44 protein-coding genes (2 of these 44 only partly in view) are annotated in these 57,671 nt (G+C 73.3%); 28 read left to right on the top strand and 16 right to left on the bottom strand.

All coding sequences use genetic code 11. The features are described 5' to 3' along the window. From ACGF1Z_RS13355 to ACGF1Z_RS13345, 3 genes are all read right to left on the bottom strand, one after another. On the bottom strand, positions 1 to 1,318 hold the 5' portion of the coding sequence (locus ACGF1Z_RS13355; RefSeq protein WP_393003200.1) for a nicotinate phosphoribosyltransferase. The gene continues 41 nt to the left of window position 1, outside the view; only the first 1,318 of its 1,359 coding nucleotides appear in the window; the start codon lies at positions 1,316 to 1,318; its stop codon lies beyond the left edge, outside the window. Positions 1,319 to 1,501: 183 nt separating this feature from the next. Then, positions 1,502 to 2,356 carry a universal stress protein gene (locus ACGF1Z_RS13350; protein WP_393003198.1) on the bottom strand — a complete coding sequence of 285 codons (855 nt, stop codon included), beginning with the start codon at positions 2,354 to 2,356 and terminating at the stop codon, positions 1,502 to 1,504. A gap of 119 nt (positions 2,357 to 2,475) precedes the next feature. Then, a complete protein-coding gene (locus tag ACGF1Z_RS13345; RefSeq protein WP_393003196.1) occupies positions 2,476 to 2,955 on the bottom strand; it encodes a MarR family transcriptional regulator in 480 nt (159 codons plus the stop codon). 128 nt (positions 2,956 to 3,083) lie between these two features. Between ACGF1Z_RS13345 and ACGF1Z_RS13340 the strand changes: the two genes are divergently transcribed. After that, entirely contained in the window at positions 3,084 to 4,004 is a 921-nt protein-coding gene (locus tag ACGF1Z_RS13340; protein WP_393003194.1) for an alpha/beta fold hydrolase, read from the top strand. 94 nt (positions 4,005 to 4,098) lie between these two features. On the opposite strand, the gene ACGF1Z_RS13335 is transcribed toward ACGF1Z_RS13340, so the two are convergent. Next, entirely contained in the window at positions 4,099 to 5,193 is a 1,095-nt protein-coding gene (locus ACGF1Z_RS13335; RefSeq protein ID WP_393003192.1) for a magnesium and cobalt transport protein CorA, read from the bottom strand. 234 nt (positions 5,194 to 5,427) lie between these two features. Between ACGF1Z_RS13335 and ACGF1Z_RS13330 the strand changes: the two genes are divergently transcribed. Both ACGF1Z_RS13330 and metG read left to right on the top strand, forming a co-directional pair. Further along, on the top strand, positions 5,428 to 6,519 hold the full coding sequence (locus ACGF1Z_RS13330) for a pyridine nucleotide-disulfide oxidoreductase (RefSeq protein WP_393003190.1): 1,092 nt from the start codon (positions 5,428 to 5,430) through the stop codon (positions 6,517 to 6,519). A 367-nt stretch (positions 6,520 to 6,886) separates the two neighbouring features. Next, positions 6,887 to 8,611, top strand: a complete 1,725-nt coding sequence (gene metG, locus ACGF1Z_RS13325; RefSeq protein WP_393003188.1) for a methionine--tRNA ligase — start codon at positions 6,887 to 6,889, stop codon at positions 8,609 to 8,611. Positions 8,612 to 8,800: 189 nt separating this feature from the next. On the opposite strand, the gene meaB is transcribed toward metG, so the two are convergent. The 3 genes from meaB to ACGF1Z_RS13310 are packed head-to-tail and all read right to left on the bottom strand — an operon-like array spanning position 8,801 to position 13,780. Beyond that, positions 8,801 to 9,787: a methylmalonyl Co-A mutase-associated GTPase MeaB gene (gene meaB, locus ACGF1Z_RS13320; protein ID WP_393003186.1), complete on the bottom strand. Its 987-nt coding sequence runs from the start codon at positions 9,785 to 9,787 to the stop codon at positions 8,801 to 8,803. A 4-nt stretch (positions 9,788 to 9,791) separates the two neighbouring features. After that, positions 9,792 to 11,966, bottom strand: a complete 2,175-nt coding sequence (gene scpA / locus ACGF1Z_RS13315) for a methylmalonyl-CoA mutase (protein ID WP_393003184.1) — start codon at positions 11,964 to 11,966, stop codon at positions 9,792 to 9,794. Continuing rightward, positions 11,966 to 13,780, bottom strand: coding sequence for a methylmalonyl-CoA mutase family protein (locus tag ACGF1Z_RS13310; protein ID WP_393003182.1), 1,815 nt, complete (start codon positions 13,778 to 13,780; stop codon positions 11,966 to 11,968). Before ACGF1Z_RS13310 ends, scpA begins: the two co-directional genes overlap by 1 nt. Positions 13,781 to 14,127: 347 nt before the next feature. Here ACGF1Z_RS13310 and ACGF1Z_RS13305 point away from each other — a divergent pair, with 347 nt between their 5' ends. The 9 genes from ACGF1Z_RS13305 (at position 14,128) to ACGF1Z_RS13265 (ending at position 25,006) form a co-directional block, all read left to right on the top strand. Continuing rightward, positions 14,128 to 14,937 carry a DUF4239 domain-containing protein gene (locus tag ACGF1Z_RS13305; RefSeq protein ID WP_393003180.1) on the top strand — a complete coding sequence of 270 codons (810 nt, stop codon included), beginning with the start codon at positions 14,128 to 14,130 and terminating at the stop codon, positions 14,935 to 14,937. Between the two features lie 109 nt (positions 14,938 to 15,046). Further along, a complete protein-coding gene (locus ACGF1Z_RS13300) occupies positions 15,047 to 16,321 on the top strand; it encodes a hypothetical protein (RefSeq protein WP_393003178.1) in 1,275 nt (424 codons plus the stop codon). Between the two features lie 34 nt (positions 16,322 to 16,355). After that, positions 16,356 to 16,808 carry a hypothetical protein gene (locus ACGF1Z_RS13295; protein WP_393003176.1) on the top strand — a complete coding sequence of 151 codons (453 nt, stop codon included), beginning with the start codon at positions 16,356 to 16,358 and terminating at the stop codon, positions 16,806 to 16,808. A gap of 100 nt (positions 16,809 to 16,908) precedes the next feature. Next, complete coding sequence (locus tag ACGF1Z_RS13290; protein WP_393003174.1) at positions 16,909 to 17,835, top strand: oxygenase MpaB family protein; 927 nt, start codon at positions 16,909 to 16,911, stop codon at positions 17,833 to 17,835. Next, entirely contained in the window at positions 17,811 to 19,958 is a 2,148-nt protein-coding gene (locus ACGF1Z_RS13285) for a tetratricopeptide repeat protein (RefSeq protein WP_393003172.1), read from the top strand. Before ACGF1Z_RS13290 ends, ACGF1Z_RS13285 begins: the two co-directional genes overlap by 25 nt. A gap of 153 nt (positions 19,959 to 20,111) precedes the next feature. After that, entirely contained in the window at positions 20,112 to 21,662 is a 1,551-nt protein-coding gene (locus ACGF1Z_RS13280; protein WP_393003170.1) for a phytoene desaturase family protein, read from the top strand. A gap of 167 nt (positions 21,663 to 21,829) precedes the next feature. After that, positions 21,830 to 22,858 (top strand): L-threonine 3-dehydrogenase, encoded by a 1,029-nt coding sequence (gene tdh, locus ACGF1Z_RS13275; protein ID WP_393004163.1) that lies wholly within the window; start codon positions 21,830 to 21,832, stop codon positions 22,856 to 22,858. Positions 22,859 to 22,896: 38 nt separating this feature from the next. Beyond that, positions 22,897 to 24,096 carry a glycine C-acetyltransferase gene (locus tag ACGF1Z_RS13270; RefSeq protein WP_393003168.1) on the top strand — a complete coding sequence of 400 codons (1,200 nt, stop codon included), beginning with the start codon at positions 22,897 to 22,899 and terminating at the stop codon, positions 24,094 to 24,096. A gap of 4 nt (positions 24,097 to 24,100) precedes the next feature. Continuing rightward, complete coding sequence (locus tag ACGF1Z_RS13265) at positions 24,101 to 25,006, top strand: LysR family transcriptional regulator (protein ID WP_393003166.1); 906 nt, start codon at positions 24,101 to 24,103, stop codon at positions 25,004 to 25,006. Between the two features lie 51 nt (positions 25,007 to 25,057). Here the strand turns inward: ACGF1Z_RS13265 and ACGF1Z_RS13260 are convergent, their stop codons facing one another. Then, positions 25,058 to 26,878 (bottom strand): serine hydrolase, encoded by a 1,821-nt coding sequence (locus ACGF1Z_RS13260; protein WP_393003164.1) that lies wholly within the window; start codon positions 26,876 to 26,878, stop codon positions 25,058 to 25,060. Between the two features lie 98 nt (positions 26,879 to 26,976). On the opposite strand from ACGF1Z_RS13260, the gene ACGF1Z_RS13255 reads away from it, so the two are divergent. The 3 genes from ACGF1Z_RS13255 (at position 26,977) to ACGF1Z_RS13245 (ending at position 30,984) form a co-directional block, all read left to right on the top strand. Further along, positions 26,977 to 28,086, top strand: a complete 1,110-nt coding sequence (locus ACGF1Z_RS13255; protein WP_393003162.1) for an NAD(P)H-dependent flavin oxidoreductase — start codon at positions 26,977 to 26,979, stop codon at positions 28,084 to 28,086. Beyond that, positions 28,083 to 29,633: an acyl-CoA synthetase gene (locus ACGF1Z_RS13250; RefSeq protein ID WP_393003160.1), complete on the top strand. Its 1,551-nt coding sequence runs from the start codon at positions 28,083 to 28,085 to the stop codon at positions 29,631 to 29,633. The genes ACGF1Z_RS13255 and ACGF1Z_RS13250 overlap by 4 nt, the downstream gene beginning before the upstream one ends. Before the next feature lie 244 nt (positions 29,634 to 29,877). After that, positions 29,878 to 30,984: a calcium:proton antiporter gene (locus ACGF1Z_RS13245; protein ID WP_393003158.1), complete on the top strand. Its 1,107-nt coding sequence runs from the start codon at positions 29,878 to 29,880 to the stop codon at positions 30,982 to 30,984. A gap of 55 nt (positions 30,985 to 31,039) precedes the next feature. Here ACGF1Z_RS13245 and ACGF1Z_RS13240 read toward each other — a convergent pair whose 3' ends face one another. After that, the gene (locus ACGF1Z_RS13240) at positions 31,040 to 33,565 is read right to left on the bottom strand and encodes a penicillin acylase family protein (RefSeq protein WP_393003156.1); all 2,526 of its coding nucleotides are present in this window, start codon (positions 33,563 to 33,565) and stop codon (positions 31,040 to 31,042) included. A gap of 136 nt (positions 33,566 to 33,701) precedes the next feature. On the opposite strand from ACGF1Z_RS13240, the gene ACGF1Z_RS13235 reads away from it, so the two are divergent. Continuing rightward, complete coding sequence (locus tag ACGF1Z_RS13235) at positions 33,702 to 35,210, top strand: fatty acyl-CoA synthetase (protein WP_393003154.1); 1,509 nt, start codon at positions 33,702 to 33,704, stop codon at positions 35,208 to 35,210. Here the strand turns inward: ACGF1Z_RS13235 and ACGF1Z_RS13230 are convergent. Together ACGF1Z_RS13230 and paaK are read right to left on the bottom strand one after the other, a co-directional pair. Next, the gene (locus ACGF1Z_RS13230; protein ID WP_393003152.1) at positions 35,207 to 35,581 is read right to left on the bottom strand and encodes a VOC family protein; all 375 of its coding nucleotides are present in this window, start codon (positions 35,579 to 35,581) and stop codon (positions 35,207 to 35,209) included. The two genes, ACGF1Z_RS13235 and ACGF1Z_RS13230, sit on opposite strands and share 4 nt — an antisense overlap. A 59-nt stretch (positions 35,582 to 35,640) precedes the next feature. Next, on the bottom strand, positions 35,641 to 36,921 hold the full coding sequence (paaK, locus tag ACGF1Z_RS13225) for a phenylacetate--CoA ligase PaaK (RefSeq protein WP_393003150.1): 1,281 nt from the start codon (positions 36,919 to 36,921) through the stop codon (positions 35,641 to 35,643). 436 nt (positions 36,922 to 37,357) lie between these two features. Between paaK and ACGF1Z_RS13220 the strand changes: the two genes are divergently transcribed. After that, positions 37,358 to 38,137 carry a GNAT family N-acetyltransferase gene (locus tag ACGF1Z_RS13220; protein ID WP_393003148.1) on the top strand — a complete coding sequence of 260 codons (780 nt, stop codon included), beginning with the start codon at positions 37,358 to 37,360 and terminating at the stop codon, positions 38,135 to 38,137. Between the two features lie 109 nt (positions 38,138 to 38,246). Here the strand turns inward: ACGF1Z_RS13220 and ACGF1Z_RS13215 are convergent, their stop codons facing one another. Together ACGF1Z_RS13215 and ACGF1Z_RS13210 are read right to left on the bottom strand one after the other, a co-directional pair. After that, complete coding sequence (locus ACGF1Z_RS13215; RefSeq protein WP_393003146.1) at positions 38,247 to 39,092, bottom strand: pentapeptide repeat-containing protein; 846 nt, start codon at positions 39,090 to 39,092, stop codon at positions 38,247 to 38,249. Between the two features lie 172 nt (positions 39,093 to 39,264). Continuing rightward, positions 39,265 to 40,905, bottom strand: a complete 1,641-nt coding sequence (locus ACGF1Z_RS13210) for an acyl-CoA synthetase (RefSeq protein ID WP_393003144.1) — start codon at positions 40,903 to 40,905, stop codon at positions 39,265 to 39,267. A 186-nt stretch (positions 40,906 to 41,091) separates the two neighbouring features. Between ACGF1Z_RS13210 and ACGF1Z_RS13205 the strand changes: the two genes are divergently transcribed. The 9 genes from ACGF1Z_RS13205 (at position 41,092) to ACGF1Z_RS13165 (ending at position 50,424) form a co-directional block, all read left to right on the top strand. Beyond that, on the top strand, positions 41,092 to 42,072 hold the full coding sequence (locus tag ACGF1Z_RS13205) for a crotonase/enoyl-CoA hydratase family protein (protein ID WP_393003142.1): 981 nt from the start codon (positions 41,092 to 41,094) through the stop codon (positions 42,070 to 42,072). Between the two features lie 58 nt (positions 42,073 to 42,130). Further along, positions 42,131 to 43,090: a Zn-ribbon domain-containing OB-fold protein gene (locus ACGF1Z_RS13200; protein ID WP_393003140.1), complete on the top strand. Its 960-nt coding sequence runs from the start codon at positions 42,131 to 42,133 to the stop codon at positions 43,088 to 43,090. Next, entirely contained in the window at positions 43,087 to 44,157 is a 1,071-nt protein-coding gene (locus ACGF1Z_RS13195; RefSeq protein ID WP_393003138.1) for a thiolase domain-containing protein, read from the top strand. Before ACGF1Z_RS13200 ends, ACGF1Z_RS13195 begins: the two co-directional genes overlap by 4 nt. Then, positions 44,150 to 45,331 (top strand): thiolase domain-containing protein, encoded by a 1,182-nt coding sequence (locus ACGF1Z_RS13190; RefSeq protein WP_393003136.1) that lies wholly within the window; start codon positions 44,150 to 44,152, stop codon positions 45,329 to 45,331. Before ACGF1Z_RS13195 ends, ACGF1Z_RS13190 begins: the two co-directional genes overlap by 8 nt. A 97-nt stretch (positions 45,332 to 45,428) precedes the next feature. Next, complete coding sequence (locus tag ACGF1Z_RS13185; RefSeq protein WP_376635129.1) at positions 45,429 to 45,671, top strand: DUF397 domain-containing protein; 243 nt, start codon at positions 45,429 to 45,431, stop codon at positions 45,669 to 45,671. A gap of 59 nt (positions 45,672 to 45,730) precedes the next feature. Beyond that, complete coding sequence (locus tag ACGF1Z_RS13180; RefSeq protein ID WP_393003134.1) at positions 45,731 to 46,126, top strand: ACT domain-containing protein; 396 nt, start codon at positions 45,731 to 45,733, stop codon at positions 46,124 to 46,126. Between the two features lie 137 nt (positions 46,127 to 46,263). Continuing rightward, positions 46,264 to 49,491 (top strand): ATP-binding protein, encoded by a 3,228-nt coding sequence (locus ACGF1Z_RS13175; protein ID WP_393003132.1) that lies wholly within the window; start codon positions 46,264 to 46,266, stop codon positions 49,489 to 49,491. A 49-nt stretch (positions 49,492 to 49,540) separates the two neighbouring features. Continuing rightward, on the top strand, positions 49,541 to 50,041 hold the full coding sequence (locus tag ACGF1Z_RS13170) for a hypothetical protein (protein WP_376635123.1): 501 nt from the start codon (positions 49,541 to 49,543) through the stop codon (positions 50,039 to 50,041). Between the two features lie 17 nt (positions 50,042 to 50,058). Next, entirely contained in the window at positions 50,059 to 50,424 is a 366-nt protein-coding gene (locus tag ACGF1Z_RS13165) for an RNA-binding S4 domain-containing protein (protein WP_393003130.1), read from the top strand. 210 nt (positions 50,425 to 50,634) lie between these two features. Here ACGF1Z_RS13165 and ACGF1Z_RS13160 read toward each other — a convergent pair whose 3' ends face one another. Both ACGF1Z_RS13160 and ACGF1Z_RS13155 read right to left on the bottom strand, forming a co-directional pair. Beyond that, positions 50,635 to 52,833 (bottom strand): germacradienol/geosmin synthase, encoded by a 2,199-nt coding sequence (locus tag ACGF1Z_RS13160; protein ID WP_393003128.1) that lies wholly within the window; start codon positions 52,831 to 52,833, stop codon positions 50,635 to 50,637. A 167-nt stretch (positions 52,834 to 53,000) separates the two neighbouring features. Then, entirely contained in the window at positions 53,001 to 54,950 is a 1,950-nt protein-coding gene (locus ACGF1Z_RS13155; RefSeq protein ID WP_393003126.1) for an N-acetylmuramoyl-L-alanine amidase, read from the bottom strand. Positions 54,951 to 55,238: 288 nt separating this feature from the next. On the opposite strand from ACGF1Z_RS13155, the gene ACGF1Z_RS13150 reads away from it, so the two are divergent. Beyond that, positions 55,239 to 55,565 carry a hypothetical protein gene (locus tag ACGF1Z_RS13150; protein WP_393003124.1) on the top strand — a complete coding sequence of 109 codons (327 nt, stop codon included), beginning with the start codon at positions 55,239 to 55,241 and terminating at the stop codon, positions 55,563 to 55,565. Positions 55,566 to 55,829: 264 nt separating this feature from the next. Here the strand turns inward: ACGF1Z_RS13150 and ACGF1Z_RS13145 are convergent, their stop codons facing one another. Next, positions 55,830 to 56,957, bottom strand: a complete 1,128-nt coding sequence (locus tag ACGF1Z_RS13145; RefSeq protein WP_393003122.1) for an aminoglycoside phosphotransferase family protein — start codon at positions 56,955 to 56,957, stop codon at positions 55,830 to 55,832. 237 nt (positions 56,958 to 57,194) lie between these two features. Here ACGF1Z_RS13145 and ACGF1Z_RS13140 point away from each other — a divergent pair, with 237 nt between their 5' ends. Beyond that, positions 57,195 to 57,671 carry the start of a hypothetical protein gene (locus tag ACGF1Z_RS13140; protein ID WP_393003120.1) on the top strand. The gene runs 1,014 nt beyond the window's last position, so 477 of the gene's 1,491 nt are visible here — the first part of the coding sequence; the start codon lies at positions 57,195 to 57,197; its stop codon lies off the right edge, out of view.

Raw genomic sequence — 57,671 nt, 5'->3', positions numbered from 1 at the left:
TCCGTGCCTCGATCCGGTGCCGCACGACGGCCGTGAGGGCCGTGAGCCGCGTCGACGCGGCCGGTACCGGCGCCACCGGGTCGGCGATGCGCCGGGCCTCCTCGGGAAGGGCGGCCAGATCGGCCTCGAAACGGGCGCGCGCGGCGGCCAGGGTGTCGGGTGGATCCGTGCGCAGCCCGCCGCGCATCACGGTTTTCAGCAGGGGCTCCGTGCGCTCGGGCGGCTGCTCGTTCGCCAGGCCGACGACATCCTGAAGCCCGGGGCCCCGGAAGACCTGCTTGCGCCCCGGCACCGTCACCTTCGCCGGGGAGAGCCTCATGACGGGCCGGCCGTCGTACTCGACGAGCTCGTACGCCGTGTCGAGGTACGGGGCGTCGGAGGCCGTGCCGACCCGCGACCCCACGGCGTAGGCGTCGATCGGTGCCCCGTCCCGCACCAGCCGGTCGATCTCGTACTCGTCCAGACCTCCGCTCGCGATGATCCGCACGCCGGCGAGCCCCGCCGTGTCGAGAGCGGTGCGCGCCCGGCGGGCGAGGGCGCCCAGGTCACCGCTGTCGAGGCGGACCGCGCACTCCGGGCCGAGCCCGAGATCGGCGAGGACGCGAGCGGCGGTCGCGACGCCGCGGTCGGTGTCGTAGGTGTCGACGAGGAAGGTCACCGGGCCCGGATGCGTGCGGGCGAAGGCCCGGAACGCCGCCTCCTCCGAGGGGAAGCTCTCGACGTACGAGTGGCTCATCGTGCCCGCGGCCGCGATGCCGTACCTGCGGGCGGCCGCGATGTTGCTGGTGCCGGCGAAGCCGACGAGAGCGCCCAGGCGCGCCGCCTGCAGACCGGCCTCGGGCCCGTGGACACGGCGCAGCGAGAAGTCGAGCAGCGGCCGCCCGGCGGCGGCGATCACACAGCGCGCGGCCTTGGAGGCGACCGCCGTCCGGTGGCCGAGGAGCGTCAGCAGGTACGTCTCCACGAGCTGCGCCTGCGGCAGCGGGGCGGTGACCTCCAGGAGCGGTTCCCCGGCCAGCACGAGCCGTCCTTCGGGCACGGCGCGGACCTCGCCGTCGAAGGACAGGCCGTGCAGCGGTTCGAGGTCCTCGACGGGCCGCCGCAGGGCCGCGGCGAAGTCCTGGACGTCGGAGCGGCCCACCCGGAAGCGGCCGAGGTAGTCCAGTGCCGCTTCGATCCCGGCGGCGACGAGGAACCCCCGACCCGGCGGGAGGTCGCGGACGACGAGGCTGAAGGTGGCCGGGCCCCGCATGTCCTCCCGCAGGTAGGAGAGCGCCATGGTGACCTCGTACAGGTCGGTGGTCGTGACCTGGGACATGCTTCGAGCATGCGCGGCGGACCCGCGTCCCGCACGGGGACGGCACGCGGGGCGGGCCGTCGGAGGAGGCCCGAGGGGGCGGTGCACGGCGGGCGGGGGAGGAGGCAGGAGAGAGTACGGAGGAGGCGGGGGCGGGGGACGGTGTGGGGGACCGGTCGTCCGGTCGCGCCGTCCGGCCGTGGCTCAGTCGTGGGGGACGAGCGCGACCGGTGCGCGGCTGTGGTGCAGCACCGCGTGGGCCACGCTGCCGAGATGGGAGCCGAGCGTCGAACGACGGCTGCGCCGGCCGACGACCAGGAGAGCGGCGCCCTCAGCGGCCTGCACCAGCTCCGGTCCTGCCGAGCCGATCGTCACCCGTCCGGTGGTCCTGACGTCGGGAAAGGCTCCTTGCCACGACGCGAGGAGGTCGTCGAGCGAACGCTGGATCTCGGGGGCCGTCGTGACGCGGAAGTCGGGCGTGACGGAGGGGCCGATGCGGGCGTAGAAGGGCAGTTGCTGGGCGTACACCGCCTCCAGCGCGGTCCGCCGCCTGACCGCCTCCGCGAAGGCGAAGTCCAGGACGTCGTCGACGGGCTCCCGCAGGTCGACCCCGACCGTCACCGGGCCCTGGGGATCGGGCGTGCCGAGGGACCGGACGAGGACGACGGGACACTCGGTCCGGCCCGCGACGGTCATGCCCACCGAGCCGACGAGGTAGCCTCCCACGCCGCTCATGGCGCGGGAGCCCAGGGCCAGCAGTTCGGCGTCCTCGGCCGCGGCGACGAGGCTCTGCACGGGCTGCGAGGGCAGGAGCCGCGTGGTGACCGCGAGGCCGGGACGGCGCTCGCGCAGCGCGGCGGCCGTGCGCGCGAGCAGTTCCTCCGCCCAGGCCTCCGGATGCTCCCGCGGCACGAGCGGCATGAGGACTTCCGGCGACGGCTCCTGTACGTGCACCAGGTGGACGCGGGTGCCGCGCAGGGCGGCCTCGTCGGCCGCCCACTCCGCCGCCGCGTTCGCCTGCTCCGTGCCGTCCAGGCCCACCACGATGTTCGCCGTCATGACGGGTTCACCTCCGTGCACACCATCATTCGCGCCCCCGCTGACCCGGGCCACTTCGCGCGCCGGCGGGCGGCGTCGGAAGGCGGTGTCCCCGGGCGGCGCCCCCGGGCCGCGTCCTGCTATGAAGCGGCGGTCTCCCGTGGGGCGGCACTCTTGGGCGGGCCGGGGTCCAGGAAGTGGCGGGCGAGTACGTCGAGGGCAGCCTGGATCTCGGGCAGGTGCCGCGGCGCGTCCGTGCCGAGCGCCGCCATGAGGGCCGACTCGATGCCGGTGGCGCGCACCTGGGCCACCCGGTCGGACACCTCGCCGGCCTGCCGGACCAGCACGCGCCGTCGGTCGGCGGGGTCCGGGGCGGTCTCCACCGAACCGGCTTCCTTCAGGCGGGCGACGGCCGCGGACACCTGGCTCTGCGGCAGGCCGGTGCGGGCGACGATCTCGCTGATGGCGCTGCCGGGGTGCGCGGCGATGTCGCTGGCGACGATCAGCACCAGGCGGGCGCTCCCGGACTGCCGGTCGGCGCCGGCAGGCGGCTCGGGGAGCGCGTCCTCGCCGATCTTCATCAGCGTGCGCCCGAGCAGAAACAGCTGGACTCCGTTCACAGGGGGAGCATACATCGAATTGGATCCATCCATCGAGATGAATCCAACTGGATATATCCAATTCGATGGGTTAGGGTGGGTGAAGAAGGCGCGACGGGGAGTCCGTCCGCCTGGAACGAGGGGGAACCATGTCCACGAAGCGATATGCGGCGGCGCAGTCCACGACCCTGGACGTCCAGGGCGTCGTCCTGCATTACCAGGTCCAGGGGACCGGCCCCGTCCTGCTTCTCTCGCAGAGCGGCGAGGGCGACGCCGACCGCACCGTCGACCTGGTTCCGCACCTCGCCGACGCGTTCACCGTCGTCACCTACGACCGGCGAGGCCTGTCCCGCAGTCGTCTCGACGAGCCGCAGCGCACCGCGACGCTCGTCGAGCACGCCGACGACGTCCGGCACATCCTGGCCGCCGTCACCGACGAGCCCGCCCTCATGCTGGGCTGCAGCTTCGGTGCCGTGGTCGGCCTGCACGCGGCGCTGCGGCATCCGGGTCTGATCGGCACCCTGATCGCCCACGAGCCGGTCGCCCCGCGCCTCCTTCCGGAGGCGGAACGCCTCGCTCACGAGCGCGAGTTGGCCGGGCTCGTGAAGCTCTACGAGACGGAGGGGCTGCGGGCCGTGCTGCCGGAGATCGCGCGCGCCGTCGGCATCGACCCGTCAGGCGCGGACGCCGAACCGGGCCTGACGCCCCAGCCGCTCGACGCCGATCGCCTCGCCAACTTCGACCGCTTCATCCGGCACGACTTCGCGGCGATCCTCGACGACACCCTCGACCCCGGGCGGATCGCGTCACTCGGTCCCGCCGGTACCCGGGTCGTTCCGGCCGCCGGGCTCACGACACCCCGCACGGTCTTCGACTACCGCTGCGCCGAGGCGCTCGCGGAACTGACGGGCAGCGAGTGCCGGTTCCTGCCCGGCGGACACAACGGCAACACCAGCCACCCGCGGGCCTACGCGGCCCGCCTCCGCCAGATACTCGGCGCCGAGGTCGAGGCCGGGACCGGGACCGGGACCGGGACGCAGGGGGAGGGCGGGGCAGAGGCGGCGGCCTGACCGGGCCTGGGTGCGAGGGATACGGGCTGAGGCTGTGGCGGGAGCGGGGCCGGCGTCCCTGCCGAGGAGGACCGAGCCCGGCCCGGTGGGGCGGTCACAACCAGCCGTTGCGCTTGAAGCCGCGGTGGATGAAGAAGCAGGACACCGCGATGACACCGAGGGCGAAGGGGTAGCCGTAGGCCCAGTGCAGTTCGGGCATGTGCTCGAAGTTCATGCCGTACACACCGCAGACCATCGTGGGTACGGCGATGATGGCGGCCCACGCGGTGATCTTGCGCATGTCCTCGTTCTGGGCCACCGTCACCTGGGCCAGGTGCGCCTGCAGGATGGAGTCGACGAGTCCGTCGAAGGCGCTGATCTGCTCGCCGGCGCGGGCGAGATGGTCGGCGACGTCGCGGAAGTAGGGCCGTATCGCGGCGTCGACCGAGGGGCAGGGCTCGGTGGCGAGCGTCGCGACGGGGCGGCCGAGCGGCACCACGGCCCGCTTCAGCTCGAGGAGTTCGCGCTTGAGCTGGTAAATGCGCCCGGCGTCGGCGGACTCGGCCCCGCGCGGAGCGAACACGTCGGTCTCGACCTGCTCGATGTCCGCCTGGACGGCATCGACGACAGAGAGGTAGTCGTCGACGACATGGTCGGCGATCGCGTGCAGCACGGCGGATGGGCCCTTGGCGAGCTGCTCGACGTCGGCCTCCAGCGCCTCCCGCAGCGGCCCGAGGGAGCCGTGCCGGCCGTGCCGCACGGTGACCACGAAGTCGGGGCCGGTGAAGACCATGAGCTCGCCCGTGTCGACGACCTCACTGGTGGCGGTGAGCCGCTCGTGCTCGACGTACGTGACCGTCTTGAACACCGTGAACAGGACGTCGTCGTACCTCTCGAGCTTGGGCCGCTGGTGGGCGTGGACGGCGTCCTCCACGGCCAGCGGGTGGAGGCCGAAGAGCTCGGCCACACCCTCGAACTCCTCCTCCGACGGCTCGTGCAGACCGACCCAGACGAAGCCGTCACCGTGCTTGCGGACCTGCCGCAGGGACTCCTCGATACCGTCCGCGGCACGGAGGCGACGGCCGTCGCGGTAGGCGACGCAGTTGACGACGGTGGTGCCGAGCGGGGAACGTGCCGGATGGCTCAGATCCACCCGGCGCACCCGCCGCGCCAGCCGCGCCATCTTGCGCAGCCCTCCGACCATCGACATGTTGCCACTCCTTGACCGAATCAGGGCCGGGCGAGGAGCTCCCGCCCGCCCCGGGCGCCTTCTGTGCTGCACCGGACCCTACGTGCCCGGACCGGCAGGACGAAGAGCCTGTCTGGACGAATCATATGAAAACGAACGTTTCTGTCGGCGTCCGATCCCGGTGACAAGAAGGGAGGAAGGGGAGAGGAGGAGGCCACCCTGCCCGCACATTCCCACTGATGCTGGAATGACTCCATGCCAGCCACCCCGTTCCACACCGACCTGCTCGTCGTCGGCGGCGGCCCGGCCGGCTGCGCCGCCGCCCGCATGGCCGCCAGCGTCGGCATGCGCTCGATCCTGATCGAGCCGGACACCCTGTGCCGCAACCTCTACCGCATCCCCGCTCTGAACAACGTGCTCGGCGGATACACGAGCGGCCCCGAGTTCGCCGACGCCGTCACCGCGGAACTCACGAGCACCGGCCTCTGCCGCATCGAACTCGGCCGCCGCGTCACCGATCTGCGTGTCACCGACGGGCCCGTCCCCGGACCGGGCGCCGAAGCAGCCCTCGCGCCCGACCCCCATGCCCCCGACCCCCACGCGGCCGACTCCCATGCCCCCGACCCTCATGCCCCCGACCCTCATGCCTCCTCTCCCCACGCGGCCGACTGCCACGCCCCCGTCTCTCCCGCTCCCGCCTCATCCGCACCCGACGGCCACGTCACCGTCACCCTCGACACCGGCGCGTGCCTCACCGCCCCGTACGCCGTCGTCGCCACCGGCGTCGGCCCCCTCCAGCCCGGGGACGTCCCCTGGATCGACGCCCCGACCGCCCTCACCCTCCCCCCGCTCTGGCAGGCCGACGCGGCCGAGGCCGAGGGCCGCACCCTCCTCGTCCTGGGCGGCGACCGCCCCATCGGCACCTTCCTGCGTGCCCACCCGACCGTCGCGACCCGGCTGCTCGTCGCCCACCCGGCCGCCGACGCCTACAAGACCGAGGAGGTGCGCGACGACCCACGTGTCACGCTGCTCCCGGTGGAGCGCCTGGTGCTGCGGCGCGAGCAGGGGGCGTCGGCCGTGACCGCGGAAACGGTGGGACCGCGCGGCGAACGCCGTTCCGTCAGCGCGGACGCCGCGTACCTCAGCATCGGCAACGCGCCGACGGCACCGGCCGGCGACCTGGTCCGGGGCGCGGACGGTTACTGCCCGCCGGGTGCCCAGCATCCCCGTGTCATCGTGGCCGGAGACCTGCGGTCCGCCCGCTTCCAGCGCATCATGACCGCTCTCGGTTCCGGCAGCGAGGCCGCGCTGCAGGCGTATTACGCGGCCAGGGACCTGCCCGCCTGACCCCCGGCCACCCCTCCGGGCTCCGTCGCGCCGCCCGGCCGCCCCTCCCGGCCCCGCGGTCACCGCACCCTCCCGGCCTCCGCGGTCACCTCACCCGGCCACCCCGCCCCGCCGCCGCGAGCAGGCCACCGTGCCGCCCCACCGTGCCCTCCGGCACCGCCGCCGCCTCGGCACCGCGCGCCCGCTCCACCGGGTGAAATCCCCGTGAGGCGTGCGGCCGGCCTTCGATACGATGCCGAAGGCCCGCAACACCCTCCGTCACCTGCGGTGACGTCGCGACCGGAGGTCGCGCGGTTGCGGCCTCCCGACCTGGGGACCGCCGGGGCACGCGCATCGGCGCCGTACGCACGAAATGGAGCATCCGAGGATGGCTCGACACCTGGTAACCAGCGCGCTTCCCTACATCAACGGGATCAAGCACCTGGGCAACATGGTCGGGTCGATGCTTCCGGCGGACGTGTACTCCCGCTACCTCCGTCAGCGTGGTCACGAGGTGCTCTACATCTGCGCCACCGACGAGCACGGCACCCCGGCCGAGTTGGCCGCCAAGGCGGCAGGGCTCTCGGTCGCCGAGTTCTGCGCGCGGGCGCACGACGCGCAGAAGGCCGTATACGACGGCTTCGAGCTCGCCTTCGACCACTTCGGGCGCAGCTCCTCGCCGCAGAACGTGGAGATCACGCAGCACTTCGCGCGGAGGCTGAACGAGAACGGGTTCATCGAGGAGAGGGCGATCCGGCAGGTGTATTCGCCGGTCGACGGGCGCTTCCTGCCCGACCGCTATGTCGAGGGCACCTGCCCGTACTGCGGCTACGACAAGGCCCGCGGCGACCAGTGCGAGAACTGCACCCGCGTGCTCGACCCGACCGACCTGATCGACCCGCGCTCCGCGATCAGCGGCTCCACGGATCTGGAGGTCCGCGAGACCAAGCACCTCTTCCTGCTGCAGTCCAAGCTGCAGCACGAGGTCGAGGAGTGGATCGCGGCCGTCAGCGAGGAGTGGCCGCACCTGTCGACCTCCATCGCCCGCAAGTGGCTCACCGAGGGGCTCAACGACCGCTCCATCACCCGTGACCTGGACTGGGGAGTGCCCGTCCCGGCCGACACCTGGCCGGAGCTCGCCGCCGAGGGCAAGGTCTTCTACGTCTGGTTCGACGCCCCGATCGCGTACATCGCCGCGACGAAGGAGTGGGCGGACGCGGCTCCCGAAGGCGAGGCCCGCGACTGGAGGTCGTGGTGGTACGAGGCCGACGAGACCGTCCGGTACACGCAGTTCATGGCCAAGGACAACGTCCCCTTCCACACGGTGATGTTCCCGGCCACCGAGCTCGGCGTGCGTGAGCCGTGGAAGAAGGTCGATCTCGTCAAGGGCTTCAACTGGCTCACCTACTACGGCGGCAAGTTCTCCACCTCCCAGAAGCGCGGCGTCTTCACCGACGCTGCCCTCGAGGTCCTCCCCGGCGACTACTGGCGCTACTTCCTCATCGCCAACGCTCCCGAGTCCGACGACTCCTCGTTCACCTGGGAGCACTTCACCGCCACGGTGAACAAGGACCTCGCCGACACCCTCGGCAACTTCGTCAACCGCGTCCTGTCCTTCTCCCGCAAGCGGTTCGGCGACGAGGTCCCGGCCGGCCACCCGGCCGGCGAGGCCGAGGCGCGGCTCGGCCGGGAGATCGCGCGCCTCCTGGGCGAGTACGAGGAGCATATGGAGGCCCTGCAGTTCCGCAAGGCCGCCGCCGCCCTGCGTGCGCTGTGGTCCGCGGGCAACTCCTACCTGGAGGAGAAGGCCCCCTGGCTGGAGATCAAGACGGACGCCGAGGGCGCCGCACTGACGCTGCGCACCGCGATGAACCTCATCCACCTGTACGCCGTCGTCTCCGAGCCGTTCATCCCCACCACGGCCGCCGCCCTGCGCGGTGCCTTCGCGCTGCCGGACGACACGGCGACCTGGGTGACGCCCGAGCAGGCCGCGGCCCTGGACGCCGTCCCGGCCGGCACGGCCTTCACGGTGCCGCCGGTGCTCTTCGCGAAGATCACGGAGGAGGACCTGGAGGCCTTCCGCGTGCGCTTCGGCGACGGCGCGAACGTCTGACAGGCCCGGCAGGGCGCACCCGCCCCGGTCGTGCCTGTCGGGCCCGGCCGGGTGCACCCGCCCCGGTCGTGCCTGTCGGCCCCGGCCGGGTGCACCCGCCCCGGACGCCCCCGACGCGCCTCGCCGGGCGCATCCGGGCCCTGGCGCACAGACATGCGGGTCCCCGTGCCGTACGGGGACCCGCATGGTTCAGTCCTGCCGGCTCTCGAAGGCGGCGAGAATGCGCTCCGCCGCCAGCGTCGCCGTCAGCTCCCCGTCCCTGACCTGACGCTCGACCTCCGGGGTGAGCGCCCGGACGGCCGGGTCGGAGTGGAGCCGGCCGAGGAGCGTGTCGCGCACCATCGTCCAGGCCCAGTCGACCTGCTGGTCCCGGCGCCGTGCGGCGAGCCGCCCGGTCGCGTCCAGGAGCGAGCGGTGCTTCTCCAGGCGCTCCCAGACCTCGTCGAGGCCGGTCGACTCGCGGGCGCTGCAACTGAGGACCGGCGGGGTCCACACCGCCTCCCGGCCGTGCATCAGCCGCAGCGCGCCCGCGAGTTCACGGGCGGCGGCGCGCGCGTCGGTCGCGTGCGGGCCGTCCGCCTTGTTGACCGCCACGACGTCCGCGAGTTCCAGCACGCCCTTCTTGATGCCCTGGAGCTGGTCGCCGGTGCGCGCGAGGGTGAGCAGCAGGAAGCTGTCGACCATGTTGGCGACGGCCGTCTCCGACTGCCCGACGCCGACCGTCTCCACGAGGATCACGTCGTATCCGGCGGCCTCCATCACCACCATCGACTCGCGGGTCGCCTTGGCGACGCCGCCGAGCGTGCCCGCGCTGGGGGAGGGGCGGACGAACGCCGCCGGGTCCACCGCGAGCCGCTCCATCCGCGTCTTGTCGCCCAGGATCGAACCGCCCGTGCGCGTCGAGGAAGGGTCGACGGCGAGCACCGCCACCCGGTACCCGAGGCCGGTGAGCATCGTGCCGAAGGCGTCGATGAAGGTGGACTTGCCCACGCCGGGAACCCCGCTGATCCCGATCCGCCGGGCCCGGCCGCTGTGCGGCAGCAGCCGGGTCAGCAGTTCCTGGGCCAGCGCCCGGTGGGCGGGCCGGGTGGACTCGACGAGGGTGATCGCGCGCGCCACGAGCGCGCGCTTCCCGTCCCGTACACCCTTCTCGTAGCTGTCGATGTCGATCGCCATGGGGTCAGAGATCGTGCCCCAGGCCGGCCGACAGTCGCCGCACCAGATCCGCCGCCGCGTCCGGGATCACCGTGCCCGGCGGGAAGACGGCCGCGGCGCCCATCTCCAGGAGCGTGGGCACGTCCTGGGGCGGGATGACCCCGCCGACCACGATCATGATGTCCTCACGGCCCTCCGCCGCCAGCTCGTCCCGCAGCGCCGGGACGAGCGTGAGGTGACCGGCCGCGAGGGAGGAGACACCCACGATGTGGACGTCCGCCTCGACGGCCTGCCGGGCCACCTCGGCCGGGGTCTGGAAGAGCGGGCCGACGTCGACGTCGAAGCCCAGGTCGGCGAAGGCGGTCGCGATCACCTTCTGGCCGCGGTCGTGGCCGTCCTGGCCCATCTTGGCGACCAGGATGCGGGGACGCCGGCCCTCGGCCTCCTCGAAGGAGTCGACGAGCGCGCGGGTGCTGTCGACGGACGGGGACTCGCCTGCTTCGTTGCGGTACACGCCGGAGATCGTACGGATCTGGCCCGCGTGCCGTCCGTAGACCTTCTCCAGGGCGTCCGAGATCTCGCCGACCGTCGCCTTCGCGCGGGCCGCGCGGACGGCCAGTTCGAGCAGGTTGCCCTCGCCGCCGGCGGCCCGGGTGAGGTCGTCGAGCGCGTCCCGGCAGGCCCGCTCGTCGCGCTCCTCGCGCAGCCGCCGCAGCTTGTCGATCTGCTGGGCGCGCACCGAGGAGTTGTCGACCTTCAGGACCTCGATCTGCTCGTCGCCGTCGACGCGGTACTTGTTCACGCCGATGACCGGCTGCCGGCCCGAGTCGATCCGCGCCTGGGTACGGGCCGCGGCCTCCTCGACGCGCAGCTTGGGGATGCCCGCGTCGATGGCCTGCGCCATGCCGCCGGCCGCCTCGACCTCCTGGATGTGCTGCCAGGCCCGGCGCGCCAGGTCGTAGGTGAGACGCTCCACGTAGGCGCTGCCGCCCCACGGGTCGATGACCCGGGTGGTGCCCGACTCCTGCTGGATGAGGAGCTGGGTGTTGCGCGCGATGCGGGCCGAGAAGTCGGTCGGCAGGGCCAGCGCCTCGTCGAGCGCGTTGGTGTGCAGCGACTGGGTGTGCCCCTGCGTGGCGGCCATGGCCTCGACGCAGGTGCGGGTGACGTTGTTGAAGACGTCCTGGGCGGTCAGGGACCAGCCCGAAGTCTGCGAATGGGTGCGCAGCGAGAGGGACTTGGCGTTCTTCGGGTCGAACTCCCGGACCAGCTTCGCCCAGAGCAGGCGGGCCGCACGCAGCTTGGCGACCTCCATGAAGAAGTTCATGCCGATCGCCCAGAAGAACGACAGGCGCGGCGCGAAGGCGTCCACGTCCAGACCGGCCTCCCGGCCCGCCCGGATGTACTCGACGCCGTCCGCCAGCGTGTACGCCAGCTCCAGGTCGGCCGTCGCACCGGCCTCCTGGATGTGGTAGCCGGAGATGGAGATGGAGTTGTAGCGCGGCATGTGCTGCGAGGTGAAGGCGAAGATGTCGGAGATGATCCGCATCGACGGCTTCGGCGGGTAGATGTAGGTGTTGCGGACCATGAACTCCTTGAGGATGTCGTTCTGGATGGTCCCCGTGAGCTTCTCGGCCGGCACCCCCTGCTCCTCGGCCGCGACGATGTAGAGCGCGAGGACGGGCAGCACCGCGCCGTTCATGGTCATCGACACCGACATCCTGTCCAGCGGGATGCCGTCGAAGAGCTGCCGCATGTCGTAGATCGAGTCGATGGCGACGCCCGCCATGCCGACGTCGCCGGTGACGCGCGGGTGGTCGCTGTCGTACCCGCGGTGGGTCGGCAGGTCGAAGGCGACCGAGAGGCCCTTCTGGCCCGCGGCCAGGTTGCGCCGGTAGAAGGCGTTCGACTCCTCGGCCGTGGAGAAGCCCGCGTACTGGCGGATCGTCCAGGGCTGGTTGACGTACATCGTCGGGTACGGGCCGCGCAGGTACGGCGCCATGCCCGGGTACGTCCCGAGGAAGTCGACTTCCGTCAGGTCACGGCCGGTGTACAGCGGCTTGACCGCGATGCCCTCCGGTGTCTCCCACAGCAGGTCGTCCCCGCCGGCGGCGCCCTTGAGGGCGGCGCGCCACTCGTCGGCGCTGCCCGCCGGGTTCGGGGCTCCCAGGTCGATCCCGGTGAAGTCGGGGATTCCCATCAGGACACTCCCATGCGGTCGAGGGTGGCGGAGAGGACGGCGACGGCGTCGCACCCCGCGAAGACGTGACTGTCGACACCGGCGTACGTGCCCCGGCCGGCCAGGGACACATGGCCGGCTCCGGCCTCGCGCAGCGCGGCGGCGGTGGACTCGGCCTGCTCCTCGTAGAGCGCGTCGCTGGAGCAGAGGCAGGCCTCGGTGGCCCCGCTGTCCTCGAACGAGCCCTCGGTGACGGGCTCGATGCCGCCGGCCTGGAACAGGTTGGACGCGAAGGTGAGCCGGGCCGTGTGCGCGGCGGCGGGCCCGAGGGCCGCGAGGTACACGCGCGGCCGGGCGCCGGTCGCCGCCAGGTGGGCGTCGGAGCGGGCCCGCAGCGTCTCGAACGCCTCGTCGCGCCGTACGCGGGGCAGCCCGCCTTCCGGCGCCGCGGGTGCCGGCTCGCGCACCACCGGCTTCTCCGCGAGGTGGGGGAACTCGCTCACGCCCGTGACCGGTTCACGGCGCTTGGCGAGGTTCGCGGAGCGCTCGGCCCAGGTGGCGGCGAGCCGCTCCCGCAGCAGGTCCGAGCGGAGTGCGGCCGCCTGGCCGCCCGCCTGCTCGATCTCCTGGAAGAACTGCCAGGCGGCCTGCGCGAGTTCGTCGGTCAGCGTCTCCACGTACCAGGAGCCGCCGGCCGGGTCGATGACCCGGGACAGGTGCGACTCCTCGATGAGGATCGTCGACGTGTTGCGGGCGATCCGGCGCGCGAAGGCGTCCGGCAGGCCGAGCGCGTGGTCGAAGGGGTGCACGGTGACCGACTCGGCGCCGCCGACGCCGGCCGCCAGGGTGGCGATGGTCGTGCGCAGCATGTTCACCCACGGGTCGCGGCCCGTCATCATCACCGGCGACGTCACCGCGTGCTGGAGCTGGGCGCCGGCCGCCGGGGCGCCACAGGCCTCCGCGATCCGCGCCCAGAGCCGCCGGGCGGCCCGGAACTTGGCGATGGTCAGGAACTGGTCGGCGGTCGCCGCGTAGCGGAACTCCAGCTGCCCCAGGGCCTGTTCGACCGTGAGGCCGCCGTGGGTGAGCGCGCGCAGATAGGCGACGCCGGTCGCGAGCGAGGCGCCCAGCTCCTGCGCGGCCGAACCGCCGGCCCCGTGGTAGGGCAGCGCGTCCACGGTGAGGGCGCGCAGCCCCGGGTAGGCCTCGGCGCACAGCCGGGCGAGGGCGACCGTGGCGGGGAAGCCGTCGCCGTCGTACGCCTCGCCGGTGCGCGCCTCCGTGCCGAGCGGGTCGGCGCCGAGGTTGCCGCGGACCGCCTCGGGGGCGACACCGCGACGGGTGAGGACGTCGAGGAGTTCGGTGGCCGCGGCCGCGGTCTCGGCGCCGGCCTCCAGGACGACCGGGGCCAGGTCGAGGTACACGCCCTGGAGGGTCCGGTCGAGCTCGGCGACCGGAATGCCGTCCGGGCCCACGGTGAGCCACAGCGACGTGACGCCGTTCTCGAGGTCGGTGAGCACCGCCTCCGGGTCGGCCGTCACATGCCGCTGGCGCACGTCCCAGCCGCCCGCCGTGTTGCCCTCGGGCCGGCCGGACCGGACGAACGGGGCGAAACCGGGAAGGCCGGGATCGGGTGCGCCGTCGGCGGACGTGTAGAGAGGACGGGCGCGCAGGCCGTCCTCCAGCGCGGTGGAGAGCGCGTCCTCGGCCTCGGTGTCAGGGATGTCCTTGCCCGACCTGCTCAGCACGCCCGCCACGAGGCGCTGCCACTGTGCATGGGTCGCTGCGGAGAACTCGGCGGCCAGGGAAAGGCCGTCGTCAGGCAGCACAGTCATGCCCGGATGCTAGGCCAGATGCACAACGGAGCAGCAGGGTGATCAGCTGTGACCTTGACCTCCCCGGATCGGCCTTGATCAGGCAACACCTTCCGTGCTGGATCCGGTCTCGGCGCGCGGAACGCCGTCCGCGGCGGGCCCGCACCGGGCCGGGGAACACCGTCCGCCGCCGGCCACCGGCCCCCTCCCGGCGGTTCCCTCGGACCGGTGGTCTCGCACGGAACGGCGGTCACGCCCGAACAGCGAGGCAACCGCGGGACCCCCGCTCCACACGGGCGGGTGATCAAGCCCCTCCCAGGGCGTCCGGACAGCCGGCGGCGGGGGGCCAATCCCTAGTATTCCGGCATATGTTGCTCTGGCTGCTCAACAACGTCAGCACCCTCACGCTCACCGTCGTCACCGTCGGCGGAACGGTCCTCCTGGCCGTCCTCGGCAGTGTGCTCTTCCGCCGCAGGTACCCGTCGCTGGCCGAGGGCGAACACAACGAGATGGTCGGGGTGACCCTGGGGATGTTCGGCGCGATCTACGGAATCATCCTGGCCTTCGTCATCGTCACCCTCTGGACGCAGCTGGACAGCACGCAGACCATCGTCGCCACCGAGGCCACCGACGCCGCGCTCATCGCCCGCGACGCCGCCGCCTTCCCGCCGCCGGTCCGCGCCCGCGTCGACGAGGCGCTCAGCGGCTACGTCCACACCGTGGTCGAGGACCAGTGGCCCCGGATGCGCGCCGGAGCCCCCAGCTACGCGTCCACCGGCGGCAAGCTGCAGGCCCTCTACGACGCGCTGCAGAGCTACGAGCCGAAGAGCGCCCGCGAAGAGGTCTTCTACGAGTCGGCCGTCGGCCACCTCAACGACGTCGCCGGCCAGCGCAGGGCGCGCCTGACCATGGCCGAGCAGCAACTGCCCCCGCTCCTGCAGGCCCTGGCCTTCGGCGGCGCGCTCGTCCTGATTCCGCTCACCTTCCTCTACGGCATGCGCAGGATGCGGATCCAGCTGCTCTTCGTCTCCTCGGTCGCCGCCCTCATCGGCTTCAGCCTGCTGCTCGTGTTCGTTCTCGACCGCCCCTTCGCCGGGGATCTCAGCGTGAGCCCGGCGCCTTACAAGGAGGGGGCACTCGCCCGGTACTGGACCGGCTCGGACGGCGTGCCGCGATAGCGGAGGGCCGCGGTCCGCCCGCCGCGGACCCGGTGGGGCGCGCGCGTTTGGCAGACTGGCGCGGTTCGATCATGAGCTTCGTCACCGACCCGTCTGAGGAGCCGCGCCGTTGAGCGTCACCATCGAAGGACAGATAGACATCGCGGGCCCGGTGGGCAAACTGCTCCACCGGCGTCCGCTCCACCACAGCACCGTCATGCAGGGCTTCGGGATCGACCCGGTGTCCGGTGACGTCTTCGTCCTGCAGATCATGCAGGGCGACGTCCGGCTGCCCGACGAGCCGGCCGCCGTCGACTACGCGACCCGCAAGACCAACGGCGACCTGTGCCTCACCCGGCTCGACCCGGCCGGCGCGATCACCGGGCACATGTTCCTGCGCGGATTCGGACACGGCGTCAGCCTGGGCGTGGAGAACCGCGACGGGACGATCTGGCTCTGGACCGAGACCGCGTCCTCGCCCAACAGCAAGAACGAGGGTTACGGCACCGCCGTGACCAGCTTCCCGTTCAGGACCGGGACGACCGTGGACCACGGCTCCTCGGCGCACACCCCGCCCTACCGGCCCGACCCGGCGTGCCGCGGCATCACCCCCACGATCGACCGCAGCAGCGGCGAGCTGGTGGTCCGTTTCAACCTCGGCGGCGTGATGACCTTCGAGCGGTACGACCTGGCGAAGGCGGCGGCCGGGGTCTGGGAGCCGCTCCAGCGGCTCACCCCGAACGTGCCCGCCGACGGCGTCGACTTCCAGGGGTACGCCTCCCACGACGGTGTGCTCTACACGCTGAAGGGCCAGAGCCTCGACGCCGCCCCGCTGCCCGGCAACACCCACATCGCCGCCTTCGAGTGGGCTACCGGCGCCCTGCTCGACCACCGGCACGTCACGGCCGGCCCCGGCCTGGAGTGGCGCGAGGCGGAGGGCATGGCCGTGTCCGTCCGCGACGGTGTCCCGCACCTGCACTTCGGCTTCGCCTGCGAGGATCCGGGCCCGCGGACCTGCACGATCATGTCGCTCTCCGCGGCGCCGGAGACCGACGGCGTGAAGGTGCTCACGGACTGGCAGCCGATCACCCTCGCCGCCGGGGTGAGCGCCGATCAGGACGCTCCCCGTGCCCGGCTGATCAGCCTGGCCGGCACCACCACACTGCAGCTGAGCGGCGGGGTCCGGGGGCCCTTCAGCGCCGACACCGTCCTCGGCACCCTGCCCGACTCCCTCACCCCGAGCGTCGTCGCCCGCGCTTCCGTGCCCCGTGACAACGCGCTCGGCGGCCCCGCCGTCGCCCGCGTCGAGGTCGGCGCCGACCGCACGGTCCGGCTCTACGGCGGACGCACCGGCAACCCCGTCGCCTGGGCGCAGCTCGACAACGTCAGCGCCGTCTGGCGCTGACCCCCACCCCTCGGTCCCAAGGAGCTCACCACCCATGTCGCAGAACCGCCGCAGCGTCCTCGGCGCGGCCCTCGCCCTGCCCGCCGCCCTCACCGTCGGCGGCCTCGCCGCCACCCCGGCCGCCGCCGCGCCCGGCGCGGTCGACGCCGGCGCCTGGACGCCGCTCGTCCTGGAGCCCGGCATCACCCCGAACGCCGCCGCCGCCCCCGAGGTCCGGCTCGTCACCATCGCCGGCACCGTCTTCCTCCAGGCCCGCGGCCTGGTCACCTGCAACCTCACCGGCGACGCCAGGATCGGCCGGCTGCCGGACGGCTTCGCCCTGCCGACCGGATACGTGCGGGCCGCCGTGCCGCGCAACAACAGCCAGGGCATCAACGCCTGCCGTCTGGAGATCAACCCGGCAGGCTCGGTGAGCGTCTTCGGCGGCAACACCGGCAACGCGATCACCTGGGTCCAGTTCGACTCCGTCCAGACGATCTGGCGCTGAACCGTCGACGCCGGGCCGGGCCGGCCCCGGGAGGGTCCGTCGCACGCTGAGTCGCTCCCGGTTCTGGCCCGGTCCGGCGGACACGCCCTAGCCTGAACCCATGCGGTCGGAAGCGACGGAGCACGACGCCGACCCGGGGCTCTTCGGCCCCGGGTCCGTGACCTGGCAGCTGCACGGCGACCCCGTGATGTGGATCGGCGGCGTGCGCGCCCTGTACCTCCAGGCGCTGCATCCGGTCGCCGTCCGCGGAGTCATGATCAACAGCGACTTCCGCCGGGACCCCTGGGGCCGGCTCATGCGGACGGCGAGCTTCGTCGGCACGCTCAGCTACGGCACCACCGAGGCGGCCGAGGCGGCCGGCGCCCGGGTGCGCAAGATCCACCGGCTCCTCGGCGTGGACGACCCGGAGCTCCTGCTCTGGGTGCACTGCGCCGAGATCGACTCGTACCTGCACGTCGTCCGCCGCTCCGGCATCCCGCTCACGGACGCCCAGGCCGACCGGTACGTCGACGAACAGCGCACCTCCGCCCGGCTGGTGGGCCTCGACCCCGACGAGGTGCCCGCCACCACCGCCGCGCTCGCCCGCTACTTCGAGGAGATCCGCCCCGAGCTGGCCGGCGGCGCCGACGCGCTCGCCGTGGACGCGTTCCTGCGCAGACCGCCGGTCGCCCCGGCGCTGCGCCCCGCGCGCGAGGTGATCTGGCGGCGCGTGGCCGCCCTCACGTACGACACCCTGCCCCCGTACGCCCACGAGCTGTACGGCCGGCCCGCACCGCCGCCCGAACGCGTCACGCAGCGGCTCACCACCCTGGCCGGTCTGCTCCGCCGCGTGCCCGACCGGCTCCGCTGGCGGCTGCCCCCGCGGCACATCCTGCGCGCGATGGACCGGCTCGGCCCGGACACCCGCCCCGTGCCGTACAGTCTGCGGACCGCGGCCGCCATACTGGACGGGCCGGGGAAGGAGCGGCACGACAACGGGGCAAACGGGGGCGACGGCACGCGATGGCGGAAACGGACACCAGGCTGATCCAGGGCCGGTACCGGCTGCAGGAGGTGATCGGCCGCGGCGGCATGGGCGAGGTGTGGCGGGCGACCGACGAGTCGCTCGGCCGGCGCGTCGCCGTCAAGTGCCTGCGGCCGCTCGGCCAGCAGCGCAGCCCGGACAACCTCGCCATCCTGCGCGAGCGCTTCCGGCGCGAGGCGCGGGTCGCCGCCGCGCTCCAGCACCGCGGCATCACCGTCGTGCACGACTTCGGCGAGTCCGACAGCGTGCTGTTCCTCGTCATGGAGCTCCTCGACGGGCGCAATCTGAGCCAGCTCCTCGGCGACAACCGCAGGCAGCCGCTCCCCGTCGCCCAGGTCGTCGACATCGCCGAGCAGGTCGCCGACGCCCTCGCCTACACACACCGCCAAGGTGTGGTGCACCGCGACCTCAAGCCCGCGAACATCGTGCGGCTCACCGACGGCACCGTGAAGATCTGCGACTTCGGGATAGCACGTCTCGGCGCCGACATCGGCTTCACCTCCCGCCTCACCGGCACCGGCATCGCCATGGGCACCCCGCACTACATGAGCCCCGAGCAGATCGGCGGCGGCGAGATCGACCACCGCAGCGACCTGTACTCCCTGGGCTGCGTGCTCTACGAGCTGGCCACCGGCGTCCCGCCCTTCGACATGGACGACACCTGGGCCATCCTCATCGGCCACCGCGACACCCGGCCCGCACCGCTCCGCAGCCACCGCGCCGACCTCCCGGACTACCTCGACCTCATCGTCCTGGACCTGCTCGCCAAGACGCCCGAGGGCCGGCCCTCCGACGCGGCCGAGCTCCGCGACCGCCTCACCACCGGCCGGGTCGGCGTGAGCGGCGCCTGGACGATCCCGCCGCCGGTACCGGCCGCGCTTCCCGCGCTGCCGGCCTGGGCGCGGGACATCGGCACCGGCCGCCCCGCCACCCGGACCCCCGCCGGGCGGGACACCGGGGCCTACGACCCGGCCACCGCCCTCACCGGCACGTGGACCCGCGCCACCCGCCCCGCCGACCCGGCCCAGGCCCCCACGACGGCGGCCGAGCTCACCGCCGTGCTCGCCGGGCGGCACCGGGCGGGCCTCGGCCTCGGCCGGCTCGGCCGCTGGGAGGAGGCCGCCGAGCTGCTCGGCACGGTCGTCCGGGACCGTACCCACGTCCTCGGACCCGACCACCCCGACACCCTCGCCAGCGGCTACGAACTCGCCTTCGCCCTGACCCGCCTGGGCCGCCCCGCCGAGGCCCTGCGCCACTTCGACGCGGTCGCCGAGGGGCGGGCCCGGACCCTGGGCCCCGACCACCCGGACACCCTCGCCGCCCGGCAGGAGACCGCCTACGTCCTGGGCGGCCTCGGCCGCCACACCGAAGCCCACGCGGTCTACGAGACCGTCCTCGCCGCCCGCGAACGCACCATGGGACCCGAGCACCCGGACACCCTGCGCTGCCGCCACAACCTGGCCTTCACCCTCGGCCGGATCGGCCGCGTCCCGGAGGCGTACGCCACGGCGCGCGAGGTGGCCGACGCCCGGGCGCGGCTGCTCGGCGGCAACCACCCCGATACCCTGGCCACCCGCCACGAGGTCGGCCACGCGCTCGGCCGGCTCGGCCGCTGGCCGGCCGCTCTCGACCAGTACCGCGAGGTCGCCGAGGCACGTCGCACCGTCCTCGGCCCGGACCACCCCGACACCCTCGCCGCGCGCTACGAGACCGGGATCTGTCTGGGCCGCCTCGGGCGCGCCGAGGAGGCCGCCGCCCTCTACCGCGAGCTCGTGGCCGCCCGCACCAGGACCTCGGGCCCGGAGGACCCGGAGACCCTGCGCGCCCGCCACGGCCTCGGCGTGAACCTGGGGAGGCTCGGGCGTTGGGAGGAGGCCCTCACGGAGGCGCGCGCGGTCGGCGCCGCCCGCTCGCGGGCGCTCGGCGCCGACCACGCCGACACCCTGGCCAGCCGCCGCGAGACGGCCATCGCCCTGGGCTGGCTGGGCCGCTGGCCGGAGGCCCTCGCGGAGTACCGCCGGATCACCGAGTCCCGCACCCGGCTGCTCGGCACCGACCACCCCGACACCCGTGCGGCCCGCGCCGACGAGACCCACTGCCGGGAACGCCTTGCGGCGGACGCCTAGGAAGGGGCGTTCGGAAGGGCCCGGACCGCGGCGTCCGGCCCGCCGGGGCGGCGCGCCGGCCAGGCCACCGCGGACGCCGTGTCCGGGCCGTTTTGCACAACGCCCGCACGCACGGCACCTGGTGGGAGCGTCCGCGAGGTGTTAGCAAGAGACATGACCGCACCCCAGAGCGCGTACGACGCCGTCATCGTCGGCGGCGGACACAACGGCCTCGTCGCCGCCGCCTACCTGGCCCGGGCCGGACGCCGGGTCCTCGTCCTGGAACGGCTCGACCACACCGGCGGAGCCGCCGTCTCCACCCGGCCGTTCGCCGGCGTCGACGTCCGGCTCTCCCGCTACTCGTACCTCGTCTCGCTCCTCCCGGAGAAGATCGTCCGAGACCTCGGCCTGCGCTTCGCCGTGCGGAAACGGTCCGTCTCCTCGTACACCCCCTACGGCGACTCCGGACTGCTCGTCGGCGGCGGCGCGGACCGCACCCGCGCCTCCTTCGCCGCACTCACCGGCTCCGACCGCGAGTACGAGGCCTGGGAGGCCTTCTACGGGCGTACGGCCCGGGCGGCGAGCCGGATCTTCCCCACGCTCACCGAGCCGCTGCCGACCCGGGACGCGCTCCGCGACCGGGTGGACGACGCGGAGACCTGGGACCTGCTCTTCGAGCAGCCTCTCGGGGTCGCCGTCGAGAAGCACTTCGCCAGCGACCTGGTCCGTGGGGTCGTCCTCACCGACGCCCTCATCGGCACCTTCGCGGACGCCCACGACCCCTCGCTGCTCCAGAACCGCTGCTTCCTCTACCACGTCATCGGCGGCGGCACCGGGGACTGGGACGTGCCCGTGGGCGGCATGGGCGCCCTCACCGACGCGCTCGCCGCCGCGGCCCGGGACGCCGGAGCCACGATCCTCACCGGCCACGAGGCCGTCCGGATCGAGACCGACGGCACCCGTGCCGAGGTCGCCTACCGGACCGCCGACGGCGAGGGCGTCGTCGGGGCGGAGCACGTGCTCGTCAACGCCTCCCCGCAGGCCCTGGCCGAGCTGCTCGGCGAGCCTGCCCCGCCGCCGGCGGAGGGAGCCCAGCTCAAGGTCAACATGGTGCTCACCCGCCTGCCACGGCTGCGCGACCGCGCGGTCGACCCGCACGAGGCCTTCTCCGGCACCTTCCACATCGCCGAGGGATACGGCGAGCTGGCCACCGCCTACGCCGAGGCCGCGGCGGGCCGGCTGCCCACCGCCCCGCCCTCCGAGATCTACTGCCACACGCTCACCGACCCGAGCATCCTCGGCCCCGAGGCCGCCGCCCGCGGCTACCAGACCCTCACCCTCTTCGGCCTGCACGCCCCCGCCCGGCTCTTCGCGGCCGACCCCGACGGCGCCCGCGACGCGCTCCTGAAGGCCACCCTCGACCAGCTCGACGCCCGGCTCGACGAGCCGATCGCCGAATGCCTGGCCCGCGACGCCGACGGGCGGCCCTGCATCGAGGCGAAGACCCCGCTCGACCTCGAACGGGAGCTGCGGCTGCCAGGCGGCCACATCTTCCACCGCGACCTCTCCTTCCCCTTCGGCGACGGCCCGGGAGACCGGTGGGGCGTCGGGACCGCGCACCCCAACGTGCTGCTGTGCGGCGCGGGCGCCGTACGGGGCGGCGGGGTGAGCGGCGTACCCGGCCACAATGCGGCCATGTCGGTACTCGACGGCACCGCAGGTTGACGCCGACGGCTCTCCCGCCAGGGGCGTGAAGCTGATCTGCGAGCGCGCTTAAGAAAACCTCGATGGACCGCGGCCCGGCGTACGGGAGATTCTCTTCCGGGGATCTTGGGCGCTCCACGCGCCCGGACCCGGAACATCACAGGACACGTACGTCGGGAGCCGTGACATTGAAGGCACTGGTCAAGCACAAGGCGGAGCCGGGACTGTGGCTCATGGACGTGCCCATGCCCGAGGCGGGCCCCGGTGAGGTCCTGATCAAGGTCAAGCGGACCGGAATCTGCGGCACCGACCTGCACATCCGCTCCTGGGACGGCTGGGCGCAGAAGACCATCACGACCCCGCTGACGCTCGGCCACGAGTTCGTCGGCGAGGTGGTCGAGACCGGCCGGGACGTCGCGGACATCCAGGCCGGCGACCTGGTCAGCGGCGAGGGCCACCTGGTCTGCGGCAAGTGCCGCAACTGTCTGGCCGGACGCCGCCACCTGTGCCGTGCCACCGTCGGACTCGGCGTCGGCCGCGACGGCGCCTTCGCCGAGTACGTCGTGCTGCCCGCCGCCAACGTGTGGGTGCACCGGGTCCCGGTCGACCTCGACGTCGCCGCGATCTTCGACCCCTTCGGCAACGCCGTGCACACCGCGCTGTCCTTCCCGCTCGTCGGCGAGGACGTCCTGGTCACCGGCGCCGGCCCGATCGGCATCATGGCCGCGGCCGTCGCCAAGCACGCCGGCGCCCGCCACGTCGTCATCACCGACGTCAGCGAGGAGCGCCTGGCGCTCGCCCGCAAGACCGGTGTCTCGCTCGCGCTGAACGTCGCCGAGCAGAGCATCGCCGACGGCCAGCGCACCCTCGGCCTCAAGGAGGGCTTCGACGTCGGCCTGGAGATGTCCGGCAACCCGCGGGCGATGCGCGACATGGTCGCCAACATGACCAACGGCGGCAAGATCGCCATGCTCGGCCTGCCGAGCGAGGACTTCTCGGTCGACTGGGCGAAGATCGTCACGTCGATGATCACGATCAAGGGCATCTACGGCCGCGAGATGTTCGAGACCTGGTACGCGATGTCGGTGCTCCTGGAGGGCGGCCTCGACCTCGCCCCGGTGATCACCGGTCGCTACGACTACCGCGACTTCGACGCCGCCTTCGACGACGCCGCGTCCGGCAAGGGCGGCAAGATCATCCTCGACTGGACCGCCTGATCCCCCCGGATCGTCCGAACTTCAGGAGCTGCACCCACATGTTCGATTCCGTACGCGACGGCATCCGCACCACCCTCGAAGAGATCCGGCAGGCCGGCCTCCACAAGCCGGAGCGGGTCATCGGCACCCCCCAGTCCGCGACCGTCGAGGTCACCGCGGGCGGCCGGCCCGGCGAGGTGCTGAACTTCTGCGCCAACAACTACCTCGGTCTCGCCGACCACCCCGACGTCGTCGCCGCCGCCCACGCGGCCCTCGACCGCTGGGGCTACGGCATGGCGTCCGTCCGCTTCATCTGCGGCACCCAGGAGGTCCACAAGGAGCTCGAGGCACGCCTGTCGAACTTCCTCGGCCAGGAGGACACGATCCTCTACTCCTCCTGCTTCGACGCCAACGGCGGCGTCTTCGAGACCCTCCTCGGCCCCGAGGACGCGGTCATCTCCGACGCCCTCAACCACGCCTCCATCATCGACGGCATCCGCCTCTCCAAGGCCCGCCGCTTCCGCTACGCCAACCGCGACATGGCCGATCTGGAGCAGCGGCTCAAGGAGGCCGTCGAGGGCGGTGCACGGCGCAAGCTGATCGTCACCGACGGCGTGTTCTCCATGGACGGCTACGTCGCGCCGCTCGACGAGATCTGCGACCTGGCCGAGCGCTACGACGCCATGGTCATGGTCGACGACTCGCACGCCGTCGGCTTCGTCGGCCCCGGCGGCCGCGGCACCCCCGAGCTGCACGGCGTCATGGACCGCGTCGACATCATCACCGGCACCCTCGGCAAGGCCCTCGGCGGCGCCTCCGGCGGCTACGTCGCCGCGCGTGCCGAGATCGTGGCCCTGCTGCGCCAGCGCTCCCGCCCGTACCTGTTCTCCAACACCCTCGCCCCGGTGATCGCCGCCGCCTCCCTCAAGGTCATCGACCTGCTGGAGTCGGCCGGCGACCTGCGCGAGCGGCTCCGCACCAACACCGAGCTGTTCCGCCGCCGGATGACCGAGGAGGGCTTCGACATCCTCCCCGGCGACCACGCCATCGCCCCCGTGATGATCGGCGACGCCGCCGAGGCCGGCCGCATGGCCGAGCTGCTCCTGGAGCGCGGGGTGTACGTGATCGGGTTCTCCTACCCGGTGGTCCCGCAGGGTCAGGCGCGCATCCGCGTGCAGCTGTCGGCCGCCCACTCCGTGGACGACGTCAACCGCGCTGTGGACGCGTTCGTCGACGCACGGGCCGCCCTGCGAAACTAGGGGCATGATCGAAGCGCGGCGGCTGCACATCCTCCGGGCGGTGGCCGACCACCGCACCGTGACGGCGGCTGCCGCCGCGCTCTATCTCACGCCCTCCGCCGTCTCGCAGCAGCTCGCCGCCCTGGAGCAGGAGACCGGCCACCGCCTGGTGGAACGCAACGCGCGGGGCGCCCGGCTCACCGCGGCCGGCGAGATCCTGCTGACCCACGCCAACGCCGTCCTGGCCCAGCTGGAGCGTGCCGAGGCCGAGCTCGCCGCGTACGGCTCGGGCGAGGCCGGCACGGTCACCGTGGCGGCCTTCGCCACCGGCATCGGTCTCGTCGTCGCCCCCGCGATCGGCTCCCTCGCCCGCAGCGCGCCCGGCATCAGGGTCCGGGTGCGGGACGCCGAGGGCGACGAGAGCCTGCTCATGGTCCTGGACCGGCAGGTCGACGTGGCGGTCGCCGTCGAGTACCGGGGCGCACCCGGCGAGGACGACGCCCGGCTCACCCGCGTACCCCTCTACGCGGAGCCCTTCGACGCGGTCCTGCCGCCGGACCACGGCCTCGGCGAGGTGGACCGGGTCGCGCTCGCCGACCTCGCCAAGGACTCCTGGATCGGCCAGTCCGCCGGCAACCCCTGCCACGACGTGACCGTCCTGGCCTGCGAGTACGCGGGCTTCGCGCCGAGCATGGAGCACATCTCCGACGACTTCCGCGCGGTGGTCGCCCTCGCCGCGGCCGGCGCGGGGGTGGCCCTGGTGCCCCGCTCCGCGCTGCGCGGCACCGACCTCACCGGCGTCGTCGTCCGCCCGGTCGACGGCGTCGCCCCCACCCGCCGCGTCTTCGCGGCGGTGCGCCGCGGCGCCGAGGACCACCCGCTGATCCAGCCCGTCCTCGACGCCCTGCGGGAGGCCGCGCAGCCGGGCTGAGACGGCGTGCCGCGGTGGTCGTGGGGGTGCCCGACGGCGGCCCGGGCCGGTTCAGTCCGCCGAGGCCGTCCAGCCCGCCGCCTCGATCCGCGCCCGGTCGGCGGGGCGGGCCTCGTCGAACACCGCGCGGCCCGACGCGTCCAGGAGCCGGAGCGCGTCCACGTACACCCCGCGGCCCACGTGGCGCCGGTCCGTGGCGTAGCGCCAGCGCAGGCGGACCGGGGCCGGCGACCACGGGGTGAGGTCGGCGGAGAGCCCGTACCACTCCCGGCCCGACCAGCCGCCGACCGTGCCTGCCGGATGGTGCAGGCGGCGTGGCGGACCCGAGCGGTGCGCGACGGTCGTGAACGGGACCGGCGCCCAGTGCGCGCCGCCGTCCGTCGAGGCCTCCAGGAAGGCGGCGTCCGCGTCCGGTGCGGTGTCCCACCACAGGGCGCACTCGAAGCGGGTGGCTTCGCGGACCTCCGGGAGGGTGAGCGCGGCGACGGTTCCGCTCGCCATTCCGGAGAACCAGGCGTGCGGGCCGCGAGCGGGGCGCACCGGGACGGCGCGGGCGAGGGCGTCCGCGGCGGCGACGCGGGGCGCCGAGCCGGAACGCCAGTTCCGCACCGGATGGACGGAGTTGCCCAGCACGATCAGGAAGGAGTCGGTCGTCGGGTCGAGGACCAGACTGGTGCCCGTGAAGCCGGTGTGCCCGGCCGAGCGCGGGGTGCTCATGGCGCCCATGTACCAGTGCTGGTGGAGCTCGAAGCCGAGGCCGTGCGCGTCACCGGGGAAGGCGGTGTTGAAGTCGGTGAACATCAGCGCGACGGAGGCGGGGGAGAGGATCCGGGCGTCCCCGTAGGCGCCCCCGTTGAGCAGGGTGCGGGCGAGGACGGCGAGGTCCCGGGCGCGGGAGAAGACGCCGGCGTGGCCGGCCACCCCGCCCATGCCGTACGCGTTCTCGTCGTGCACCTCGCCCCACACCATGCCGCGGTCGAGGCCGGACCAGGGCGGGCGGGCGTCCTCCGTGGCGGCGATGTCGGGCCGCCAGGAGAGCGGGGGGTTGAAGCGTGTGCGGTGCATCCCGAGCGGAGCGGTGATCTCGGTGCGGAGCAGGTCGTCCAGAGGGCGAGCGGTGATCTCCTCCAGGATCAGCTGCAGGGTGATCAGATTGAGGTCGGAGTAGCGGTAGACCGTGCCGGGCGGGTCGGCGGGCACCTCGTTCCACAGCCGCCGCAGCCGCGCCTCCCGGGTCGGCTCCTTGAAGAGCGGGAGCCAGGTGCGGAACCCCGAGGTGTGCGTGAGCAGCTGACGGACCGTGACGTCCCGCTTCCCGCCGCCCCCGAACTCCGGCAGATACGCCGTGACCCGCTCCTCGAGCGCCACCGTCCCGCGCTCGATCTGCTGCACCGCCAGGATCGACGTGAAGAGCTTGGAGACCGACGCCAGGTCGAAGACGGTGTCCTCGCGCATCGGGATCCGCCGGTCCGCCGGGAGTTCGACGCCGGTGTCGGTCTTCTCGTCGTACGCCGCGTAGCGCACCGCCATGCCGATCGGCCGGTGCAGCGCGACCGTGTCGCCGCGCCCCGCGAGCAGCACCGCGCCCGCGTACCAGGGGTGCGCGGGGGAGGGACGCAGGAAGGACTCGGCGTCGGCGACGAGCCGGTCCAGATGCTCCGGCAGCAGCCCGGCCCGCTCGGCGGATCCGCGCCGCAGTGTGGTCCGCCGGGGCCGGCCGGGGTGCCCGTGCCCCGGCCCCGGCCCCGGGTCGGGGGCGGACGCGGCGCCCGGCACCGTACCGATCATCAGCGCACCTCCCAGGGCGAGGACCCCGCCGCCGAACGCCCGGCGGCTCGGCCCCCGGCCCGCGAACCTCGTCGTCTCCGTCATGCCCACCCTCTCCCACCGCCCTCCCCGCCGCGAAACAATCTGACACAGCATCAGAAAATCTCTTCCCTCGGCACACCGGCTGCGGCACCATGCCGCCCATGAAGACGGAGCTGAGTCGGAAACTGGGGATCGAGCACGCCATCTTCGGCTTCACGCCCTTCCCCGCGGTGGCCGCCGCCCTCACCAGAGCCGGCGGGTTCGGCGTCCTCGGCGCGGTCCGCTACACCGCCCCCGACGACCTCGCCCGCGATCTCGACTGGATGCAGGAGCACACGGACGGGCTGCCCTACGGCCTTGATGTGGTCATGCCTGCGAAGAAGGTCGAGGGCGTGTCCGAGGCCGACGTCGAGGCGATGATCCCCGAGGGGCACCGCGAGTTCGTCCGCGCCACCCTCGCGAAGCACGGCGTTCCCGAGCTCGCGGCGGGCGAGGCCTCCGGCTGGCGCATCACCGGCTGGATGGAGCAGGTCGCGCGCAGCCAGCTCGACGTCGCCTTCGACTACCCCATCAAACTGCTGGCCAACGCCCTCGGCTCGCCGCCCGCCGACGTCGTCGCCCGCGCCCATGCCCACGGCGTCCTCGTCGCCGCCCTCGCCGGCAGCGCCCGGCACGCCCGCCACCACGCCGAGGCCGGCATCGACATCGTCGTCGCCCAGGGCTACGAGGCCGGCGGGCACACCGGCGAGATCGCCTCCATGGTCCTCACCCCCGAGGTCGTCGAGGCCGTGTCCCCCCTGCCCGTGCTCGCCGCCGGCGGCATCGGCAGCGGAGAACAGATCGCCGCCGGCCTCGCCCTCGGCGCCCAGGGCGTCTGGCTCGGCTCCCTCTGGCTCACCACCACCGAGGCCGAACTCCACTCCCGCGCCCTGACCGAGAAGCTGCTCGCCGCCGGCTCCGGCGACACCGTCCGCTCCCGCGCCCTCACCGGCAAGCCCGCCCGCCAGCTGCGCACCGAGTGGACCGACGCCTGGGACGACCCGGCGGGGCCCGGCACGCTGCCCATGCCGCTGCAGGGACTGCTCGTCGCCGAGGCCGTCTCACGCATCCAGAAGTACGAGGTCGCCCCCCTGCTCGGCACCCCGGTCGGCCAGATCGTCGGCCGGATGAACGCCGAGCGCAGCGTCCAGCAGGTCTTCGACGAGCTGACCCGCGGCTTCGAGAGGGCCGTCGACCGCATCAATCGCATCGCCGGAAGGAGCGCGTCATGACCGAGGGGCCCAACGGCTTCTGGGCGCAGGCCACCGCCGCCCCGGACCGCACCGTGATCACCGCTCCGGACGGAGAGCAGTGGCCCGCCGGCCGCCTCCACGCGGCCGTGAACCAGCTCGTCCACGGCCTGCGCGCCGCCGGTCTGGAACGCGGCGACGCCTTCGCCGTGGTGCTCCCCAACGGCATCGAGTTCTTCACCGCCTACCTCGCCGCCGCCCAGGCCGGGTTCTACCTCGTCCCCGTCAACCACCACCTGGTCGGCCCCGAGATCGCCTGGATCGTCGCCGACTCGGGCGCCAAGGTCCTCGTCGCGCACGAACGCTTCGCCGAAGCCGCCGTCGCCGCCGCCGCCGAGGCCCGCCTCGCCCCGAGCCACCGCTACGCCGTCGGCACGGTCCCCGGCTTCCGCCCGTACGCCGAACTCCTCGACGGACAGCCCGCGACCGCACCGGAGGACCGCACCCTCGGCTGGGTCATGAACTACACCTCCGGCACCACCGGGCGCCCCCGCGGCATCCGGCGCCCGCTGCCCGGCAGGCTCCCCGAGGAGACCTACCTCGGCGGCTTCCTCGGCATCTTCGGCATCAAGCCCTTCGACGGCAACGTCCACCTCGTCTGCTCGCCGCTGTACCACACGGCCGTGCTCCAGTTCGCCGGCGCCGCCCTGCACATCGGCCACCCGATCGTCCTCATGGACAAGTGGACGCCCGAGGAGATGCTGCGCCTCGTCGACACCCACCGCTGCACCCACACCCACATGGTGCCCACCCAGTTCCACCGTCTCCTCGCCCTCCCCGAGGAGGTGCGGAACCGCTACGACGTCTCCTCGATGCGCCACGCCATCCACGGCGCCGCTCCGTGTCCGGACCACGTCAAGCGCGCCATGATCGAGTGGTGGGGGCACTGCGTCGAGGAGTACTACGCGGCGAGCGAGGGCGGCGGCGCCTTCGCCACCGCCGAGGACTGGCTCAAGAAGCCCGGCACCGTCGGCCGCGCCTGGCCCATCAGCGAACTCGCCGTCTTCGACGACGACGGCGAGCGGCTGCCGCCCGGCCGGCTCGGCACCGTCTACATGAAGATGAGCACCGGCGGCTTCCGCTACCACAAGGACGAGGCCAAGACCGCGTCGAGCCGCATCGGCGACTTCTTCACCGTCGGCGACCTCGGCGTCCTGGACGAGGACGGCTATCTCTTCCTCCGCGACCGCAAGATCGACATGATCATCTCCGGCGGGGTGAACATCTACCCCGCCGAGATCGAGGCCGCCCTGCTCGCCCACCCCGCCGTCGCCGACGCCGCCGCCTTCGGTATCCCGCACGCCGACTGGGGCGAGGAGGTGAAGGCCGTCGTCGAGGTGGCCGAGGGGCACACCCCCGGCCCCGAGCTCGCCTCCGCCGTCCTGGCGCACTGTGCGTCCCGCCTCGCCGGCTACAAGCGCCCCAAGTCCGTCGACTTCATCGCCCACATGCCCCGCGACCCCAACGGCAAGCTGTACAAGCGCCGTCTGCGCGACCCCTACTGGGAGGGGCACGACCGCCCGCTGTGACGCGGCGGCGCCGGCGCCGGGTCAGCGGCCCACGGCCCCGTCCGCCTGCTCGCGCAGCACGTCGGCGGGGCCGGCGTGCCGGGCCGTCTCCGCGGGCACGTCCGCGCCCTCGAACGCCCGTCCGTCCCACCCTGCGGCGGAGGCACGTCCTTCCGTGCGCTGCGCGGTTCTTGAGTGTCCGTCATGGAGGCGGCCCACGCGGCGCGCAAAAGCCACTCATGCGACTTATGGCAGGATTCAGGGCATGAGTTCGAGTACCGCAGGACTGACACGACAGTGGACCACCTGGGGGCCGGTCGTCGCGGCCGTGGGCCTGGCCCTCGGGTGGGGACGCGACCTACCGGGCTTCGCGGTGGCGCTCATCGTGCTCTGCCTCTTCGCCGCCGTTCTCTCGGCCGTCCACCACGCCGAGGTCATCGCGCACCGCGTCGGCGAACCCTACGGCTCCCTCGTGCTCGCCGTCGCCGTCACCGTCATCGAGGTCGGACTGATCGTCATGCTGATGATCGGCGGCGGGGACAAGGCCACCAGCTACGCCCGGGACACGGTCTTCGCCGCCGTCATGATCACCTGCAACGGCATCGTCGGGCTCTCCCTGCTGGTCGGCGCGCTGCGCAACCGCGTGGCCGTCTTCAACGCCGAGGGCTCCGGCGGCGAGCTCGCCATCGTCTGCACCCTGGCGACCATGACCCTGGTCCTGCCGACCTTCACCACCACCCACCCCGGCCCCGAGTTCTCCGCCGGACAGCTGGCCTTCGCCGCCGTCTCCTCGCTCCTTCTTTACGGCGTGTTCGTCGCCGTCCAGACCGTCCGGCACCGCGACTACTTCCTGCCGGTGCCGCGACCGGGCCGGGAGGCCGGAGGGCCGGAGGAGGAGCACGCGGATCCGCCGACCCCCCGCGCTGCCTGGTTCAGCCTGGGGCTGCTCGTGGTCGCCCTCGTCGCCGTCGTCGGCAACGCCAAACTCGTCTCGCCCACCATCGAGGACGCCGTCGCGGACGCGGGTCTGCCCAAGGCGGTCGTGGGCGTCGTCATCGCCCTCATGGTGCTGCTGCCCGAGACCCTCGCCGCCGTGCGCGCCGCGAGCCGGGACCGCATGCAGACCAGCATGAACCTGGCCTACGGCTCCGCCATCGCGAGCATCGGCCTGACGATCCCCTCGATCGCCCTCGCGTCCATCTGGCTGGACGGGCCCCTGATCCTCGGCCTGGGGCCCCTCCACATGGTGCTGCTCGTGCTCACGGCCGTGGTGAGCGCCCTGACGGTGGTGCCCGGCCGGGCCACCCTCCTTCAGGGCAGCGTCCACCTCTCGATCTTCGCCGCCTTCGTGTTCCTGTCGTTCAGCCCCTGACGGGCTCAGTTCCTGACGGATCCCGCTTCCCTGCGGGGCCGAGCCCCTGACGGGCTCAGTTCCTGACGAACACGATCCGCAGGTCGGGCGATCGCAGGATGTCCTTCTCACAGAACCGGGAGGTCACCCAGCGCTCGCCCGAGAACAGCCGCGTCTGGTCGCTGTAGTGCGCCGACCCGGGATCCGAGGACTGGGAGTACGTCAGGAGCGTGCGGGCCACCGGGCACCGGCCGCCGTCCCAGCCGACCGCCTGGACGTGACTCGTGCCGTGCGCGACCTCGGTGTAGCCGCCGCCCGCCGGATTCCAGACGGGCTCCGCCTTGTTCCAGACGCCCAGCGCCTCCGTGCCGCCGCTCACCGGGATGCGTGCCCCGTTCCGCACCACGAACTGGTGCTGCCCGAGCGGCGCGTCCAGCGCGAACCCGGCCGCGCGGAGCTCGCCCACCGCCTCCCGCAGGGCCTTGGCGAACGCGGGGGAGTCCGTGTTGAGCGCGCGCGGCGTGCGCACCGGGTCGGCGGCCGAGAACGGCACCTTCCACTGCTCGGCGAGCGGTGCCGAGGCCGTGAACCTGCGCCAGAAGCGGTCGAAGAGCAGCGCGCCCCGGCTGTCCGTGTTCACCGTGCGGTCCCAGTCGCGGATCACCCGGCAGGCCTCCGGGTCGCCGGGGAGCACGCTTGCGCACGCCGTCGCCGTGTCGGCGGCCGCCAGGTCACCGGCCGGCGCCCGGTCGGCGAACTGCTGGCGCTGCAGATCGGCCACGGTGAGGCCGCCGCGCCCGGCCATGGCCGCCACGTCCTCGACGCCTCCGCGGGTGCGCAGCGAGCGCGGGGTGCCGACGGTGCCGAAGACGCGCTCGTAGCCGGTCACCGGCCGCTCGGCGTTGGCCAGCCATGCGCTGTCGTTGGAGTTCGCCACGTACGGCGCGTCCCGCAGGACCGGCATCCGCGCGGGGCCGAAGACCCCGGGCTGCACCGCGTCCGGGTCCGAGCCGAGCGCGCAGTCGCCGCGCGCGCCGTCGAGCACCGCGATGCCGGCGGCCGGATAGGTGGCCCGGCCGAGCGGGGTCGAGCAGCGGGCGGCCAGCTCGTCGGTGATCCGGGGGAGTACCTGGGCCTGGGTGAAGAGGGTGTGCCCGGCGGCGTCGGCGGCGACGGTGTTCACCCACGGCAGGCCCTGGGTGCGGGCCAGCGCGTCCGCCATGTCACGGGTGGAGCGGGACTTCGCGAAGCCGAGGGCGGTGTCGGAGGCCCGCAGGTTGGCGGCGTTCGGATCGTTGAGCGCGAAGGCCGTGGTCGTCGTCCACGGCAGCGGCAGGGACGCGCCGAGACCGGTGACGACCGGTCCGTAGCGGGTCCACCACTGGGTACCCGTGACGGGGGCGCCGTCCTTCACCGCGACCGTGATCCTGCGCGGGGTCATCCGCTCCGCCGTGCCGTCCACCAGATACGCGGTGGGGTCGGCCGGGTCGAGCGTGAGCTGGTGCAGGTTGAGCGGGACGCCCGTCGCGACGGTGTGGCTCCAGGCGACCTTCTCGTTGAAACCGATGTTGACGACGGTGGTGCCGAGCAGGGAGGCCCCGGAGACGTCGAGCTCGCCGGGGATGGTCTGCTGGGACTGCCAGAAGCGGCGGCCGCCCTGCCAGGGGTAGTGCGGATTGCCGAGCAGCAGCCCGCGGCCGTTCGCGGTGGTGGCGCCCTGGAAGGCGACGGCGTTGGAGCCCATCGTGGCGTTCTGGGCCCCGAACAGCTCGCGCGCCGCCTCTGCCGTCCGCTGCGGGTCAGGGGCCTGGGGCGCCGAGGAGAACGGTGCCGGGGCGGAGGAGACCGCGGCCCGGCCTGTGGCCCCCGACGCCGGGCGGGGTCCGGCCGCCGGAGCCTCCGGCGCGGCGGGCGCGGACGGCGGGCGGGACGCCGTGATGCCGTCCACCGCCCGGCCCTGCCCGCCCAGGACGGAGACCGCCCAGCCGCGCCGCGCCACGTCCAGCGCGGTGACCGGGCGGACCCAGTCGGCTCCCGCGCAGGCCGGGTCGGTGACGCGGTTCTTCCGCAGCCAGGCGTTGTAACCGGCCGCCCAGCCGCGCATCAGCTCCTTCAGCTGCCGGCTCGGGCCCGCCGGAGCGGGGGTGGCGAGCAGCGCCTCGACCGTCCCGGCCTCCTTCACCCCGCGGAAGAACAGGTCGCTGGACAGGTTCCTCGTCGCCGACGACAGGGAGCCGTCCGGCGCGGCGGAGGCGCCGAACCACCGGGACCGCTCGCCGTTCACGGTGAGGAAGCCGTCGGCGAGGACGCACACCTGGTCCGCGGCCTGCGCCCAGCCGGTGCCGAAGCCGAGGCCCGCGTAGTCCTCGGCCACGATGTGCGGAATGCCGTACTCGGTGTAGCGGATGACCGCCGAGAGCCCCCGGTCCGAGGGGTGGTGGGCACGGTCGCCCTGGTCCGCGACGGCGGCGGCGGGCAGCGAGGCGGTGACGGTGGCCAGGGCCGCGCCGATCAGCGCGAGCCGTCTCCACCGGACCGGGAACACGGTGCGGAAGTGCAAGGTGACTCCCAACGAGCAGGTGAGGAAAGCGGGTTGGGTCATCCAGACACCAAGCGCCCGCTCTGTCAACATCCCGTTCGGTATCCGCAGGACCGGGGACGCGTGAGCCCGACCGGGTACTTGACCGGCCGCCCGGCCCCGCCGAGGATCGTCAGCCATGGACCGAGGACCGCGCAGCATGCTCACCCGAACCGTCGACGGCGTCCTGCGCACGAGCGCCCGGCGCATTCCCGACCGGATCGCGCTGCGCTACGGCGACCGCGCCTGGACCTACGCCGAACTCGACGCCGCCGTCACCACCGCCGCCGCCGTCCTGCGCGAGCGGTGGGGACTGCCGGAGCACGCCCGGGTCGCGACCTACGCGCACAACTCCGACGCCTATCTGATCGCCTTCCTCGCCTGCTCCCGCGCCGGCCTCGTGCACGTCCCGGTGAACCACCACCTCACCGGTGACGATCTCGGCTACATCCTGCGTCAGTCCGGCAGTTCACTGGTCCTCGCGGATCCGGCGCTCGCCGACCGCGTCCCCTCCGGCCTCCCCGTACGGCCCCTGCGCGACAGCGAGGAGTCGCTCCTCGGGGCGCTCGCCGCCCCGGGGCCGTTCGACCCGGAGCCGTACGACACGGACCGCGACCCGGGCGACCTCGTACAGCTGCTCTACACGTCGGGCACCACCGCCCTGCCCAAGGGTGCGATGATGACCCACCGGGCCCTGGTCCACGAGTACGAGAGCGCGATCCACGCCCTCGACCTGCACGAGGACGACCGCCCCGTGCACTCGCTGCCGCTGTACCACTCGGCGCAGATGCACGTCTTCCTGCTGCCCTACCTCGCGGTCGGCGCCGAGAACACCGTCGTCGACGGACCCGACCCCGCGCTCCTGTTCGACCTGACCGAATCCGGGCGCTGCGACAGTCTGTTCGCTCCGCCGACCGTCTGGATCGGGCTCGCGGAGCACCCCGGGTTCGCCACGCGCGACCTCTCCGCCCTCCGCAAGGCCTACTACGGCGCCTCGGTCATGCCCGTCCCGGTCCTGGAGGGGCTGCGCGCCCGCCTGCCCGGTCTGCGCTTCTACAACTGCTTCGGCCAGTCGGAGATCGGCCCCCTCGCCACCGTCCTCGGGCCCGACGAGCACGAGGGCCGGATGGACTCCTGCGGCCGACCCGTCCGCCACGTCGAGGCCCGGGTCGTCGACGAGCACGGCAAGGACGTCCCCGACGGCACCCCCGGCGAAGTCGTCTACCGTTCACCGCAGTTGTGCTGCGGCTACTGGGACAGGCCGGAAGAGACCGAGGAGGCCTTCCGGGACGGCTGGTTCCGCTCCGGCGACCTCGCCGTCCGCGACGCCGAGGGCTACTTCACGGTGGTCGACCGGGTCAAGGACGTCATCAACTCCGGGGGCGTCCTCGTCGCCTCACGGCAGGTCGAGGACGCCCTCTACACCCATCCCGCGGTCGCCGAGACCGCGGTCGTCGGTCTGCCCGACGACCGCTGGATCGAGGCCGTCACCGCGTTCGTCGTGCCGCGCCACGAGGTCACCGAGGACGAAATCCTCGCGCACGCGCGCGAGAGGCTCGCCCACTTCAAGGCCCCGAAGCGGGTGTTCCTGGTCGAGACGCTGCCCCGCAACGCCAGCGGAAAGATCCTCAAGCGCGAGCTGCGGGACCGCTTCGGCCGCCGGTCCTAACGGTCCTGCACCAGACAGAGGACGTTTCCCTCACTGTCCTTGAACCAGCACCCGCGCATGTTGTCCGTCTCGACCACGCCGTCCACCGTCTTGAGGCCCGGCAGGTCGTAGTCCTCGAAGGTCACGCCCTTCGCCTTGAGCTCCGACATCGACGCGTCGAGGTCGTCGACCTTGAAGCTCGCCAGCGTGTGCTGGGCCTGGCCGCCGTACGGGGTCTCGTAGAGACCCACGATCGTCCCACCGGACTCGAGCCGGGTGTCCTCGGGCGCTTCCCGGGTCAGGGTCAGGCCGAGGGTCTCGGTGTAGAAGCGCTTGGCCCTGGCCAGATCGTTGGCCGGAATGATCGCGGCCACAGGAGAGTCCGACAGCATCGCAACCACCTCCTACCCCCAGGCTACGCAGCCACCCTGCTCGGCGCTCGTCCCGGAGGTCACCTCAGGTCGACGATGCGCCTGATCTTGCCCACCGAGCGCTCCAGGGTGTCCGGGTCCACCACCTCGACCGCGACCGACACCCCGATCCCGTCCTTGACCGCCTTGACGATCGCCCGCGCGGCGTCGTCGCGTTCCCCGGGCGTCGCGTCGGGGCGGGCCTCCGCGCGCACCGTCAGGGCGTCCAGCCGGCCCTCGCGGGTCAGCCGGAGCTGGAAGTGCGGGGCCACCCCGGGGGTGCGCAGCACGATCTCCTCGATCTGGGTGGGGAAGAGATTCACCCCGCGCAGGATCACCATGTCGTCGCTGCGGCCGGTGATCTTCTCCATGCGCCGGAACACCCGGGCCGTCCCCGGCAGCAGCCGGGTCAGGTCACGGGTGCGGTAGCGCACCACCGGCATGGCCTCCTTGGTCAGGGAGGTGAAGACCAGTTCGCCCTCCGCACCGTCCGGCAGCACCTCGCCCGTGACCGGGTCCACGATCTCCGGGTAGAAGTGGTCCTCCCAGATGTGCAGCCCGTCCTTGGTCTCCACGCACTCCTGGGCCACGCCCGGGCCCATCACCTCGGAGAGACCGTAGATGTCGACGGCGTCGATGGCGAAGCGCTCCTCGATCTCGCGGCGCATCTCCTCCGTCCAGGGCTCGGCGCCGAAGATGCCGACCTTGAGGGAGGTGCCGCGCGGGTCGACGCCCTGGCGCTCGAACTCGTCGAGCAGGGTCAGCATGTACGAGGGCGTGACCATGATGATCTCGGGCCGGAAGTCCTGGATCAGCTGCACCTGGCGGGCGGTCATGCCGCCGGAGGCGGGGATGACCGTGCAGCCGAGCCGCTCGGCCCCGTAGTGCGCGCCCAGGCCGCCGGTGAACAGCCCGTACCCGTAGGCCACGTGCACCTTGTGCCCGGGCCGGCCGCCGGCCGCGCGGATCGAGCGGGCGACCACGTCCGCCCAGGTGTCCAGGTCCCGCTGGGTGTAGCCGACGACCGTGGGCCGCCCTGTCGTGCCGCTGGAGGCGTGGATGCGGCGGATCTCCGACTGCTCCACGGCGAACATCCCGAACGGGTAGTGCTCGCGCAGATCCGTCTTGGCGGTGAAGGGGAAGCGGGCCAGGTCGGCGAGGGTGCGGCAGTCCTCCGGCCGGATCCCCGCCGCGTCGAAGGACCGCCGGTAGAACGCCACGTTGTCGTAGGCGTGCCGCAGGGTCGCACGCAGCCGCTCCAGCTGGAGGGCCTCCAGCTCGTCGCGGCCCAGCCGCTCGCCCGCGTCCAGCAGATCAGTCATGCGTCACTCCCAGCCCTCACGCCCGTACCGCCCGGCCGACCGGCGTAAAACGGACGACCGATCATTCGGTAGATCTTCGCGAGGCCAGTAAATCCGTCCCCACCCCGGGCTTGGCAAGAGGTCGGGGCAGGTTTTCTCGACTCGTCCGCCCGGCGGAGCGCGTGCGACGTCCGGACGGGACCGGGCCCGACAGGATCGCGGCCGGGCGGACAGGCGGCCCGGCACCCCGGCCGGGCCGTCCACGTCGATGTCGTTCCCGCCGCCGGGCGGCGCGCGCGGAAGATCACACCTTCGGGTGGGGCCGATCCTCGTGGCGCACCCACGGAGCGAGCGGGCCGACGCGACGCGGACCCCGTGCCGCCCTGCCCACGGGCCCGGCGTGCGCCCACCGAAATCCGGTGGCGCCCGCACCACGGCGGGTGCTGGGGTGGCTGCCATGGACCTCACCGCCCTGCGCCTCCAGCACGACCGCCAGCTCCGCCTGGGTGCCCGCCCGGACGGACCAGGCGCCCGCGTCGAACGCGACGGACTCGTCGTCCGCCAGACCGGGCCCGCGCACGGCTGGAACGGCATCCTCTGGTCCGGCCTCGGCCGGGACGACGCCGACGCGGCCATCGCCGCCCAGATCCGCCACTTCCGCGCCGCCGGCCGCTCCTTCGAATGGAAGCTGTACGGCCACGACGGGCCGGCCGACCTCCCCGCACGCCTCCTCGCCGCCGGGTTCACCGCCGAGGAGCAGGAGAGCCTGATGGTCGCCGAGGCGACCGCCCTGCCGTCGCACGAGGGACTGCCGGAGGGGGTGGAGCTGCGGGCCGTCACCGACGAGGCCGGCGTCCGGATGGTGGTCGAGGTGCACGACCGCGCCTTCGGGACGGACAGCTCCCACCTGGGCCGCCGTCTCCTCGACCAGCTCGCCGACGCGCCCGGAACCGTCGCCGCCGTCGTCGCCCTCGCCGAGGGCGTCCCGGTCAGCGCGGCCCGCCTCGACCTGCCGCGGGACACCGACTTCGCGGGGCTGTACGGCGGCGGCACCGTCGAGGCCTGGCGGGGCAGGGGCCTCTACCGCGCTCTGGTAGCCCACCGCGCCCGGATCGCCGCGGAGCGCGGCTACCGCTACGTCCAGGTCGACGCCGCACCGACCAGCCGCCCGATCCTCGCCCGCCTGGGCTTCGCCGAACTCACCACGACCACCCCGTACCAGTACGAGCTCTCGTAGGCCGCGGTGATCAGCCGCCGGGGCGGACCGTGCCGCTGCCGGCCTCTCGGACGTGCGGACCTCCGGGGCCACGTCTCCGCGGCGCCCGGTGGAAGGGACGGGACGCGCCCTACTGGCGGGCCCAGTGCCCCGGGCGCTCGAAGCCGGCGGGCAGGCGGGTGGTGGCGTCGCCCCGGGCCGCGTTCAGCTGCGGCTGGGTGAGGAAGAGGGCGCCGGTCAGGTCCGCGCCCGACAGGTCGGCGTCCCGCAGGTCGGCGCCGATCAGGTCGGCGAGCGACAGGTCCGCCCCGCTCAGGTCCGCCGCGATGAGCAGCGCCCCGCGCAGATCGGCGCCCCGCAGCTTCGCCCCGCGCAGCCGGGCCCCGATCAGATCGGCGCCGCGCTTGTTCTTCGCCCTGCCGCCCGCCGCCGCCCGGACCAGCGAGCTGCTCCTGAGCAGCAGCGGGTTCACCTCGGCCCGCACGGGAGCGACGTCCAGCTTCTCCAGCTCGGCCGCCGAGCCGTCGGTCAGGGCCGTCACCCGGGCCAGGGCCCGGTCGAGGTCACGGTGGACGGGACGGGTCGCGGCCAGCGCCCTGGCCTCCGTGAGATAGCGCAGCAGCTCGTGCAGCTGGCGCATCACGGGGAACACCTCGTACATCTGCCGGGCGGTGTCCGGGGCCTCCCGCCAGGACACCCCGCCGAACGTGACCTGGGAGACACGCTGGCCGGCGCCGAAGCAGTCGTAGACCGTGCAGCCCGGAAAGCCGCTGTCCCGCAGCCGGGTGTGGATGCCGCAGCGGAAGTCCTCCTGGAGGTTCCGGCAGGGCTCGCCCGAGGACTTGTCCACCGCGAAGTCCGCGGACCTGGCGAAGGGGAGGGCCACGCAGCACAGCCCGAAGCAGTTCGCGCAGTCGCCGCGCAGCTCGGCCTGAGGGAGCTCGGCCGGGGACGCGGACGGACGGGTCTCGGACACGGTGAAACGGCTTCCTTCGCTGTTCGGGACGGACGTCCCACCGTATCGCGCCCTCGGTGAACGCGGCTGCCGCGCCGTGCTGGGGCGCCCGCCCCTGCGTTGTCACCCCTCCGTGGTCCGCCCGGGTCGGGATCCCCTCGGGCTTCGGTGCCTGCCGCGGTTCCGGCCCCTGTCAGGACCCCGCTCCCGCTCCCGCGTCCGCCTCCACCGCCACCGACCGGGCCCAGCGGTAGTCCGCCTTGCCGCTCGGGGAGCGCTGGATGGCGTCGGCGAGCACGAGCTGGCGCGGCACCTTGTAGCCGGCGAGCCGGGTACGGCAGTGCGACTGGATCGCCGCCAGGTCCAACGGGGCTGCGCCGTGCCGTAGTTGGACGACGGCCGCCACGTGACTGCCCCACTTCGCGTCCGGCACGCCGGCGACGAGGGCGTCGTACACGTCCGGGTGGGACTTGAGCGCCTGCTCGACCTCCTCCGGATACACCTTCTCGCCGCCGGTGTTGATGCACTGCGAGCCGCGCCCGAGGACGGTGACGATGCCCTGTTCGTCGACGGTGGCCATGTCGCCGAGCAGGACCCAGCGCTCGTCGCCCTTCTGGAAGAAGGTCTCGGCGGTCTTGGCCCGGTCGTTGTAGTACCCGAGCGGCACGTGGCCGCGCTGGGCGAGCCGGCCGATCTCGCCGACGCCCACGGGCTCGTGGGTGGCCGGGTCGACGACCTGGGTGCGTTCGTTGACGTGCAGCCGGAAGCCCTTGGCGGGGCCGGAGTCGTCGGTGGCCCGCCCGTTGGAACCGGACTCCGACGAGCCGAAGTTGTTGAGCAGCAGCACGTTCGGGGCGAGGGCCTGGAACTGGGCGCGCACGGTGTCCGACATGATCGCGCCGGACGAGGAGAGGCTGAACAGCGACGACAGGTCCGTGTCCTTGAGCGGTCCGTGGAGGGCGTCGACGAGGGGGCGCAGCATCGCGTCGCCGACCAGCGAGACGCTCGACACCTTCTCCTTCTCGATGGTGCGCAGGACCTCGGCGGGCACGTACTTGCGGTGGATCACCACCCGCTGACCGTAGTTGAAGGCGATGAACGAGGTCAGCGTGGAGGTGCCGTGCATCAGCGGGGGAGTGGGGAAGAAGGTGAGCCCCGCACCGCCCGCCGCCACCCGTTCGGCGAGCTCCTCCGGACGCTTGACCGGCTCGCCGCTCGGGTCACCCCCGAACAGTCCGGCGAAGAACAGGTCCTCCTGGCGCCACATCACGCCCTTCGGCATGCCCGTGGTGCCGCCGGTGTAGATGATGAAGAGGTCGTCGGGCGAGCGCGGTGCGAAGCCGCGATCCGCCGAGCCGGCCGCCTCCGCCTCGGTGAACGCCACGCAGCCCGGAACGGGCGGCGCGCCCTCGGACGGGGTCCCCACCCGCACGAGGTGCCGCAGCTTCTCCGTCTGCGGCAGTGCCGCCGCGACCCGCTCGCCGAACTCGGCGTCGAAGACGAGGGCGGCCAGATCGGCGTCGCGGTAGAGGTAGACCAACTCCTCTTTCACGTAGCGGTAGTTGACGTTGACCGGGACGAGCCGGGCCTTCAGGCAGGCCAGCACGGTCTGCAGGTACTCGACGCCGTTGTACAGGTGGAGGCCGAGGTGCTCGCCGGGGCGCAGGCCCGCGTCCAGGAGGTGATGGGCGAGCCGGTTGGCGGCGCTGTCGAGCTCGGCGTAGGTGAGCCGGCGCTCGGCCCCGGTGCCGGGGTGGTCGACGTACACCAGCGCCTCGCGGTCCGGGACCACGTCGACGACCGATTCGAACAGGTCGGCAAGGTTGTACTCCACCGTTCCTCCTGATCCTGGCCCGGACGGAACCCGTCGGTCACTGGGCGGTCATTAGAGCGCCGACGGGCGGAGGTGGGAAGGGCCCGCACAGAAGAATCTGACTGACTGTCAGAAAACTATTGAACTGGATCCGCCACTCCTGCAACCTGTTCCAGAAATGGAGCCGGGAGTCGGGAGACGGCGGACATGGCAGACACGGCGGACGCGGCTGACGCGTCGGATGCGGCAGCAGCGGCAGAGAAGGCGGAGACAGCCGGGTCGGCGGAGGTGCCGGCGAAGGGCGGCGCGGAACACCCCGGGACCGAGAACGCCTGCACGGACCACCCCGGAACGGACCACCCCGGAACGGACCACCCCGGCACCGAACACCTCGGCACCGAACACCTCGACGTACGGCGCGAGGGCGCCACGCTGGTCCTCACCCTGAACCGGCCCGAGGCCAGGAACGCGCTCTCGCTGCCGATGCTGGTCGGGCTCTACGACGGCTGGCTGGCCGCCGACGCCGACGACACGATCCGCTCGGTCGTCCTCACCGGCGCCGGCGGCTCCTTCTGCGCGGGCATGGACCTCAAGGCGCTCGCCGGCAAGGGCATGGCGGGGGACCGGTATAGGGACCGCATGACCGCCGACCCCGACCTGCACTGGAAGGCCATGCTGCGGCACCACCGCCCGCGCAAGCCGGTCCTCGCCGCCGTCGAGGGATACTGCGTCGCCGGCGGCACCGAGATCCTCCAGGGCACCGACATCCGGGTGGCCGGGGCCACCGCCACCTTCGGCCTCTTCGAGGTCCGGCGCGGCCTCTTCCCGATCGGCGGCTCCACCGTCCGGCTGCCCCGCCAGATCCCGCGCACCCACGCCCTCGAAATGCTCCTCACCGGCCGCCCCTACACCGCGGAGGAGGCCGCGGCCATCGGTCTGGTCGGCCGTGTCGTCCCGGACGGCACCGCCCTGGAGGCGGCCCTGGAGATCGCGGAGCGGATCAACGCCTGCGGGCCGCTCGCCGTCGAGGCCGTCAAGGCCTCCGTCTACGAGACCGCCGAGATGACCGAGCAGGAGGGGCTGGCCGCGGAGCTCCGGCGGGGGTGGCCGGTCTTCGCCACCGCGGACGCCAAGGAAGGCGCGACCGCCTTCGCCGAGAAACGCACCCCGGTCTACCGCCGGGAGTGACCCGCCGAACGGTCCGCCGCGGGCGCATCCGCCCCCGCCCACCCAGTCAGGAGCCAGCATGACCGACGCCCCCGAAACCCTGCGCGCCCCGCTCGTCGTCGAGTTCCCCTTCACCCGTTCCCTCAGCCCCGTCCAGTCCGCCTTCCTCACCGGCCTGCGCGAGCGCGTCCCGCTCGGCGTGCGCACCGAGGCCGGACGCGTACTCGTGCCACCCGTCGAGTACGACCCCGAGACCGCCGCCGAACTGCGCGACCTCGTCGAGGTCGGCGAGACCGGCACCGTCACCACGTGGGCCTGGAACCCGGAGCCCCGCCGCGGACAGCCCCTCGCATCCCCCTTCGCCTGGGTGCTCGTCCGCCTCGACGGCGCCGACACCGCCCTGCTGCACGCCCTCGACGCCCCCGGGCCCGGGGCCGTGCGCACCGGCATGCGCGTCCGGATCCGCTGGGCCGCCGAACGGCACGGCGCCATCACCGACATCGCCTGCTTCGAGCCGGCCACGGCCGGAGAGGACGCGCCGGCCGAACCCCGTCCGCACGACGGGGACTTCGCCGACCCGGTCACGGGCATCGTCGCCGCCGCCCGTCTCGACTACACCTACACCCCCGGCCGCGCCCAGACCGGCTACCTGCGCTCCCTCGCCGAACGCCGCACCGTCGGGGAGCGCTGCCCGTCCTGCGCCAAGGTGTACGTGCCGCCCCGCGGCGCCTGCCCCACCTGCGGGGTCGCCACCACCGAGCGCGTCGAGGTCGGCCCGCGCGGCACCGTCACCACCTTCTGCATCGTCAACATCAAGGCGAAGAACCTCGACATCGAGGTCCCGTACGTCTACGCCCACATCGCCCTCGACGGCGCCGGACTCGCCCTGCACGGCCGGATCGCCGGGATCCCGTACGACCAGGTCCGCATGGGGCTGCGCGTCGAGCCCGTGTGGAGCGAGGGCGGCCGCTACCCCGACCACTACCGCCCCAGCGGAGAGCCGGACGCCGACCACGACACGTTCAAGGAGCTCCTGTGACCGCAGCACGCAGGGACGTCGCCATCGTCGCCTTCGCCCAGACCGACCACACCCGCCGCACCGACGACCTGTCCGAGGTCGAGATGGTGATGCCGGTCCTCCACGAGGTGCTGCGGCAGACCGGCCTCAGGACCTCCGACATCGGCTTCACCTGCTCCGGCTCCTCCGACTACCTCGCCGGCCGTGCGTTCTCCTTCACCATGGCCCTCGACGGCGTCGGCGCCTGGCCGCCCATCTCCGAGTCCCACGTGGAGATGGACGGCGCCTGGGCGCTGTACGAGGCGTGGGTGAAGCTGCTCACCGGCGAGGCCGACACGGCGCTCGTGTACTCCTACGGGAAGTCCTCGCCCGGCTCCGTACGCGATGTGCTGACCCGCCAGCTCGACCCGTACTACGTCGCCCCCCTGTGGCCCGACTCCGTCGCCCTCGCCGCCCTCCAGGCGCAGGCCCTGATCGACGCGGGCGACACCGACGAGGCCGGGCTCGCCGCCGTCGCGGCCCGCAGCCGCCAGGACGCGGCCGCCAATCCGCACGCCCAGCTGCCCGGGGCGCGGCCGCAGGGCGAGCACCTCGTCGCCCCGCTCCGCACCGGCGACTGCCCGCCCGTCGGGGACGGCGCCGCCGCCGTGATCCTCGCCGCGGGCGACCGGGCACGCGAACTGTGCGCCCGGCCCGCCTGGATCACCGGCATGGACCACCGCATCGAGGCGCACTCGCTCGGCGTGCGCGACCTCACGGACTCGCCCTCCACCCGCCTCGCCGCCGAGCGCGCCGGCGCCTTCGAGCCGGCCGGCCGGCCGATCGACACCGCCGAACTGCACGCGCCGTTCACCTCCCAGGAGGTCGTCCTGCGCAAGGCCCTCGGCCTCGGCGACTCCGTCCGCGTCAATCCGTCGGGCGGAGCCCTCGCCGCCAATCCCGTGATGGCCGCGGGCCTCATCCGGCTCGGCGAGGCCGCCGCCCGCATCCACCGGGGCGCCTCGCACCGGGCCCTCGCCCACGCCACCTCCGGGCCCTGCCTCCAGCAGAACCTGGTCGCCGTCCTGGAAGGGGACTCGCATGAGTAAGGCCGCGACTTCGAAGGAGTGCGTCGCGATCGTCGGCATCGGCCAGACGAAGCACGTCGCCGCCCGCCACGACGTCTCGCTCGCCGGTCTCGTCCGTGAGGCGGCCCAGCGCGCCCTGGAGGACGCCGAGTTGAGCTGGGCGGACGTCGACGCCGTCGTCATCGGCAAGGCCCCCGACTTCTTCGAGGGCGTGATGATGCCGGAGCTCTATCTCGCCGACGCCCTCGGCGCGGTCGGCAAGCCGATGCTCCGGGTCCACACCGCCGGCTCGGTCGGCGGCTCCACGGCCCTCGTCGCCGCGAACCTCGTCGCCGCCCGGGTGCACCAGACCGTCCTCACCCTCGCCTTCGAGAAGCAGTCCGAGTCCAACGCCATGTGGGGCCTCTCGCTGCCCATCCCCTTCCAGCAGCCGCTGCTCGCCGGCGCGGGCGGCTTCTTCGCCCCGCACGTACGCGCCTACATGCACCGCACCGGCGCGCCCGACGCGATCGGCTCCCTCGTCGCCTACAAGGACCGCCGCAACGCGCTCAAGAACCCGTACGCCCATCTCCACGAGCACGACATCACCCTGGAGAAGGTGCGGTCCTCGCCGATGCTGTGGGACCCGATCCGCTACTCGGAGACCTGCCCCTCCTCCGACGGGGCCTGCGCGATGATCCTCACCGACCGCGCGGGCGCCGCCCGTTCACCCCGGCCGCCGGCCTGGATGCTCGGCGGCGCGATGCGCAGCGAGCCCACGCTCTTCGCCGGCAAGGACTTCGTCTCCCCGCAGGCCGGACGCGACTGCGCCGCCGACGTCTACCGGCAGGCCGGGATCACCGATCCGCGCCGGCAGATCGACGCCGTCGAGATGTACGTGCCGTTCTCCTGGTACGAGCCGATGTGGCTGGAGAACCTCGGCTTCGCGGAGGAGGGCGAGGGCTGGAAGCTGACGGAGGCGGGCGTCACCGAGATCGGCGGCGACCTGCCGGTGAACCCGTCCGGCGGGGTGCTCTCGACCAACCCCATCGGCGCCTCCGGCATGATCCGCTTCGCGGAGGCGGCCCTTCAGGTACGAGGGCAGGCCGGCGAGCACCAGGTGGAGGGGGCGCGTACGGCGCTCGGGCACGCGTACGGAGGGGGCGCGCAGTTCTTCTCCATGTGGCTCGTCGGGGACCGGCCACCCACTGCCTGAGGTCTGTCCGTGCCCCGGACCGGTCGCTACGCTGAGGCCCGGACGAGCAGCACAGCGTGACGCGTGATGCTCGGGGAGACGCGAGAGGAGCACGGACGTGGCGAACAGCACCATGACCCAGCACGCCTGGTCGGGGCAGGATCTTCCGGACCTCGACCTGTCGCAGGCGGACTGGCGCTCCGGCAGCCAGGGCGTGGGGGACGTCGAGATCGCGTTCGTGGAGGGCTTCATCGCGATGCGCAACGGGCGTCGCCCCGAGGCGCCGTCGATCGTGTTCACCCCCGCGGAGTGGCGGGCGTTCGTGGTGAACGCGCGGGACGGCGAGTTCGACCTCACCTGAGGAGGGGCGGGCGGGCGCGTTCCGCCGGCCGCCCCCGGACAGGACCTAGGGTGGCGATCATGACAGCAGAGCGTGATCTGACCCGGCTGCTCGCCGGGATGCGACCGGAACTCCGTCCGGGCCGCTACGTCTTCACCACCGTGGACGGACCCGTCCCGGCGGGCCTCGCGCCCGTCGTCACCGTCGCCGAGACCGAGGGTCTGACGATGGTCGTACGCCAGGAGGACGCCGACGCGGCCTCACTGGCGTACGACTACGTGGCCGGCTGGATCACCCTCAGGGTCCACTCGGCACTCGATGCCGTCGGCCTCACGGCGGCCGTCGCGGGAGCCCTCGCCGACGCCGGGCTCAGCTGCAACGTCGTGGCCGGATTCCACCACGACCACCTCTTCGTGGAACACGCGCGCGCGGAGGAGGCCTTGGGCGTGCTGGCGGCGCTCGCCGGGCGATTCTGAGGCTTGTTCACACGACCTGCACAATCTTCCTCCTCGGGGGTGCCGCGCGGCGTACGCTGGGGGTTTCGTGGGGCCACCGCCCCGGACGTACCCCTTGTGCGCCGGGAGTGCGCCCCCAGCGTGGGGTGGGGTGAACCATGGCGGCACAGACCGGCGGACCGGCCGGCCGAGGCTTCGGCCTCATCGAACGCGAGGCCGAACTCGCGGCGGCCGAGGAGGCGTTGAACCTCCTGACCGGGCATGGCACGGAGGCGCCCCCGTACCGGGGCGACGCCGAGGCCGACGGGGCGGTGGGGGCCGCGGACCGTACGGCGGAGAGCCGGGGCGCGGCCGGGGCCGACGGCTCCGACGCCGACACCGCGGACCTCGAGGACGCCGCGGCCCGCTCCGGCGGTGCGCGCCACGGGGCTCTCTTCGGGCCCGGCGCCGAGCAGCTCCCCCCGACCGGCCCGGGCACCGACCCGGACCGCGCCGGCCGGCCCGCCCGCGTCCCCCGGCCCCGCCAGGCCCCCGGCGCACCCCTGCTGCGCGTGGTGCGGGACCTCGGGGCCGTGACGGGCGCCGCGGCCGGAACCGAAGCCGGCCGGAGTGCCGGCCAGGTCCGCCGCGGCGGAGTGCTCGCCTACGCCGCGCCCGCCGGGCTGGGGAAGACCACCCTGCTCGCCGAGATCCGCCGCCGGGCCGCCGCCAAGGGCTGCACGGTGCTGTCCGCGCGGGGCGGCGACCAGGAACAGCGGGTCGCCTTCCACGTGGCGCGGCAGCTGCTGCAGCCGCAGCTCGCGGCCGCCTCCCGCACGGAGCTCCGGGAGCGACTCGGCAGCTGGTACGACATCGTCGGCCCCGCGCTCGGCCTGTGCACCGCCGCCGAGGGCGCGCCGCCGGACCCGCAGGGACTGCGCGACGGGCTCGACTGGGTGCTCACCCACCTCGCGGTACGCCGCGCCCCGCTCGTCGTCGTCCTCGACGACGCGCACTGGGCCGACCCCGAATCCCTCGGCTGGCTCTCCGCCTTCTCCCCGCGCGCCGAGGAGCTGCCGATGCTGCTCGTCGTCGCCTACCGCCCGGACGAACTCCCCGAGTCGGGTGAGGAGTTCACCGGGCGCCGGTCCGGCCAGCGGCCGCTCGGCCTGGAGCCCCTGACCTCGACCGCGATCGCCCGGCTCGTGCGCGACCGGGTCGGCGCGCACGCCGACGACGCCTTCTGCCGCGAGTGCTGGGCCGTCACCTCCGGCAACCCCTTCGAGGCCGTCGAGCTCGCCGCCAGGATCCGCGACCGGGGCCTGGAGCCCGTCGCCGACCGCGCCCACACCCTGCGCGATCTCGCCGCCGCGGTGAAGGGCAGCGGGCTGATCGCGCAGATCGAACGGCTCGGCACCGCCACCGTGCGTCTCGCCTGGGCCTGCGCCGTCCTCGGCACCGAGATCTCCCCGCAGCTCGCCGGCGCCGTCGCCGGACTCGGCGGCGAGGAGGTCGCCCGCAGCGCGGGACTGCTGCGCCGGGCCCGCGTCCTGGCCGAGGCGCCCGACGAGGAGACCGACACCCTCGAATTCGTCCACCCCCTCATCGCCACCGCCGTCTACGACGCCATCCCGGCCGCCACCCGGGTGGCCCTGCACGGCCAGGCGGCCTGGTGCGTCGTCGACGCCGGCCTCGGCCCCACCGCCGCCGCCCGTCACCTCGTCGAGACCCATCCCGAGGGCGACCCCTGGGTGGTGCAGAACCTGCGTGCCGCAGCCCAGGAGACGCTGCGCGCCGGCGCCCCCGACACCGCCCGCCGCTATCTCGCCCGCGCCCTGCGCGAGCCTCCCGACCACGACGAGCGGGCCGCCGTGCTCTTCGAGCTCGGCTCGGCGTCCCTGCTCACCGAGCCCGCCACCACGGTCAACCACCTGCGCGCCGCCCTGGAGGAGCCGGTCACCGAGCCCGCCCTCCGGCACGGCATCGTCTACCGGCTCTCCCAGGTCCTCGCCCACAGCGACCGGCTCGTCGAGGCCTCCGAGCTCCTCGGCCGGGAGTCGCGGCTCACCACCGACGCCCGCAGCAGGCTGCGCATGCAGTCCGAGAAGTTCATGTGGGACGCCTTCCGCGCCGACGAGCCCGACTCCCCGGCCCGCTCCCGGCGCCTCACCCGCCTGGCCGACCGGCTCACCGGCCGCGACCTCACGGAGCGGTACATCATCGGCCTGCGCGCCTGGGACGCCACGGTCCGCGCCGAGCCCTCCGCCGTCGCCGTCGGACACGCCGAGCGTGCCCTGAAGGGCGGCCTGAGCTGGGCCGACGAGAGCCGCGGCTTCGAGGTCCCCGTCCTCGTCGCCCTCACCTTCCTCTACGCCGACCGGCCCGGCCGCGCCGAGGAGCTCTTCGCCGCCGGCACCGCCGAGTTCGAGCGCCAGGGCTGGCGCGGCGCCCACCTCTCCTTCGCGTACACCCTCCTCGGGTACATCCGCTACCGCCGCGGCCGGCTCGTCGAGGCCGAGGACTTCGTGCGTGCGGGCCTGCGGCTCGCCGAGCGCGTCGGCCCCCGGACCCCCGCGCTGTGGTACGCCACCGGAGTGATGATCGAGGTGCTGCTCGCCCGGGGCCGGACGGAGGAGGCCGAGCGGGTGGCCCGCACCCACGACTTCGGCGAGCCGTTCCCGGCCGCCGTGACCTTCCCCGACTCCCAGACCGTCCACGCCGAACTGCTCCTCGCCACCGGCCGCACCGAGGAGGCCGCCGCCGAGCTCGCCGCCGTCGGCCGTCGTCTCGACCCCCGCGGCATGCGCAACCCCGCCTGGTGCCCCTGGCAGTCGCACCTCGCGCTCGCCGAGGCGTGCGAGACCCCCGAACGAGCCCGCGAGACGGCGCTCGCCGCCGTGGCCCGCGCCCGCCAGTACGGCGCGCCCTCCGCGATCGGCCAGGCGCTCCGCGTCACCGCCGAGGTCTCCCCGGACACCGAGCGGGTCAAGCTCCTGGAGGAGTCCGTCGACTGGCTCGACCGCTCGCCCGCCGCCTATGAGCTGGCCCGCTCCCTGGTCGCCCTCGGCATCGCGCTGCGCCGGGCGGGCCGCACGAACGAGGCGGCCGAGCACCTTTACCGCGGCCTGGAGACCGCGCAGAGCTGCGGCGCGGACAGGCTGGTCGAGGACGCCCGCGGCGAGCTCGCCGCCGCCGGTCTGCGGCCCCGCGCGCTGCTGGCCGCCGGCACCGACACGCTCACCGCGCGTGAGCGGAGCGCCGCCGAGCTCGCCGCCCGCGGAGAGGACCCGGCCGAGGTGCTCGGCGTCGACCGCGCCACCGCCACCCGTCTGCTCTCGGCGGTGTACCGCAAGCTGGGCACCGACCGCGCCGGGCTCGCGCAGGCACTTCGCGGCGAGGGCGCCTGACGTCGCCCCGGCGCGCCGCACCGCGCGCCCGGGCACGTACCATGGCGGTATGTCCTTCCTCCGCCGCCGCAGCGCCGCCACTCCCGCGGGTCCGGACTTCGACGTCCTGGCCATGGACCCCGGGGACTGGCCCGGCAATCTCGGTGCCGGCCTGCTCCCGGCCCCCGACGGCAGCTGCCAGGGCGTGTTCCTGCGCTACGACCTGTTCGGCGGCCGCGGGCCCGCGATGATCATCGGCAACCTCCCGGAGGGCTCCCCGGCGCGTGAGCTCGCCGACGGGCAGGTTCCCTTCGAGGTGGCCCAGCTGCTCGCCGCCCTGGAGAACGACGAGCCGGTCGAGGTCCTCGACCGTGAGGACGTCCCGGTGATGCAGGGCGACAACCTGCTGATCGTGCGCCGCATCAAGCTCTCGGAGAGCCGCATCTCCTGCGTCCAGTTCGACCGCAGCGACAACGTCCTGGTGACCATCGCCAGTTGGGACCGGCCCATCACCGACGATCTGTACGCGCTGCTCAAGCCGCTGCCCGCCGAGCTGTTCCAGCAGGGCTGACCGGGAGGCGGGGGCCGATGAGCGCACGCGTGGACAGCTGGATCTGGGCGGTCCGGCTCACCAAGACCCGCTCCCAGGCCGCCGCGGCCTGCCGGGCCGGGCACGTGAAGGTCAACGGGGACCGTGCCAAGCCCGCGCAGCCCGTGAAGCCGGGCGACGAGGTACGCGTCTTCCACGGCGGCCGGGAGCGGATCGTCGAGGTGAAGGAGCTGCTCACCAAGCGGGTCGGCCCGCCCGCGGCCGCCGAGGCCTACGTCGACAACAGCCCGCCCCCGCCGCCCCGCGAGCACGTGGCCGTCGCCGGTGTGCGCGAGCGCGGCGCCGGCCGCCCCACCAAGCGCGACCGCCGCGAGCTCGACCAGCTGCGCGGGCTGCGCCCGTAACACAGGAACGACAGGCCCCGGACGCTGCCGGGGGCCTGTCGCGTCCGGCTAGGGCCTGTCTTTCGGATCATGCCGGGCTCGCGGGGTCTGGCACGCGCGTCTGCGGCGTTGTCGTCGGTCGCCAGGGCTCCGCCATGGCTCCCTCCTCCGCCTTGCAGCTGCACGCACCGGACGACGCTCCCTGATCCGGCCTGATCCGAAAGACAGACCCTAGGGCACCGGCACGCCGAACGTCGCCGTGATCCGTGCCGCCGAGGTCCCGAGTCCCCTGGGGCCGCCGCGCGCCAGCGCCGTGGTGCTGTTCCTGCGGGCGTCCTCGACACCGTAACGACGCACGTTCCGGTGCCAGTTGAGGATGCCGGCCAGCCAGTCCTCCAGCTCCCGCAGATACGACTCGAAGACCGCCCGACCCCGCGCGTCGATCCCGAAGTCCGCATAGAGGAGAGGAACTTCGTGCCTCTTCACGTGCTCGTACTGGCGGAGTCGTCCGTGCATCAGGTCGTCGACCATCGCCGTCGCGGTCGGCTGGTCGCAGTCGAAGAACGTCTGCAACACCAGTACGGCGTTGTGCAGCTCGCCCTCGACCTCGATCTCCTTCCGGTACGAGAAGAGGTCGTTCATCAGCGTGGCGTAGTCCATGACCGAGCCCTCCAGGGCGCGGACCGTGCCGGTCTCATGGATCTCCGGCGGAAGCACCTCCGCCCGTCGCAGCCGGGACAGCAGCATCGTCAGCTCGGACCCGAAGGTGCTGCGGCGCATCTCGATGTAGTCGACCGGGTCGGGCACCCGGTGCTGGGCCGTGTTGTGCAGCTCCCACATCCAGCTGTCCAGCATCGCGTCGAGGGCCGCCCGCAGCTGGGTCCGGGCTGCGAGGCGCATCGGCTCCGCCGTCCGTGCCCACACGTCGGCGAGCGCCCGCTCCAGCGGGTTCGACGCGGCCGCCGCACCGGCGGACGGATCCTCCACCGGCAGGCAGGTCTTGAGCCGCTCGGTCTGCGACCGGGCACCGAGCAGGTTCCGTGGCCGCCCGAAGACGTAGGGGTAGTAGTCGTCGGCGTAGGTTCCCCAGGTCAGCCACAGGGTGCTGAGCGTCAGTTCCTCGAGGGTGGCATCCGGATCGAGCCCCGCCGAGCAGAGCGCCAGGTCGAAGCCCTCGGCCGTCGGCCGGTCCCAGATGTCGTCGAGGAGCCCCATTCCCTGCGCCCAGTCGAGCGAGGCCCGGAGCGCCTCGGGGTGGTGCGGGCTGAGGGACAGCGGGTACGGCAGGTCGAACTCCGGCAGGAGTAGGGCCCCGACGCTCCGGTGCGGCTGGTGAGTGACCGTCCGCAGCCGGCTCGCGGCGGGCCGGCCGAAGAGGTTCCTGATGTCGAGCGCGGAGACGCCGATCGGGCCGTCGAAGGGTGAAGTCCTCTTCACCAGACCCTCGTTCATGTACCGGCTGGAGCGCAGATGCCACTCGTGGCCGCCGGACTGCCAGTCCTGGAGGCCCTTGGTGTACGCGGCGATCGCCGCCGCCTCCACCGGTCCGAGCCCCTTCTCGACGCAGAGTGCGGGCACTTCGGTGAGCGCGGTGTTCTCGAACTGCTGCAGCCGTGAGGTCAGCAGGTCGTTGACGGCGTTCGCCGCCTCCTGCGTCGTGCACCCGAGGAACTTCTCCAGGACCAGCACGCCGTTGCTGTTCTCGCCCTCCTCCTCCACCTCGCGCTGGTACGAGAAGAGGTCGTTGCGCAGGTGGACCGCGTCCGAGAACGCGTCCCGCAGCACGCGCAGCGGCCGGGCGTACGCCACCTGTGCGGGAACCTCGGCGCCCGCCGCGTACTCGACCAGCCCCGCCGACCAGGGGGCCCCGCCCACCTTGCGGCGCATCTCGATGTACTCGACCGGGTTGGCGACCCGCCCCGCGTGGATGTTGTCGAGCTCCCACAGCGACTCGTACAGCAGATGTCGGGTCGCCTCGGCGAACCGCACCCGCCAGGCCTCCGACATCGCCGGAACGGTGCGCCGCCACAGATCGGCCAGACCGGCCTCGACCGGGTTGACCGGCTCGGGCATGCCCGCCGCCGGGTCGGCCGGCATGAAGAGGGGGAGCCGGTCGAGGTACGCCTTGCCGCCCTTGCGGTCCCGGGACCGCTTGAAGGTCTCCAGGAAGTGGTCGTCGAAGAAGAAGACCCACGTGTACCAGTCGGTGACGAGGGACAGGGCCTCCTCGTCGCAGTCGGGGTGGGTGTACGCGCAGAGCAGCGCGTAGTCGTGGGACCGGAGGTCCGCCTCCTCCCAGATCCCGGAGCCCTCCAGCATCCCCATGTCCCGCGCCCAGTCCCGCGTGTGCGTGCGGGCAGCCTCCACATGGGGGTTGAGCCGCGCCGGATACGGGACGTAGAAATCCGGCAGAACGAAGGGCTGAGCCATGCCGAGGAGGCCTTCCGGTGAGCGGGGCTGTCGTCCGGCCGAGCATTACCCGTCGATCCGGCGCTCACGCGAAGATCGCAATAGTCATACGGATCGGCGGGGGTGTCCGACGGACGGCTGCCCGTCAGGCACCCCCGCCGATCGGGCGGATTCCGGCCAGGCCCTGCTCAGGCCCGGGAAACCCGCACGTCAGCGGCCTTCACAAAGGCCACCCGATGGCCGAACTGGATCTCGTAGTACTCCTCCTGGCCGCGCACGACCGTGTGCCCCGTGACGTCGAACGTCGGTGCGTAGAAGTACTCGCCCGGTGTGCGGCCGCCCACCACGTACCGCTGCCCCGCGAGGAGCTTGTACGGCAGGGGGGACACCGCCTGCACCGGGACGCCGGCCGGATAGGCCGAGGCCTCCGGATAGGCCCGCCCGTACACCGGAACCGACGCCACGCCGTCCCTCGGCGTGAGCACCTGCCCCCGCGCGTTCACCGCCGTCGGCTCCTGTTTCGGGTTGTGGAACCACGCCCGCTGCCCGAGGTACCAGATCGCCGTCCAGTCGCCCTGCCGCTCGGCCACCGCGAAGCTCTGGCCGGTGGAGGCCCGCGCCCCCGTGTCGTTGACCCCGGTCGTCGAAGCCTGCCCGCCCGGCCGGAGCCCGATGTCCTGCACCAGCGGCGCGTCCGCGCTCGGCGCGGTGTGCAGGCGCACGGCCCCGCTCCCGTGCGGCGCACACGCCTCCCCGGCGGTCACGCAGCCCGTGTACACCGGCTGGTGCGCCGCGTAGTCCGGACGGATCGTCACCACCCCGGCGTCCGGCCCCGCGCTCGGCGTGATCGGGCGACCCAGCAGCTGGAAGTAGTGCGCCCAGTCCCAGTACGGCCCGGGGTCCGTGTGCATGCCCTTGATCGTCGACGTGACCGTCCCCGGCACGTTGTCGTGGCCCAGGATGTGCTGCCGGTCCAGCGGGATGCCGTACCGCTTCGCCAGATGGCGCACCAGCCGGGCGGAGCTCCGGTACATCGCCTCCGTGTACCAGGAGTCCGGGGAGGTGAGGAAGCCCTCGTGCTCCAGGCCCACCGACTTGGCGTTCACGAACCAGTTACCCGCGTGCCAGCCCACGTCCTTGAGCGACAGGTGCTGTGCGATGTGCCCGTCCGAGGAGCGCAGCGAGTACTGCCACGACACGTACGTCGGGTCCTGCACCAGCCGCAGGGTGGTGTCCCAGCTCGCCTCGGTGTCGTGGATCACGATGTAGTCCACCGACTGCGAGCCCGGCCGGTCCCCCAGGTCGTGGTTGCCGTAGTCGCCGTCCCCGAACTCCTCGTACGGGGCCGGGATCCACTCGCACGCCACCGACGGCGGGCACTCCACCGGGCCCCTCGCGGGCGCCCGCAGCCCGAGCGCGGCCGCCTGGCCGCGCGCCGGGGCCACGCCCGGATCGGCCGCGAGGGTGACCTGCTGCCCGCTGTCCGTGGTCCGAGACTCGCCGGTGCGGATCACGTCGAAGACGTCGTCCGCGTAGGCCGTCGCGGTCCCCGAGTCGTCCGCACCCGAGTAGCGCGCCACCGCCCCGTACCAGGCGGCCGGATCGGTGCTCGCCGGCAGCCCCGCCTCCCGCTGCGCGGCGGCCAGCAGCGCCGCGCCGCCCTCGATGTTCGCCGCCGTGCTCGTCCGGAGCTCCTCGGCGGACCGGCCGGACAGCTCGGCCGCACGCTCCAGCGTCCGCAGCCGGGGCGGCGGTGCGACGGCCGGCGGCGAGGCCCGGGTCTCGGGGGCCGGCCGCGGCGGCCGCGCGTCGTCACCACGGGCGTCCTCCGCCCCCTGCGCATGGTGCGGCGCCTCAGCGAGCGCGGTCACCGCATCGGTCAGGTGCATCGGGCCGTAGCCGCCGGTCACGCTCGGCGCACCGCCGTGGGTGTCCCAGCGCGACTGGAGGTACGACACGGCGAGCAGCACGCTCTGCGGGACGCCGTGCCGCTCGGCCGCCACCGCGAACTGCCGCTGCAGCGAACCCGCCACGGGCTCGTCGGCGGTGGCCGGCGCCCAACCGGTCGGCGCGCCGAACAGCAGGGGGAGGAGCAGGGCGACGGGTGCGACACGTCTGAGGGACGTGGAACGGAGCAAGGCAGCCTCCAGGAACGGGTGGGGGAGCGGGGGCGTGCGGGACCGAACCCGTACAGGGGTAGCGGCTCCCGGACCATCCGTCAATCACCCCTCCACGCAGGCGATTTCCCATGTCAGACGAGTTTCGCGCGGACGGCGCGCCCGCCTGCGGTGCGTCAGTGGAGTAGACCAATAAGGGTGCCGCGGCCGGATTCCACACACCGGCGTCCCGGGCAGCAGGCCCGGTGCGGCGACGAGACCGAGGCCGACCGCCCGCTGCGCCGCAATTCCTCGGCGCGATGATGTTGGATGGGCGGCATGGTGAGACGCAAGAAAGAGAAGAGGGAGCAGCCCGCCTGGGGCGTTCCGACAGGGATCCTTCTGCTTGCGACGCCGGAAGGCTGGCGCACCAGCGTCCTCACCGGACGCGGAAATCTCTGCGGCCGGCTGGACGTGCCGATCGACACCGACCCGCACGACGCGCGGGCAGCTGCGGCGCGGAGGGTGAGGGAACTCGCGCGCCTCTTCCATGGCGTGGACGTCGAGGTGAGGTGGGACCAGCCCCAGGAGCCCTGGTCATGGACCGCCCAGGTCACCCTCGCCCCCGTTGACGAACCGCCCGACGCCGAAGGCTGAACGCGCGCCAGAGCCGGTTCTCGCGAACACGGCCATCAGTGGGGCGTCGAGGCCCGAAGCTGTCGCCACACAGCGTCGGGCTTCCCCGCTCGGCCCCCGAGGGAGCCGGGCCGCACCTGCCTCCTGAGGGAAGCGGTCCCGTGCGCTCGCGCGAGGGAGGCGACTCCTGCCGACCACCCCGCCCCGGCGCACACGGAAACGCCGCGCGCCCGGTGTGTCGGCACCGGGCGCGCGGCGCGCCACCCCCGTCTCGTGTCGGCCCGCTCAGCGCGTCCCGACCGCCGCGCGCACGGCTCGCCGAGCCATCGCGCAGTCGTCGTGCAGCCGCCGCAGCAACAACCGCTGCTCCTCGCCGGGCGACACCGCACCCGCGGGCACCGGCACCGAACCGGCCGGCGGCGCCTCCCTCATCGTGCGCTGCACCGCCGTCTCGTACGTACGAATCTCCCGGGTCAGCACGATCATCAGGTTCACCAGGAACGCGTCCCGGGACGCCGTGCCCGCCTGCTGCGCCAGCTGGCTGATCTGACGCCGCGCCAGCGGTGCGTCGCCCAGGACCGACCACAGGGTCGCCAGGTCGTACCCGGGCAGATACCAGCCCGCGTGCTCCCAGTCGACCAGCACCGGACCGGCCGGCGACAGCAGCATGTTGGACAGCAGCGCGTCACCGTGACAGAACTGCCCCATGCCCTGCCGGCCGCCCGCCTGCGCAAGCCCGTGCAGCAGCTTCTGCAGGTCGTCCCGGTCCCGGTCGGTGAACAGCCCCAGCTCGTGGTAGCGCGCGATCCGCGCCCCGTAGTCGAGCGGCGCGTCGAAGGTCCCGGCCGGCGGACGCCAGGCGTTGAGCCGGGCGATCGCACCGAGCGCGGCCCGGACGTCCGCGCGGGGCGGCGCCTCGACGGGGTGGCGGGTCAGCGCCGCCGCCCGCCCCGGCATCCGCTCGATGACCAGCGTGCAGTTCTCCGGGTCCGCCGCGATCAGCCGCGGCGCGCGCACCGGCGGACGATGTCGGACGAACGAGCGGTACGACGCTATTTCGTGCCTGAACCGCTCGACCCACGCGGAGGAGTGGTCCAGTAAACACTTCGCGACCGCCGTGGTCCTTCCGGTCGTGCCGACGATCAGCACCGAACGTCCGCTGCGTCGCAGCACCTGCACCGGGTTGAACTCCGGACAGATCCGGTGGACGGACGCGATCGCCATGCGCAGCTGCGCGCCCTGGGGGCCGGACAGATCGATTCTTCCACTCGGCTGGACGGTGCTCCCGGCCCAGCGCCTCGGCCGCACGGCTCCCTGGGTGGGAGCGGGGGCCAGGTACGGTCCGGAACCGCCCGGGAGGGTGCGGATCAGCGGTCGGGGCCGGGCGGTCACGGAGGACGATGCTGTGTACATGGAGGTGACAGATCCCTTCGTGCGCCGACGAGTTGCGTGCGTCGCCCCGCCCGCCCGACCGAACCGCACCCTGGGGAAAATGAGGGCCGGTCGACGGGGCGGGGTGGCGCATTCCTACCTGACACCCGGGCGCGGGTGGCGGAACATCGGGCGCACCCTGGCGAACCCTGGCGAATAGTCGCCAGCCCTATGACAGGGGGTTACTGTCAACTCAGCCGAGAACCTGGGGGCTTAGACGTGACCGGACAGACCAACACCCGCCTGGCAGACCTCTTCGGCCTCGCCGGCTGGTCCAAGGGCGAACTCGCGAGACTCGTGAACCGGCAGGCGGCGGCCATGGGCCACCCGCAGCTGGCGACCGACACCTCGCGGGTGCGGCGCTGGATCGACATGGGGGAGACCCCGCGCGATCCCGTGCCCCGGGTGCTGGCAGCGCTGTTCACCGAGCGACTCGGCCGTGTCGTGACCATCGAGGACCTCGGGTTCGTACGACACGGGCGCGCCGGCAAGCGGCGGGACGTCAGGAACACCGACAACCCTGACGGGCTGCCCTGGGCGCCCGAACGTACGGCAGCGGTCCTCACCGAATTCACGGGAATGGACCTCATGCTCAACCGACGCGGCCTGGTGGGCGCGGGCGCCGCGCTTGCCGCCGGCTCCGTACTCACCAGCGCCATGCACGACTGGCTCCACACCGACCCCGCACGCCCCGGC

Source organism: Streptomyces sp. NPDC048018 (assembly GCF_043202995.1).
In the GTDB taxonomy this organism is placed as follows: Bacteria; Actinomycetota; Actinomycetes; order Streptomycetales; family Streptomycetaceae; genus Streptomyces.
This window is presented reverse-complemented; position numbering and strand designations above follow the sequence as displayed.

Bases quoted from the DNA above. Each gene is read 5' to 3' on its own strand.
- ACGF1Z_RS13350 (WP_393003198.1), bottom strand. From the start codon at position 2,356: ATGACGGCGAACATCGTGGTGGGCCTGGACGGCACGGAGCAGGCGAAC.
- ACGF1Z_RS13340 (WP_393003194.1), top strand. From the start codon at position 3,084: ATGTCCACGAAGCGATATGCGGCGGCGCAGTCCACGACCCTGGACGTC.
- ACGF1Z_RS13335 (WP_393003192.1), bottom strand. From the start codon at position 5,193: ATGTCGATGGTCGGAGGGCTGCGCAAGATGGCGCGGCTGGCGCGGCGG.
- ACGF1Z_RS13330 (WP_393003190.1), top strand. From the start codon at position 5,428: ATGCCAGCCACCCCGTTCCACACCGACCTGCTCGTCGTCGGCGGCGGC.
- metG (WP_393003188.1), top strand. From the start codon at position 6,887: ATGGCTCGACACCTGGTAACCAGCGCGCTTCCCTACATCAACGGGATC.
- meaB (WP_393003186.1), bottom strand. From the start codon at position 9,787: ATGGCGATCGACATCGACAGCTACGAGAAGGGTGTACGGGACGGGAAG.
- scpA (WP_393003184.1), bottom strand. From the start codon at position 11,966: ATGGGAATCCCCGACTTCACCGGGATCGACCTGGGAGCCCCGAACCCG.
- ACGF1Z_RS13310 (WP_393003182.1), bottom strand. From the start codon at position 13,780: ATGACTGTGCTGCCTGACGACGGCCTTTCCCTGGCCGCCGAGTTCTCC.
- ACGF1Z_RS13305 (WP_393003180.1), top strand. From the start codon at position 14,128: ATGTTGCTCTGGCTGCTCAACAACGTCAGCACCCTCACGCTCACCGTC.
- ACGF1Z_RS13295 (WP_393003176.1), top strand. From the start codon at position 16,356: ATGTCGCAGAACCGCCGCAGCGTCCTCGGCGCGGCCCTCGCCCTGCCC.
- ACGF1Z_RS13290 (WP_393003174.1), top strand. From the start codon at position 16,909: ATGCGGTCGGAAGCGACGGAGCACGACGCCGACCCGGGGCTCTTCGGC.
- ACGF1Z_RS13285 (WP_393003172.1), top strand. From the start codon at position 17,811: ATGGCGGAAACGGACACCAGGCTGATCCAGGGCCGGTACCGGCTGCAG.
- ACGF1Z_RS13280 (WP_393003170.1), top strand. From the start codon at position 20,112: ATGACCGCACCCCAGAGCGCGTACGACGCCGTCATCGTCGGCGGCGGA.
- ACGF1Z_RS13270 (WP_393003168.1), top strand. From the start codon at position 22,897: ATGTTCGATTCCGTACGCGACGGCATCCGCACCACCCTCGAAGAGATC.
- ACGF1Z_RS13265 (WP_393003166.1), top strand. From the start codon at position 24,101: ATGATCGAAGCGCGGCGGCTGCACATCCTCCGGGCGGTGGCCGACCAC.
- ACGF1Z_RS13260 (WP_393003164.1), bottom strand. From the start codon at position 26,878: ATGACGGAGACGACGAGGTTCGCGGGCCGGGGGCCGAGCCGCCGGGCG.
- ACGF1Z_RS13255 (WP_393003162.1), top strand. From the start codon at position 26,977: ATGAAGACGGAGCTGAGTCGGAAACTGGGGATCGAGCACGCCATCTTC.
- ACGF1Z_RS13250 (WP_393003160.1), top strand. From the start codon at position 28,083: ATGACCGAGGGGCCCAACGGCTTCTGGGCGCAGGCCACCGCCGCCCCG.
- ACGF1Z_RS13245 (WP_393003158.1), top strand. From the start codon at position 29,878: ATGAGTTCGAGTACCGCAGGACTGACACGACAGTGGACCACCTGGGGG.
- ACGF1Z_RS13240 (WP_393003156.1), bottom strand. From the start codon at position 33,565: ATGACCCAACCCGCTTTCCTCACCTGCTCGTTGGGAGTCACCTTGCAC.
- ACGF1Z_RS13235 (WP_393003154.1), top strand. From the start codon at position 33,702: ATGCTCACCCGAACCGTCGACGGCGTCCTGCGCACGAGCGCCCGGCGC.
- ACGF1Z_RS13230 (WP_393003152.1), bottom strand. From the start codon at position 35,581: ATGCTGTCGGACTCTCCTGTGGCCGCGATCATTCCGGCCAACGATCTG.
- paaK (WP_393003150.1), bottom strand. From the start codon at position 36,921: ATGACTGATCTGCTGGACGCGGGCGAGCGGCTGGGCCGCGACGAGCTG.
- ACGF1Z_RS13220 (WP_393003148.1), top strand. From the start codon at position 37,358: ATGGACCTCACCGCCCTGCGCCTCCAGCACGACCGCCAGCTCCGCCTG.
- ACGF1Z_RS13205 (WP_393003142.1), top strand. From the start codon at position 41,092: ATGGCAGACACGGCGGACGCGGCTGACGCGTCGGATGCGGCAGCAGCG.
- ACGF1Z_RS13200 (WP_393003140.1), top strand. From the start codon at position 42,131: ATGACCGACGCCCCCGAAACCCTGCGCGCCCCGCTCGTCGTCGAGTTC.
- ACGF1Z_RS13190 (WP_393003136.1), top strand. From the start codon at position 44,150: ATGAGTAAGGCCGCGACTTCGAAGGAGTGCGTCGCGATCGTCGGCATC.
- ACGF1Z_RS13180 (WP_393003134.1), top strand. From the start codon at position 45,731: ATGACAGCAGAGCGTGATCTGACCCGGCTGCTCGCCGGGATGCGACCG.
- ACGF1Z_RS13175 (WP_393003132.1), top strand. From the start codon at position 46,264: ATGGCGGCACAGACCGGCGGACCGGCCGGCCGAGGCTTCGGCCTCATC.
- ACGF1Z_RS13170 (WP_376635123.1), top strand. From the start codon at position 49,541: ATGTCCTTCCTCCGCCGCCGCAGCGCCGCCACTCCCGCGGGTCCGGAC.
- ACGF1Z_RS13165 (WP_393003130.1), top strand. From the start codon at position 50,059: ATGAGCGCACGCGTGGACAGCTGGATCTGGGCGGTCCGGCTCACCAAG.
- ACGF1Z_RS13160 (WP_393003128.1), bottom strand. From the start codon at position 52,833: ATGGCTCAGCCCTTCGTTCTGCCGGATTTCTACGTCCCGTATCCGGCG.
- ACGF1Z_RS13150 (WP_393003124.1), top strand. From the start codon at position 55,239: ATGGGCGGCATGGTGAGACGCAAGAAAGAGAAGAGGGAGCAGCCCGCC.
- ACGF1Z_RS13145 (WP_393003122.1), bottom strand. From the start codon at position 56,957: ATGTACACAGCATCGTCCTCCGTGACCGCCCGGCCCCGACCGCTGATC.